This is a genomic window from Pseudoalteromonas sp. MBR-15 (assembly GCF_053628915.1).
Genome location: NZ_JBRJHH010000018.1, coordinates 1 through 57,671, shown reverse-complemented (window position 1 = coordinate 57,671; position 57,671 = coordinate 1). Strand labels below are relative to the sequence as shown.

The window sequence follows — 57,671 nt, the reverse complement described above, 5'->3', positions numbered from 1 at the left end:
AAATACTTATTCACATTTAATACACCACATTGTAACGGGCTTTGATGAAGGATATAAGTACTAAACGAAGAATAGGGCGCTTTAAACGAGTTTACTTATACCATTGTGCTTAATTAAGAGGTCTAAAATAATACTTAATCACTCAAAATGATTAATAAGTATTGCGGATTGGTAATACATAAATATTGAGTAAATTACAGGCACAAAAAAGCCCACATTAAGTGGGCTTTTACAAAACCGAGTAGGCTTACTTTTTGCGTAATTGTTGAATTACGCGAAGTTGAGCGATTGCTTCAGCAAGTTGCACTGCAGCTTGTTGATAATCTAACTCAGCAGTTGACGTATTCGCCATTTGCTCTTCAGCATCACGTTTCGCTTTTTCAGCCGCTTGCTCGTCCAGATCTTCACCACGTACTGCTGTATCAGCAAGAATCGTAATACGATCAGGTTGAACTTCTAGCGTACCGCCAGCAACATACATCACGTCTTCGTGACCAAATTGCTTAACTAAACGTACCATACCAGGTTTTAGGGCAGTTAATAATGGAGCGTGGCCATAGTTAACACCAAGGTCACCTTCACTACCACTTACTTGAATCGATTCAACCAGACCAGAGAACAAGCTCTCTTCTGCGCTTACTACGTCAAGATGTACAGTCATAGCCGCCATACTACCCTCCTAATTACATGCTTTTGGCTTTTTCTTGAGCTTCTTCAATAGAGCCAACCATGTAGAACGCTTGCTCTGGCATATCATCAAACTCACCGTTTAAGATACCTTTGAAGCCAGCAATTGTGTCTTTAAGTGACACGTATTTACCAGGCGCGCCTGTAAATACCTCAGCAACGAAGAACGGCTGAGATAAGAAACGCTGGATTTTACGTGCACGAGATACAACTTGCTTATCTTCGTCAGAAAGCTCGTCCATACCTAGGATTGCGATGATGTCTTTCAGTTCTTTATAACGTTGAAGAACTGTTTGAACGCCACGCGCTGTATCGTAGTGCTCTTGACCAATTACTAATGGGTCAAGTTGACGTGAAGATGAATCAAGTGGGTCTACCGCTGGGTAGATACCAAGTGACGCGATATCACGAGAAAGTACTACTGTTGCATCTAAGTGAGCAAACGTTGTTGCTGGAGATGGGTCAGTTAAGTCATCCGCAGGTACGTATACCGCTTGGATTGATGTGATTGAACCCGTCTTAGTTGATGCGATACGCTCTTGAAGTACACCCATTTCTTCAGCAAGTGTAGGCTGGTAACCTACCGCTGATGGCATACGACCTAGAAGTGCTGATACCTCTGTACCCGCTAGTGTATAACGGTAGATGTTATCAACGAAGAAAAGTACGTCACGACCTTCGTCACGGAACTTCTCTGCCATCGTAAGACCTGTTAACGCTACGCGTAAACGGTTACCCGGTGGCTCATTCATTTGACCGTATACTAGTGATACTTTATCTAGTACGTTTGAGTCGTTCATCTCATGGTAGAAGTCATTACCCTCACGTGTACGCTCACCAACACCTGCGAATACTGAGTAGCCGCTGTGCTCGATTGCGATGTTACGGATAAGTTCCATCATGTTTACGGTTTTACCTACACCGGCACCACCGAATAAACCAACTTTACCACCTTTAGCGAATGGACATACAAGGTCGATTACCTTGATACCCGTCTCTAAAAGTTCAACTGAACTTGATTGTTCTTCATAAGAAGGCGCTGCACGGTGAATAGACATACGCTCTTCTTCACCAATTGGACCAGCTTCATCAATAGGGTTACCAAGTACGTCCATGATACGACCTAGTGTCTTCGTACCTACTGGAACGTGGATTGGCTGACCTGTACCTTCTACTGATGTACCACGACGTAAACCGTCAGTAGTACCAAGTGCGATACCACGTACCACACCGCCACCTAGCTGTTGTTGAACTTCTAAAGTTAAACCCGCTAAGTCGCCATCTGTTACTTTTAGTGCGTCATATACGGCTGGCACGTTGTCTTGTGGAAATTCGATATCCACAACGGCGCCGATAATTTGGACGACCTTACCTAAACTCATGTCTATTCCTCTCATTAAACTTTGCCGAAGCGTTAAACTGCTGCCGAGCCGCCAACAATCTCACTGATTTCTTGTGTGATTGCAGCTTGACGAGCCTTGTTATAAACAAGCTGTAACTCATCCATAAGGTCGCCAGCATTATCAGTTGCAGCTTTCATTGCAACCATACGGGCAGCCTGTTCAGAGGCAGCGTTCTCAACTACACCTTGGTATACTTGAGACTCAATAAAGCGTACTAACAGAGCTTCTAAGATAGCTTCTGGGTTTGGCTCATATAAGTAATCCCAAGAATGTTGAGATACTTCTTCTTCAGCTTTTGGCAAAGGGAGTAACTGATCGATTGTTGGCTCTTGCTTCATCGTATTAACGAACTTGTTAAATACGACGTATAAGCGGTCAATTTTGCCTTCAGAGTATGCATCTAGCATCGTTTTTACAGGACCAATAACGTCTTGTAATGAAGGTGTATCTCCTAAGTTCGCCTTTTTAGCGACTAACTTACCGCCGAAACGTTGGAAAAAGCCTGCTGCTTTGCTACCTAAAGTAGTAAATTCAGCATCAACGCCTTTTTCTTTCCACGCTTTCACGTCTAGGGCAACTTTTTTGAACTCGTTAGAGTTCAAGCCACCACATAGACCACGGTCAGTAGAGATAACAATATAACCAACTCGTTTTACTTCACGCTCTTCTAAAAAAGGGTGAGTAAAATCAAGATTTGCTTGAGCAACACGACCAATCACTTTGCGTAAGTTTTCAGCGTATGGACGGCTTGATGCCACACGTTCTTGCGCCTTTTTCATTTTAGACGCAGCAACCATTTCCATTGCGCTGGTGATCTTTTGAGTATTCTTGATACTCCCGATCTTGCTTTTAATCTCTTTTCCGCTGGCCATGACTCTCTCTCCGAATCAGGTGGGCTTTAGTTGCCTAAAGCTCACCATTCATAACTAAATTACCAAGTTTGCGTCGACTTGAACTTCTCTAGAAGTTCTTTAAGTTGCGCTTCAATCTCAGCGTTGTAGTTACCAGTTTCATTGATTTGAGCCATTAGCTCTGCGTATGTGCTGTTTGCATAAGAAATTAAGCCCGCTTCAAAGTCACCGATTTTCGCGATTTCGATGTCTTTTAGGTAGCCTTTTTCAGCTGCGAATAGCGACAGAGACATTTCAGCAACAGACATTGGTGCGTACTGTTTCTGCTTCATTAGCTCTGTTACGCGCTCACCATGCTCTAATTGAGAACGTGTTGCATCGTCAAGGTCAGACGCGAACTGCGAGAACGCAGCTAATTCACGGTACTGAGCTAACGCTAGACGGATACCACCACCTAGTTTCTTAACGATTTTAGTTTGCGCTGCACCACCAACACGCGATACCGAGATACCAGCGTTAACAGCTGGACGGATACCTGAGTTGAATAAGTCAGTTTCTAAGAAAATCTGACCATCGGTGATAGAGATAACGTTTGTCGGTACGAACGCAGAAACGTCGCCGCCTTGAGTTTCAATGATTGGCAATGCCGTCAGTGAACCTGTTTTACCTTTCACTTCACCATTAGTGAACTTCTCAACGTAATCAGCGTTTACACGTGATGCACGCTCTAGAAGACGAGAGTGAAGGTAGAATACGTCACCTGGGTATGCTTCACGGCCTGGTGGACGCTTAAGTAGTAATGAGATTTGACGGTAAGCAACAGCTTGCTTAGATAAATCATCATATACGATTAATGCGTCTTCACCACGGTCACGGAAGTATTCACCCATAGTACAACCAGCAAATGGTGCTAGGTACTGAAGTGCCGCAGATTCAGAAGCCGATGCAACCACAATAATTGTGTTTTCAAGTGCACCGTGCTCTTCTAATTTACGTACTACGTTAGCAATTGTAGATGCTTTTTGACCAACCGCTACGTACACACACTTAACGCCTGTGTTCTTTTGGTTGATGATTGCATCGATAGCTAAAGCAGTTTTACCTGTTTGGCGGTCACCGATTACAAGCTCACGCTGACCACGACCAACTGGGATCATCGCATCGATAGATTTATAACCAGTTTGAACTGGCTCATCTACTGATTGGCGCTCGATTACGCCTGGTGCGATTTTCTCAACAGGTTCAAAACCGTCGTTATCTAAAGCGCCTTTACCATCGATAGGGGCACCTAGAGTGTTAACAACACGACCAAGTAGACCACGACCAACAGGAACTTCTAAAATACGACCAGTTGATTTAACTTTTACGCCTTCTTTAAGGTCTGCGTATGGACCCATAACTACTGCACCTACTGAGTCACGCTCAAGGTTTAGTGCGATAGCATAACGGTTGCCAGGAAGCTCAACCATCTCACCTTGCATACAGTCAGCTAGACCGTGGATGCGGATGATACCGTCAGTAACAGATACGATAGTACCTTCGTTACGAGCTTCACTTACAACTTCGAACTGCTCAATACGTTGTTTGATCAGATCTGAAATTTCAGTGGAATTAAGTTGCATGCTCTTTTTCCCAATTACGATTGTAGTGATGTAGCTAAGCGGGCTAACTTGCCGCGTACTGAGCCGTCAATTACAGTGTCACCCGCCTTAATAATAAGGCCGCCAACAACTGTAGCGTCTTCACTACAATTCAGCTTAACTTTGCGTGCGAAACGTTTTTCAAGTGCCGCTACCAATGTTGCTTGCTGCTCGGCAGAAAGCGGTGTTGCAGAAACCACGTCTACGTCGGTTTCTTTATCGTAATCCGCTTTTAATTCAGCGAATAACTCTGCAACAGCAGGCAGTGCAACTAAACGACCATTTTCAGCCATTACCTTAACTAGGTTTTGGCCTTGTTCGTTGAGCTGCTCTGCACAGATCTTAATAAAAAGACCTGCTTTTTCAGTAGCAGTAGGCAATCCAGCTAGCGCAGCAGCGGCTTGCTCATTGCTGGCAACTTGGCCAGCAAAGAACAGCATGTCGTTCCAACTTTCAACAGTGCCTTTTTCAACAGCAAGTTCAAAAGCCGCTTTAGCGTATGGGCGAGCGATAGTAGCCAATTCAGACATGCTCATACCCTCCTAATTACAGCTCAGCGACAAGTTTTTCAACGATGTCACTGTGTGCGGCTTGATTGATTTCGCGCTCTAGAATCTTCTCAGCACCAACCACGGCCAGAGTTGCTACTTTCTTACGTAGCTCTTCTGTTACACGGTTACGCTCTGCTTCGATTTCAGAGTGCCCTTGAGCAATAATTTTTTCACGCTCTTGTTGACCACGAACAGTTTCTTCGTCAACGATAAGCGTGGCACGCTTTTTAGCTTGTTCAATGATATCAGCCGCTTGAGCTTTTGCCTCTTTAAGCTGCTCAGCAGCTTTCTTTTGCGCAAGTTCTAAGTCTTTTTCGGCTCTATCAGAGGCAGCTAAACCATCTTCGATTTTCTTCTGGCGAGCTTCAATTGCACCATTTAGTGGTGGCCATACGTATTTCATACAGAAAAGTACGAATACCGTAAATGCAATTAATTCACCGATAAGAGTGGCTGTTAAGTTCACGACCGCTCCTCCTTAAAATAGTAAGCTGTTCAAAAAATAATATTAAAGTACGAACAACAATACCATTGCGATACCAACACCGATCATAGCTACGGCATCGATTAGACCAGCAAGGATGAACATCTTAACTTGTAGTGAAGGTGCAAGCTCTGGTTGACGCGCACATGCTTCTAGGAATTTACCACCCATGTTACCGAAGCCGATAGCAGTACCGATTGCACCGAAGCCGATAAGTAGAGCAACAGCGATATACTTAAGACCAATCATTAGTTCCATTTTTTTCTCCAAAGTTTCAATTGTAAATTAAAATTAAATTTTAAAAGTGTAAAAATTAGTGATTATCTGAGCTTGCCATGCTTAGGTAAACGATTGTAAGCATCATAAATACGAATGCTTGCAGCACGATTACTAAGATGTGGAATACAGCCCAAATAAAGTGCAACGGTAGTTGCATTAAACCAACAGCGCCGATCAAGATGAAAATCAACTCACCAGCATATAAGTTACCGAATAAACGCAGTGCTAACGAGAACGGCTTAGCAACTAAAGCGATTGTTTCTAGTAATAAGTTACATGGGATTAAGAACACCATTGCTAGCTTGTTTTTAGAGCTAAATGGGTGCAGTGTTAGTTCCGCTAAGAAACCGCCAATCCCTTTGATTTTAATTGCGTAACCGATCATCAGAATAAATACACCGATTGCTAACGCAGCAGTCATATTGATGTCTGTTGTCGGTACAATTTTCATGTATACGTCGTGAGAGTCCATACCAAATGCTTGCTCACCAACGAAGCCAGCGAATGCAGGTAGGAAATCAACCGGGATCAAGTCCATTAAGTTCATTAAGAACACCCAAACGAAAATCGTTAGAGCTAATGGAGCAATTAAACTACTTTTGCCGTGGTAAGTATCGCGTACGTTGTCGCCAACGAATTCAACGATCATTTCAATGAAGCATTGAAATTTACCAGGTACACCGGTATTTGCTTTTTTAGCGGCACTACGGAAGATCCATAAAAATACAAGACCTAAACCGATTGACCATGCGAGGGTATCTATGTTCCATGTCCAGAAGCCACTGTCCGCACAAGCTTTATTGAAGGCTAGACCAGCGTCGGTCGAGCACATCTTAGCATTGGTTAAGTGGTGCTGAATATGGCTTGATAGAGTTACTTCTTCTGCAGCCATGTTATATCCCAAAAGTTAATGATTAAAAAAAACGGGTGCGAACAATCCGCTAAATAACACCAATACATACACACAAAAAAACGGTAATAAAACGACCGTGTAAGACTTCAGTATCAGTGCAAACAACACAATTGTTAGCATAAATTTTAATCCGTTGCCGCGCTTTAGCGAGGCATACACTTGATTTGTCCGACTTGCACCCATATATCTGAATGCATAAACGACAAATACAAAATTAGGGAGTAGTGCAACAGCTCCGCCAGCAAGCGCTGACTGGCCGGCATTGACTCCCCAACCTACAAAAACAATTACTGCAGCGATTATCGCTACGATACCCTGAAGACAAATTAATTTAAATGCGGCAAGCCTATATGGCTTTGCTAACCTATTAGTCACGTTTTATTAACCTTAAGAACGTTCATATTGTCAGGGTATGAAAACTGGCGAAATTATACTGATTCCTACCAGTTTTGCAACTTGAGTCGACCCTTTGTAGCGCAAAAACACCACAAATGTCTCTTTTTGGACATGTTATTAATTAATGACGGGAATAGTCTTAATTTATACGGCTTAAAATGCCATCTAACTCATCAAAGCTTGTGTACGAAATAACCAGCTTGCCTTTGCCTTTTTTGTTGTAGTTAATTTCTACTTTAGCCCCTAAGTTCTCGGCAAGTTTTTGCTCTAACTGTTTGACATCTGGATCTTTTTCGAGCACTTCTTTTTGAGGTGCTGGTTCTAAAATTGAACGAACAAGCTTTTCAGTTTCACGCACAGTTAACGCTTTTGCGACAGCTAATCGCGCCGCATCTGACTGCGCTTCACCTTCAAGTGCTAATAAACAACGTGCATGACCCATTTCAATGTCGCCATGCTCTAACAGTATTTTAACATCTTCGTTAAGATTATTTAGGCGTAGTAAATTAGTCACTGTGGTACGAGATTTACCAACAGCTTCGGCCACTTGCTGATGAGTAAGCTCAAACTCATTCAATAAACGATTAAGTGCAATGGCTTCTTCCATTGCATTTAAATCTTCGCGTTGAATATTTTCAATAAGTGCAATAGCAACAGCCGCTTCATCAGGTACGTCTTTGATAATACAGGGTACGCTATCTAATTTAGCTAATTGAGCAGCACGCCAACGACGTTCACCAGCAATAATTTCGTATTTATTTGCACCAATAGGGCGCACAACAATAGGTTGAATTATGCCTTGCGCACGAATCGAGCTTGCAAGCTCTTCCAATGCTTCTTCAGACATGTCTTTACGTGGTTGATATTTACCTGACTGTAAAAACTCAATCGCTAATTTTTGCAGTTCACCTTTATTTTGCTCTGCCACGGCATCTGATACAGGCTCTGTTGTTACTGCATTTTGTTGCTGATTATCTGCACTTGGGGCAGGTTTTGATGAACTTAATAAAGCGTCGAGTCCTCGGCCTAAACCGCGTTTTTTAGCAGACATGTTATTTTTTTACCTCAAAGTTAGGCTACTGCTGAAGATGTTTTCTCTTTTCTACGTAACATTTCACCGGCAAGGGCTAAGTATGCTTTTGCACCACTTGATGCGCGGTCATAATACATGGCAGGGGCACCAAAGCTCGGCGCTTCTGCTAAACGGACATTACGTGGGATAACGGTACGATAAACTTTATCGCCAAAATGTTGTTTTAATTGTTCAGATACGTCATTTGCAAGGCGATTACGCGGATCATACATGGTGCGTAAAATACCTTCAATTGTTAACGCCGGATTGACCAACTTCGACAGCTGAGTAATGGTGTCCATTAATGCAGTTAAACCTTCAAGGGCATAATACTCACATTGCATAGGCACTAAAATAGAATCAGCTGCTGCCATCGCATTAACCGTTAGCATATTCAGTGAAGGTGGGCAGTCAATAAAAATGAAATCGTATTGGTCTTGCACTTTTTCAAGGGCATTACGTAAACGCACTTCACGGGCAAATAATTCCATCAATTTAACTTCAGCTGCTGTGACATCGCCATTAGCTGCAATTAAATGATATTCACCTGACGTTTCTTTATTGATTACTTCTTCGATTGGGGTTTCTTCTATCAATAAGTCATAAATAGTTGCAACGTCACCGTATTTATCGACACCGCTGCCCATGGTCGCGTTCCCTTGTGGGTCAAGATCGATTAATAACACTTTACGCTTTGTCGCGGCCATAGAAGCCGCAAGATTTACAGCGGTGGTTGTTTTACCAACCCCCCCTTTTTGGTTTGCTAATGCGATGACTTTTGCCACAGTGCTCTGATCCCTAGTCTTTAGATAGAATAATTAAATGCCTTTGCGCATCTAACTCAGGTACTTCCAAGCTAATTTTTTCGTCAAACTTTATACCCGCTGGTAATGAGTCAAGTTCGTCGCTCGGAAATACACCTTTTAAGGCGATAAATTTACCCGAATGATCAATCAAGTGCGAACACCAGTCAACCATATCTTGCAAAGAGGCGAATGCACGACTTAATACACCATCTAATTTAACACTTGGTTGATATTCTTCAACTCTAGACTGTACTGGGGTTACATTTTCAAGACCCAGTGCGTGTTTTACCTGCATCAAAAAGCGTACTCGCTTACCTAAACTATCTAACAAAATAAATTGTGTGTCAGGTAAAGCAATGGCTAATACGATACCCGGTAAACCCGGACCGGTGCCAACATCAATGTAATGTTTGCCTTTTAGGTGTGGCGCAACAACTAAGCTATCCATAATATGCTTAATCATCATCTCTTCAGGTAAGCGCACCGATGTTAAATTGTACGCTTTATTCCACTTGTCTAATAATTCAACATACTGAACGAGTTGCTGCTGTTGTTTTTCTGTTAGCGCAATATCAGTTTGCGCTAACAGTGACGTTAATTGTTGTTGTAACACTGTATTCCTTACCAACTACGCAGTCTTACGTAGTAAGCCTTGCTTTTTCAGATACACTAATAATAGCGAAATAGCAGCAGGGGTGATACCTGAAATACGTGACGCTTGACCAATTGTGTCTGGACGACTATCTGTTAATTTAGCAACAACTTCATTTGATAAACCAGAAACCGTTGAGTAATCAAAGTCTTTTGGTAATACAGTTTGCTCATGACGCAATTGTTTATTGATCTCATCTTGCTGACGAGCAATGTAGCCTGCGTATTTTGTATGGATCTCAACTTGCTCAAGCGCAGCTTGGTTATTAAATTCAGATCCTAATCCTTCAATGGCCATTAAATCGTTATAACGAATTTCAGGGCGACGGATCAGATCCTCTAAACTCGCTTCACGCGTCAGTGGCGTTTTTAATAATGCGTTTACTTGATCAACCGCAACATGATCCTTATGGATCCACGTTTCTTTTAGGCGTTGCGATTCTTTCTCGATAATCTCCATTTTTTCATTAAATGCAGCCCAACGAGCATCATCAACCAAGCCTAATTCACGGCCTTTTGCAGTTAAACGAATATCAGCATTATCTTCGCGAAGTAATAATCGGTATTCAGCACGGCTGGTAAACATACGGTAGGGTTCTTTTGTACCTAGCGTCGCTAAATCGTCAATTAATACCCCTGTGTATGCTTCATCACGACGCGGAGTCCAAGGCTCTTTGCCTTGTACTTGCAATGCGGCGTTCATACCAGCAATCAACCCTTGAGCACCCGCTTCTTCATAGCCCGTGGTGCCATTAATTTGGCCAGCAAAGAATAATCCGTTAATAAATTTAGTTTCTAATGATTGTTTCAAATCACGAGGGTCAAAGAAGTCATATTCAATTGCGTAACCAGGACGACAAATATGTGCGTTCTCAAAGCCAGTAATTGATTGCACAATTTCAAGCTGAACATCAAACGGTAAACTGGTAGAAATGCCATTTGGGTATAATTCGTATGATGTTAAACCTTCAGGTTCAACAAAAATTTGGTGTTTGTCTTTATCAGCAAAACGAACAATCTTATCTTCAATAGAAGGGCAGTAACGTGGGCCAATACCTTCAATAACACCTGAATACATAGGTGAACGATGTAAGTTATTACGGATCACGTCATGCGTTTTTTCATTCGTATAAGTGATATAACACGGGATCTGCTGTGGATGATCCGATTGCTTACCCATAAATGAAAACACGGGTGTTGGTGTATCACCTGGCTGTTCTTGCATTTTACTGAAATCAACAGTACGCGCATCAATACGTGGAGGTGTCCCCGTTTTTAAACGATCGACTCTAAAAGGTAATTCACGTAAACGTTGTGCCAGTGCAATTGATGGTGGATCACCTGCGCGACCCCCTTTAAAGTTTTCTAAACCGATGTGGATCTGGCCACCTAAGAAAGTGCCCACTGTAAGCACAACAGAAGGGGCGCTGAAGCGAAGTCCCATTTGGGTAACAACACCGAGTACACGTTCACCTTCAACAATAAGATCATCACATGATTGCTGGAAGATCTTTAAATTTTCTTGGTGTTGTAAAGTATGTTGAATAGCCGCTTTATACAAAGCACGATCAGCTTGTGCACGAGTTGCTCTAACCGCAGGGCCTTTTGATGAATTTAAAGTACGGAATTGAATACCGCCTTTGTCAATGGCTTGTGCCATTGCACCACCGAGTGCATCAATTTCTTTAACCAAATGACCTTTGCCAATGCCCCCAATAGCTGGATTGCATGACATTTGACCAAGGGTATCCATATTATGTGTTAGCAATAGGGTATTCATACCCATGCGAGCAGAGGCTAATGCAGCTTCAGTACCTGCATGTCCACCACCGACAACAATAACATCAAAACTTTCGTGAAAAATCATTTATGGATCCTACTTAATCGACCAGCAAAACTTTGTAAAGGGAGCGTATTCTACCTAGAAATTTAGAGAAGATAAATGATTAAACAGTGCTCAAGATCTAAGTGGGTGATCTCTAATAATATAAAGGATCTTTTAAAGAGATCTTTTATTACTCTTACTACTACTGAAGCGGTTTTCTGTTGATAATGTTTAGTTCTATATTTAAAACATGATCTTAAGTCAGATCCAAAGGTGTTAATATGATCGGATCTAACCGCTAACAAGCTCTGATCAAAAGACCTATTTATACACAGGGCAATATCGAATGGATCTTATCCAATGGATAAACTAGGTTAAAAACGCAGGTAAATCAGTGTTTATCCACAATCCGATCTAAATTATCAGTAAATTGTGGGTAACTTTTTTAATAGATCTTGCCACTCTATACTTTAAAGACCCACAGACTTGATCCAGCTGGGTAGCCAGGCTAAGGCCGTATCTTCTGGCAGTTGTTCATCTAATATATTTAGCTCTAAACGTTCTGCTACGCGGCTTGCGCCTTTACTTATAAATAAATCATCAATATGACGGCCTGCATAGTTATATGTGTCGTAACTGGTGTCACCTAAACCTATAACACTGTACTTTAATCCTTTTAAATCAATTTGTTGGTTAACTGATTCAATAAAAGGAAGTAAGTTTTCAGGGTAATCACCGGCACCATAAGTCGACGTACATAATAGCCAGATAGTGTCTTGTTGATCGATATCATTGAAAACGGGTTGTTCATGAAGCTTTACTTGAATCCCTTGTTGTTCAAGGGCTTCAGCGAGCTGCTCTGCAACATATTCGGCTGATCCCATTTGACTACCCACAATGATATTTACTGATTGCATGTCGTTGATCGTGTAATGAGTTAAGTGGGCACATAATAACGAACTTGTAGTGTGAGTAAAGTGTTGAATTACGATCTGAATAAGTTTTTATGTTCAAAAATCACTCTTTAATTTTTATTTTGTTTTAAGTTTATGATTTATAATGTTTTTAATTTGTTTCGCGAATTTAAAGTCGTTGATCAAGCTGTTAGTAAATTTGGGGAAAGTTCTGATCAAGGCTATTTTCTAGACGTGCATAACTTTGCTAAGTGATTGATCTTTAAATATCTGAATTGAAAGAATTGCTCAGATCGGGGGGAGGTATTTGGTGAGATCGTTTTGTGGATAGATCGCTTGTTGATAACGATCGAATTGTATTTTTCGATCGGTAAATTCGATCGAAAAAAACGAAAAATAAACGAAAAAATTAGTTTTTAAAGGTAAAAACCTCTAAAAAACTGCCATATTTACTCTGAATAACAAAAATGACAGTGATAAATAGTGATCGTTTAGCTGTTTAGATCTAAAAACAGGCCAAATGTGGATAACATTTTTACCAATCGCCGATCTAAATTGTATTTTAGATCAGCTTTATGGCTGGTGGCTCGTTATTTCCAAGCTGTGTTAAGTGTTTTTTTAGCGTTTCACCAACAAGATCATAAAGAGAATTCCCCAAAGAAAATCGTTTAACCCCACCAGCAAATGCTATTTTTGGGCAGTTAAAATCTGCCATTGCCATCACATTTATTGGAATATTAAGTGCGTTAACCAGCATTTTTATCTGTTCAATTTTGCAAAGTCCAGGTACAAACACACCATCTGCTCCTGCATTTTCATAGGCTTTTGCTCGTGCTAATGTCAGCTCATAGGGATCTTTTTCTATTAAATATGTGTCGGTTCTGGCATTAATAAAGAGCTTTTCGAAGCCATTTTCATCCAGAGTTTGCTTTATTTTCTCTATAATAGTGCACTGTTGATCAAGCGATCTTAATTGTGATGTTACTTTGTCAGAGTCTTCTATATTTATACCTACAACCCCTAACTTGGCTAAGCTAAGTACATGCTGGCTAATTACCTGTGCGTCGTTACTATAGCCTGACTCAATGTCTACAGATAAAGGGATAGTGAGGTGATTGATGAGTGTTTTGACCAGCGATAGTAGGTAACTAAATGGGATCTTCTCACCATCTTGTAAGCCATAACTTGCGGCAATTCCCCAACTTGTTGTTGCAAGGGCTTTTGCTCCTGAAGCTTGAATAAATTGCGCTGAGCTTAGATCCCATGCATTAGGTAATACAAAGCCTGTTTGTTGCTGATGTAATTGATGAAAAATGTGATATTTATCCATGATGTCCTCCTATAAATGACATCAATAGATTAATGAGTATAAGATTTATTGCTGGCTGTATTCGGTACTGAACCTGTTAATGAAAGTGCAGTTTATGAACAAAAAAAGAGTCTTGCGACTCTTTTCTAATAATGATGACCGGCGTTTATTTACCGATACAGAACGAGCTAAATATTTTGCCGAGCAAATCATCAGACGTGAATTCACCCGTAATTTCATTTAGGAACTGCTGAGTTAAGCGTAACTCTTCAGCTAATATTTCACCGGCAATATGCTGTTCAAGTTGCTCTTTACCTGTATGCAGATGATGCGCTGCATGGTGTAGTGCATCGAGATGACGACGACGGGCCATAAAGCCACCTTCGGTTGCGCCTTGGAAACCGATACATGCTTTTAAGTGAGTACGAACTAACTCTATACCTTCAGCATTTTTGGCGCTTAATCGAATGACAGGGTATTGATCATGTTCATCCATACCGACATTTTCACCCGAAATATCGGCTTTATTTCGGATCACCGTGACGCCCATGCCTTGTGGTAACTTAGACATAAACTCTGGCCAGATAGCATGTGGATCTGTAGCGTCGGTGTCGGTGCCGTCTAACATAAATAACACGCGATCGGCTTGATTAATTTCTTCCCAGGCGCGTTCAATACCAATTTGCTCTACCTTGTCTGGACTTTCTCGAAGGCCGGCTGTGTCGATAATGTGAAGCGGCATACCATCTATATGAATATGTTCTCGCAGTACGTCTCGTGTGGTGCCGGCTATGTCGGTAACAATGGCTGCATCACGACCCGCTAACGCATTTAATAAACTAGATTTACCCGCATTCGGTCGACCTGCAATGACTACACGCATACCTTCGCGCATTATCGTCCCTTGCTTTGCTTGTTGCGTGACATTATCAAGTTGTTGAATGATGGCATCGAGATCATTTGCTACTTTTCCATCTGTCAGAAAATCGATTTCTTCATCTGGAAAATCTATGGCTGCTTCAACATACATACGTAAATGAATGACTTTTTCCACCAGCATCTCTATGTGTTTTGAGAACTCACCTTGAAGAGATTGCAGAGCGCTTTTTGCAGCTTGCTCACTGGTTGCGTTAATGAGGTCGGCAATTGCTTCGGCTTGTGTTAAATCAAGCTTGTCATTCATGAATGCACGTTCTGAGAATTCCCCTGGTTTTGCTAACCGTACACCTTCAATATGGCTAATTTCTTTTAATAGCATATCGAGTACAACAGGACCGCCATGTCCTTGTAGTTCAAGTACATCTTCACCGGTAAAAGAATTTGGTCCTTGGAAGAAAAGGGCAATACCTTGATCTAGCTGTGCGCCGTCTAAGCTCTTAAAAGGCACATAGTCTGCGTAACGTGTTTTAGGACAGCGACCAATAATATGCTCTGCTACCGTTTTGGCTAAGCTGCCAGAAACGCGAATAATACCAACGCCACCTCGTCCGGGTGCGGTCGCTTGCGCTGCAATTGTATCTTGATTAATCATGCTTTTAGTATTGCCAATATTGAAAATGATGCTGGTTTGTATTGTAACCTATGGCTTAATTTCATGCGAATAGCGGTGTATAAAAATACCAACTTAGTCGTTGCTATTAGTTTTACTTTATTCAACATTAATAAATAATAAACACTAATTGCAAATGATAATTATATTCATTAAGATATTTACATCTTACTTTATAATTTAAAAATATATGCGCTATTCTCCTTTATTATTAGCTGTTCTCGCGAGTTTTTCTGGTTTTTCAGTTGCTGAGAATCAACAAACGTCAGATCAAAATGAAATCGAAAAAATCGATGTAATAGGGCGTGCTTTTTCTTTATACCGACCAACCGAGTCAAGCTTCGGGACCCGCACTAATACGCCGATTGAAAAGATCCCACAGTCTATTCAAATTTTGCCACAGGAGCTGATTAACGATCAGGCTGCCCGACAGATTACCGATTTATACAGTAATATTGCCGGTGTAAATGGTTTTAGTTATTCAGGTGTAACATTTCGTGGTTTTCGCCAAGATGAAATTTTATATGATGGTGTCAAAGGCGATCCATTCAACGGCTTTGCCGTTCCACAATTATTTAATATTGAACAAGTTGCGGTGTTAAAAGGGCCTGCGGGTGCTATATACGGTAGCGGTAATCCAGGTGGCATTATTAATTATGTAACCAAGAAGCCAACTTTTACTGAAAAGCACAGTATTGAAGTCGAGCTTGGTAATGATGACTTTATTAGTGGCGCATTAGAAAGTACAGGGCCCTTGAGTGACTCATTAGATAATCATGCTTATCGTGTTGGTTTGTATCGTGATTCAGAAAAACCATTTCGTGCTAATACCAGCAGTGATAATACGATTGTTGATCTTGGTTATACTTGGCTGATAAGCAGCGCAACAGAGCTTACAACGCAATATACGTATATAGAGCAAGAATTAGGGGGAGCACGCCTTCGTGGGGTGCCTGCTGATGATAATGGGCATTTTATTACGGATATTAGCTGGAATCATAATGAAGCGACAGATTTCCAAAATGTTGAGGCGCATGTTTATCAAGCTATTTTAAAACACGACATTAATGATGTATGGCGTACGGATATTACAGCACGTTATTTTGATAATAAAGAAGTGCAAAATTACCATGAGCCAAGAGGGCTTGTGGATACCAATGGCGATGGCATTGTTGATTGGAGTCACCGCGAATTTCGTGATCAACTTCGTGAAAATACAGGGTTTAGCTTAACCGCTAATGCGGTAGCTGAGTTTATATTTGCTAATATGCAACACCAGGTCTTATTTGGTAGTGATTGGTATGAGCATGATTTCGAAAGTGTTTACCGCACAGCTACGCAACAAAGTAAAGGAGGGCCTGTCCCTGGGCTTGACCTTCAAGATCCCGAGTATGGTTTAACGTCTCGCGATGATTATGATCTCAATGCTATTACACCCAGACTTGGCAGTACTCATAGCACACGCTTTGGTGCTTATGTGCAAGACCAACTTGATGTCACTGCCAACTGGAGCATAACCGCGGGGTTAAGATACGATCGCTTTGAAGACAAAGATGAGTTAAATCAGACCGAGTTTTCTGATAGCGATGTCACTTATCGTGTCGGCACCAGTTACAATATTAATGATACTTTCTTTCCTTACGCCTTATATGGTACTGGTTTTGTACCACAAAGTGCCAGCGATCAAGAAACAGCCAAGGGCGGACCTTTTGCTCCTGAAACAAGTCGTATAAATGAGGTGGGCTTAAGAACGAAGCTTGTTGATGATAGCTTAGCTGTGAATATGGCCGCTTATGACATTGTGCGCAAAAATATTCTGCAACCCAGTTTGTTGGGTGATGTTGCAGGCGATGGGGTTGATGATTTAGTGGCCGTCGGCGAAGTGCAAAGTAAAGGGTTTGAACTCGAAGTGGTTGGTGATATTACCGAGCGTTGGGTTGTGACAGCAAGTTATGCCTATAATGATACCCGTATCACTAAAGCCAATGACAGCATACGTAATCAAATTCCTAATAGTGATAAGTTTGCCAATGCGCCGCAAAATACCCTGGGTATTTGGACACGCTATGAACTACCTCGCGTATCGTCATCTATTTCTGCAGGTTTAGACTATGTTGATGAGCAGCTTAGCTTGGGCGGACAACGTGTTCAACCTTACACTATCTACAATATGGCATGGCAAACGACCTTAAATAACTGGCAATGGCAGCTATCAGTTAAAAATGTGTTTGATAAAGAATATGCAAGCAGTGGCTTTATTGAACGTACGGGGCATTTTCCCGGTGAGCCACGCCGTGTTTATTTAAGTGCTAAATACAGCTTTTAATGGTGGCGTGTGAGCGCTAAGCAGTGGTTTAACTTACATTCGTGGGCAGGACTCGTTGTTGGGGTCCTGCTTTTTGTTATTTGTGTGTCCGGTACGTTAGCAACCCTTAGTCACGAGATAGAGTACCTGACTGACAGTAAATATCGTGCTTTAAGCTCTTCACCCATGACTAACTATCCCGCGATAGAATCCAGTCTTAATAAGCATTATCCCAATGCACAAGTACTGTATATCCATCGTCATAAGCAAGATTATTTAGCCACAGAAGTTGCGCTAAAAATTAATGATACATTTCGGTTTGTTTATCTTGATGCTGCCTCAGGAGAAGTATTAGGAGAAGGAGAGTGGGCACGAATATCGCGGTTTTTACGTAACTGGCATATGAATTTATCCATGGGCTGGACTGGTAAGTTGATTGTGACAAGCTTAAGTATCTTAGTACTTATATTACTGGTCTCGAGCTTTTTTGTTTACCGACGCTGGTGGCAAGGCTTTCTTAAAAAGCCAGCCCCACTTTTATTGCATAAACGCAATGGTTGGGCAGATTGGCATAAGCTTGTAGGACTTTGGAGTACGTGGTTTATTGCTGTTATGGCGGTAACGGGTCTTTGGTATCTGATAGAGCATGGATTGCAAACAGCCAAAGTAGATCATTATGTTGCAGAACCTACAAAGGTTATTGCGCTAAAACAAAGCGCGTCGACAAGTAATATGATGCCAATATCTTTAACGGCCGCATACGAAGCTGCACAACAGGCTTTTCCTAGTTTAGATATTCGTTATATTGGTTACGGACAAAAAGCAGCACAGCCTATCGAAGTTCGTGGCTATAATAACGATATTTTACTACGCCTACGCGCTAATCGCGTCTATATAAATGCAAGCACAGGGGCCGTGTTAGGCATTCAAAAAGGGCAAGACTTGCCGTTTGTTCCACGTATAAAAGACACCGCTGATCCACTGCATTTTGGAAACTTTGCAGGTCTAGGCACAAAGTTTATTTGGGCTATTTTTGGTAGCTTGATGAGCGGTGTTAGTGGTGTTGGAATTTACATGAGCTGGCTGAGAGTTAAACGCAAAGCAACCGTTTCTAGCTGGTTAGGTGTATCAGGTTATATAGCCATAGGCTTGGTTATAGGCTCTGTGGTAATAACAAGCGTTAGCGTTAGTGAACGTAGCGTGCCAAAGCAGCTTTATGCACCTGTACTCGGTTAAAAATAACTGGGCATTAAAAAAGGCGACCTAAGTCGCCTTTTTTGTGAGTAAGGGTTTTAGCCTCTTACTTTAATGCCTTTTTTCTCCATTCCACGGTAGATGATAAGCATCTGCGCGATAGAGATAAGGTTCGATACTAACCAGTAAAGTACAAGGCCAGATGGGAACCATAAGAAGAATACAGAGAAGATTACCGGCATAAACGTCATCATTTTTTGCTGCATTGGATCTTGAACCGTCATCGGTTGCAGCTTTTGTGTGATGAACATACTTGCACCAAATAAAATTGGTAATACGTAGTATGGGTCTTTCGCTGATAAGTCAGTTAACCATAATACAAACTCAGCATGGCGTAATTCTGTTGATTCTAAGAATACGTAGAATAGTGCTAAGAAGATTGGCATTTGTAGTAAAAGCGGTAAGCAGCCACCCATCGGGTTTACTTTCTCTTTGCGGTACATTTCCATCATAGCTTGACCGAACTTTTGGCGATCATCGCCAAATTTCTCTTTTAGTGCGGCCATTTTAGGTTGTAATGCGCGCATTTTCGCCATTGACGTGTATTGTGCTTTTGTCAGTGGGTACATTGCAGATTTAACAATGACAGTAATAGCGATGATAGCTAGACCCCAGTTACCTAGGATACTGTGCAACCATTTAAGTAGCACGAATAATGGTTGCGAGATGAACCATAACCAGCCGTAATCAACCGTAAGGTCTAAGTCTGGGTGAATTGCTTCAAGTACATCAGACTCTTTCGGGCCCATATAGTAAGTCGAAGCCAGGGTTGTTTGTGTGCCAGCTTGTACGTTAACAGCTTCACCTTTAGTACCAATGATGGCAGCATTACCAGCCACTAATTTGCTGTATAGCGTATTTTGTTGGTCTTGCTGTGGAACCCATGCACTTACAAAGTAGTGTTGAATAAACGCAATATAACCACCAGCCGTCGTAACATTTAGGTTTTTGTCGGCCATATCAGAGAAGCTGTATTTTTCGTAAGGCTCTTCTTCAGTACCGTATGCAGCCCCTAAGTAGTTTTGATCAACTAAGCTACCTTTATCTTGTACTGTACGCTTCACTTGCGTGTAAAGCTGCACTTGAACCGGATCCGCTGTTACGTTATTTACCGTGTACTCTAAATCTACAGCGTAGTCGCCTTTCTTGAAGATATAAGTTTTGGTAAATGTCACACCTTTGCTGTCGGTAAACTCGAGTGGTACACGAAGCTCATCGCCATTTAAGGTGAACGATTTTTGTGTGGTTTTATAAACAGGGCGACCAGCAACAGTTGCATCTGGGCCGTTTAAACCAATTAAGCCACTTTGTGAGAAGTATTGATTACCGTCAAACTCACCAAGTAGCATAAAAGGTGTATCACTGCCTTTTGTCTCTTCGTATTGAAGTAAGTCTGCTTCAATAATGTCACCACCGCGGGTGTCAATTTTTACAGTGAAGACATCAGTTGTTACATCAATAACTGAGCGCTTTGCTGTTGTAGCAACAGGAACTTCACCGTCAGATGATGCTGGAATAAAGTCATCTGACTCTGATGTTGTTGCGCCTAGTGTTTGTGTTGTGGCACTTGGATCAGCTTTTGGTGCATTGTAGTCGTTATTCCACTCTTGGAATAATAAAAACGACACAAGCATCAAGCCGATTAATAAAAACGTGCGTTGCGATTCCATAACAGCTCTTATTTCTCGTGTTGGTGGTTAATATGATTTTTTGCAGGAACGGGATCATCCCCACCTGCATGTAAAGGGTGACATTTTAATATGCGTTTAACTGCTAACCAACTGCCTTTTACACTTCCATGCAAATTAATTGCTTGAATAGCATAATGAGAACAGCTTGGATTAAAGCGGCAATGTGGACCTAATAGCGGGCTTATCCAATTTTGATAGCCACGAATTAGCATGACTAAACAGCGCTTTGGAATAGCAACAAGTGGTTTAAGTAACCTCATGGTGTGTCTGCCCCTGCGTTAATTTAGTCAATGGAATACCATGAATTTAAATTCCCAAGATAGAATTTTAAATGCATGATTAAAAGGTGAGCTAAAGATACCTTAATTATGCCCGTAATTCTATTGATATCAGGCTTGTTTATTAGATTTTGCTGATTTATTAGGGCGTTTTTTGAAAGGGGGTGGTTTTGGTGCACCCGGCTTGCAGCGTTCGTTAATTTTTCGCCACAATTTATTTAATTGTTTTGTTAACTCTTCGTTTGACTGCTCATCAATGCCACTTTTAACCATAAGCACAATATCAATGTTATCGATTTTGTGTTGATTTAAACGAAAACTTTCGCGAGCAAGTCGTTTAATACGATTACGTTGGCAGGCTTTTTTAACACGTTTTTTAGCGACAGTAAGACCTAGTCGAGGACTTGTTTGGTCATTGGGTTTTGCTAATAAGGTAAAGAAAGGAGTCGCAGCGCGAGCTGGTTCATTAAATATGCGAGAGTAATGCGAGGGAGTTAACAAACGTAACTCCCTGCTGAAGCTAAAGTCTTCCACTTATATTAAGCAGAAAGAACTTTACGGCCTTTAGCACGACGACGAGCTAATACTTTACGGCCATTTGCTGTTGCCATACGAGCACGGAAACCGTGTGTACGTTTGCGTTTTAAAACGCTAGGTTGAAAAGTTCTTTTCATAACAATTCCATCCGATCGGTTAAGGTTAAAACATCCTATGCAGGTCGCGATCCTGGCACAGGTGCCATTGCGAGCGCGAGATATTATAGATGAAGACAACAAAAGTCAATCATAATTACACGGCTAACACAGTAATTATAAAGGATCCTGTCGCTCGATCATATAGGATCATCATAAATAAGAAGTTTTCCACAGCCTCTGTATAAAAAGTGAATAAAAGCTTGGGAAAAGCAAATTAGATCGTAGAATTTAATCGCGATCTAGCTGCGAATTTGCTATGATCACTATTCGGATGTAAAAAATAAACCCTATAAAAATCATGTGGTTGTCTTTTTATGAAGACGAGATCATATTTTTCAGAAAAATCAATCTTGTACTTGTGGATAAAGTGCCTTCATAATACTCGGTCTAGGCCAAGAAAATTGGTCAAAGATTAGTAATAAATGTATGATTTTCCATCATTAAAGATGAACGGGAATAATAATTAAATCTCTGGGAGTTTAATAGTGTATCTGTCGGTTTGGCAAAGTTGTTTATATGTATTGCAAGATGAACTGCCGTCACAGCAGTTCAGTATGTGGGTAAGACCACTACAAGCAGAAAGTACCGAAGATACGTTAACTATATATGCGCCGAATCGTTTTGTTCTTGATTGGGTGAGAGAAAAGTATTTAAACCGTATAAATGAACTGCTCGTTGAAATTTGTGGTGATGAAGCGCCCGAGTTACGTTTTGACGTAGGCAGTAAACCTATTTTAAATGCGCAAGCCGCCGTGCCAGCTGCGAGTGCTCCTGTTAGTGCTCAACACACATCTGAGAAACAACAGCCCAAACCTGAAAAAGCGAATGTAGAACCTGCACCAAAATCGGGTTATAAATCAAACATTAAAGAAAATTATACGTTTGATAGTTTTGTTGAAGGTAAATCAAACCAGCTAGCAAAAGCAGCCGCAACTCAAGTTGCAGACAACCCAGGGTCTGCCTTTAATCCCGTGTTTATTTATGGCGGTACAGGTTTAGGTAAAACGCATTTATTGCATGCTGTAGGTAATGGCATCATGGCGAATAAACCGGATGCAAAAATTGTTTATATGCATTCCGAGCGTTTTGTCCAAGACATGGTTAAAGCACTTCAAAATAACGCAATAGAAGAGTTTAAACGTTATTACCGAAGTGTTGATGCATTGATGATTGATGACATCCAATTTTTCGCTAATAAAGAACGTTCTCAAGAAGAATTTTTCCATACCTTCAATGCATTACTTGAAGGAAATCAACAGATTATATTAACTTCAGACCGCTATCCAAAAGAGATAGAAGGGGTTGAAGATCGCCTTAAGTCTCGCTTTGGATGGGGGTTAACGATTGCCATTGAGCCTCCTGAGCTTGAGACGCGCGTTGCTATTTTGATGAAAAAAGCGCAGCAGAGTAAAATTAATTTACCGCATGAAGTGGCCTTTTTTATTGCCAAGAAACTACGTTCAAATGTGCGTGAGTTAGAAGGGGCATTAAACCGTGTGATTGCAAATGCGAATTTTACCGGTCGTCCAATATCAATCGATTTTGTAAAAGAAGCGTTGCGCGACTTACTCGCATTGCAAGATAAGCTAGTAACCATCGATAACATTCAGCGCACAGTCGCAGAGTATTACCGTATTCGTGTTTCAGACCTATTATCTAAGCGCCGCAGTCGTTCTGTAGCACGACCGCGTCAGGTTGCTATGGCTTTATCTAAAGAGCTCACTAATCACAGTTTACCTGAGATTGGTGATGCGTTTGGCGGGCGTGACCATACAACGGTACTGCATGCCTGTCGTAAAGTTAAATCACTGCGTGATGAAAGTCACGAGGTGAAAGAAGATTATCAAAACTTAATAAGAACCTTGTCATCTTAAGGCTGACTTTATTATGCAAATAACAATATCAAGAGAGCAATTTTTAAAACCTTTAGTTCAAGTGTCGGGTGCGATTGAACGCAAGCACACCTTACCGATTTTATCGAACGTACTGTTAGTTGTAGAAAATGGACAACTATCAATGACGGGTACCGATCTTGAAATTGAGTTAGTAGCAAGTGTATTTGTAGGTGAAGACACCGCAGATACAAAATTAACCTTGCCAGCTAAAAAGTTACTCGATATTTGTAAAAGTTTACCCGATGGCTCTGAACTTACTTTAAGTAGCCAAGATCATCAGTTATTACTAACCAGTGGTAAAAGTCGCTTTTCATTGACCACATTAGCTGCAGAAGATTTTCCGAATCTTGAACAATGGGATGGCGAAGTTGAGTTTCAGTTAACCCGTGTAGAGTTACGTAAACTACTTGAAAGTACTCATTTTTCAATGGCGAACCAAGACGTACGCTATTATTTAAATGGTATGTCGTTTGAAGTCGACAATGCCGACATTAAAACAGTGGCAACAGACGGTCACCGTTTAGCGATTGCACAAAAGCAGTTAGCTCAGTCGCTTAATACACAGCGTCAGCTTATTATTCCGCGCAAGGGTGTGCAAGAAATAATGCGCTTAATGGTGGCTGATGATGAGTTAGTAACAATTCAATTTGGCGCTAATCATATTCGTATTATTGATACCGAGTTTACGTTTACAAGTAAATTGGTAGATGGTCGTTTTCCTGATTACCGCCGAGTATTACCACGTGGTGGTGATAAAGTTATTACTGCCAATAGAGAATGGTTACGCAGCGCATTTCAACGTGTGTCTATTTTATCGAATGAGAAATTTCGTGGTGTGCGTTTAAATCTTTCTGAAGGCTTGTTGAAAATAACTGCCAATAACCCTGAGCAAGAGCAAGCAGAAGAAGTGGTTGAGGTTATGTATCAAGGTGGTGAGCTGGAAATTGGTTTTAATGTTTCGTATGTACTCGATGTTTTGAATACATTAAAAACAGAAGATGTCACTTTTACCCTTGCAGATTCAAACAGTAGCGCGCTAATAGAAGGTGCTGGTGACGAAGAAGCGATGTATGTTGTTATGCCGATGCGCTTATAACCTTTTATGAGTTTAAGTCATTTAAGCCTCAATAATTTTCGTAATATTGAGGCGCTGACACTTGAGCCGATAAATGGAATTAATATTATTTATGGCGAAAATGGCAGCGGAAAAACCAGCCTTTTAGAGGCTATTTATTTCCTTTCACATGGTAAATCATTTCGAACCGCCAAGCATAAAAGTATCATTCAACATCAGCAAGACAAGTTTGTTATTCATGGTCGTAAGGCATTACATGACTTGTCGATTCCGGTTGGTATAAGTAAAAACCAAGCGGGTGAAACATCATTGAAGATTCAGGGTAAAACGAGTCGAAAGATCTCAGAGTTGGCGCAGCTAATTCCTGTGCAAGTGATTACACCTGAAAGCTATTCTTTATTTTTCGGTGGACCAAAAGAGCGTAGAAAATTTTTAGATTTAGGATTGTTCCACGTGGAACATGACTTTTTTTATTTATGGCAATCATTCAATAAAGTATTAAAACAACGTAATGCATTGCTGAAGAGTAAACCTAGGAATTATTTCGAGCAGATCAAGTTTTGGGACAAAGAATTTGTTAGACTAGCAGAACAAATAAATAATTTAAGAATCGCGTATATAAGTAGGTTTAAGCAGCAATTTTTTGATAAAATGTGTGCAGAATTAACGCTTATACGCGATTTAGAAATTAGCTTTAACGCGGGTTGGAAAGAGAGCGAATCGCTCTCAGAGGCTCTTGAACAGAGCTTTGAACGTGATGCCAAACAGGGTTTCACAAGCAAAGGCCCGCATAAAGCTGATTTTAGTTTTAGCGTTTCTGGTAATAGTGTGGAAAATACATTTTCACGCGGTCAATTGAAGCTCTTGCTTTATGCGTTGAAAGTAACGCAAAATAGCTTAATTGAATCAGAAACTGATAAGCAATCTATATTGCTAATAGATGACTTACCTTCGGAGTTAGGTGAAGATACAAAGGAAAAAGTGGGTCAGCTTTTATCGCATTGCGATTCACAACTTTTTATCTCATCTATTTTATCTGAAAGTATTTCTGCTGTGGTGGAACCCATGCAACGAGAACTAAAAATGTTCCACGTGAAACATGGCAACCTAATAACAAGATAAGTGGGATTAACCATGTCTGAGAATTACGATTCGTCGAGTATTAAAGTACTTAAAGGATTAGACGCAGTAAGAAAGCGTCCTGGAATGTATATAGGGGACACCGATGACGGTACAGGCTTACACCATATGGTGTTTGAGGTTGTTGATAACTCTATCGATGAAGCCTTAGCTGGTCATTGTGATGATATTTATGTAACGATTCACTTAGACGGTTCAGTCTCTGTAAGAGATAACGGTCGTGGTATTCCTACTTCAATCCATGAAGAAGAAGGTGTATCAGCTGCTGAAGTTATCATGACGGTACTTCATGCTGGTGGTAAATTTGATGATAACTCTTATAAAGTATCGGGCGGTTTACACGGTGTAGGTGTTTCTGTTGTAAATGCTTTATCGGAAAAGCTAAAGTTAACTATCCGTCGCGAAGGTAAACTTCATCAACAAACGTATACAATGGGTGTGCCAGATGCACCATTAGCTGTTATTGGTGACGCGACTGATACAGGCACTGAATTACGTTTCTGGCCAAGCGGTGAAACATTCACTGACCTAAACTTCCACTACGATATTTTAGCGAAGCGTTTACGTGAGCTGTCTTTCCTGAATTCGGGCGTAAGTATTATTCTTACCGATGAGCGTGAAGAAGCGAAAAAAGACCATTTTAAATACGAAGGGGGTATTCAAGCCTTTGTTGAGTATTTAAATCGCAACAAAACACCTGTTCATAAAAGTGTTTTCCACTTTACGCATGAGCGTGAAGAAGACGGCATTAATGTTGAAGTGTCTATGCAATGGAACGATGGTTTCCAAGAGAGCATCTACTGTTTCACAAATAACATTCCACAACGTGATGGTGGTACGCACTTAGCTGGCTTTAGAGCTGCACTTACGCGTACACTAAACAATTACATGGAAAAAGAAGGCTTTAATAAAAAAGCTAAAACAACAAGCAACGCCACGGGTGATGATGCTCGTGAAGGTTTAACAGCCGTTGTGAGTGTTAAAGTTCCTGATCCTAAGTTCTCATCACAAACGAAAGATAAATTAGTATCAAGCGAAGTTAAATCTGCTGTAGAACAAGCCATGGCAGAAAAACTAACAGAGTTTTTATTAGAAAACCCTGTTGATGCTAAAACTGTTGTTGGCAAAATTATTGATGCAGCACGAGCGCGTGAAGCCGCGCGTAAAGCACGTGAAATGACTCGTCGTAAAGGCGCTATGGATTTAGCTGGTTTACCGGGTAAGTTAGCAGACTGCCAAGAAAAAGATCCTGCACTTTCTGAATTATACATAGTGGAGGGTGACTCTGCGGGTGGTTCAGCTAAGCAGGGTCGTAATCGTAAAAACCAAGCAATCTTGCCATTGAAAGGTAAAATATTAAACGTTGAAAAAGCACGTTTTGATAAAATGCTATCTTCGCAAGAAGTTGCGACTCTTATTACCGCATTAGGATGTGGTATTGGCCGTGACGAATACAATCCAGAAAAACTGCGCTACCACAGTATCATTATCATGACCGATGCGGACGTGGATGGTTCTCACATTCGTACACTATTACTTACTTTCTTCTACCGTCAAATGCCAGAGATTGTAGAACGTGGTTATATTTATATTGCACAACCACCACTTTATAAAGTGAAAAAAGGTAAGCAAGAGCGTTATATAAAAGACGATCCAGCACTTGTTGATTACTTAACATCATTGGCGTTAAATAACGCTGCGCTATACACAAGTGAGGGTGCAACCGCACTCGAAGGTGAAGCATTAGAGTCTATTGTTCACGATTATCAAAACACGGTAAAAGTGATTGAGCGCTTAAAACGTAAATACCCGAACACGGTTATGGAACGTTTAATCTATCAAAGTGAGTTAAAAGAAGCTGACCTTGCAGATGAAGCGAAAGTAAAAGAGTGGACTAACATATTAGTTGACGACTTAATTGCTCGCGATGAAGATGCGACTATTTTCCATGCTGGAACAGAACATGATGCTGAGCGTAATTTATATTACCCTGTAGTGAATATTCGTCAGCACGGCGTAGATAAAGCACACGTATTAAACTACGACTTCATTACTTCACGTGATTATAAGCGTATCGCTGTAACAGGTGTAAACATTGCTAATATCCTTGAAGAAGGCGCCTATATTCAACGTGGAGAAAAAACAATTCCAGTTGATAACTTTGTCGATGCATTAGAGTGGTTAATCAGTGAGTCTAAACGTGGCTTGTATATCCAGCGCTATAAAGGACTGGGCGAGATGAACCCAGATCAGTTATGGGAAACAACCATGGATCCTAGTGCTCGTCGTATGTTGAAAGTAACAATTGAAGATGCCGTTGCTGCTGACCAATTATTCGCAACATTAATGGGCGACCAAGTTGAGCCGCGTCGTGAGTTTATTGAAACGAACGCGCTACGTGTAGTAAACCTAGACGTATAAGCTAAAACACATGATGAAGAAAGGAGCCTATTGGCTCCTTTTTTTATTGCTGAAAAAGCACAAACTGCTTAAAACCTTACTGCACACAAGGTATACTGAGAGCAATTTTCAGACTAAACGCACCAGATACTATAAGCCAAATATGCAAAAATATGACGTTAAAACCTTTCAAGGTTTGATCCTGGCTTTACAGGACTATTGGGCACAGCAAGGCTGTGTGATTGCTCAACCACTCGATATGGAAGTGGGAGCAGGGACATTTCATCCGTTAACTTTCTTAAAGTCTATTGGCCCAGAGCCAATGTCGAGCGCGTATGTTCAACCATGCCGTCGCCCAACTGATGGTCGTTATGGTGAGAACCCAAACCGCTTACAACATTACTACCAATTCCAAGTGGTATTAAAGCCATCACCAGAAAACATTCAAGAGCTCTACTTAGGCTCGTTAGCTGCTGTGGGAATTGATACGCTAACTGATGAAGTGCGCTTCGTAGAAGACAACTGGGAATCACCTACACTGGGTGCATGGGGTCTTGGTTGGGAAATCTGGTTAAACGGCATGGAAGTGACTCAGTTCACTTATTTCCAACAAGTAGGTGGCCTAGAGTGTTCTCCAGTAACAGGTGAAATTACTTATGGTCTTGAGCGTTTAGCGATGTATATTCAGGGCGTAGATAGTATCTATGACCTAGTATGGGCAGATGGTCCAATGGGCCGTGTTACATACGGTGATGTATTTCATCAAAATGAAGTTGAGCAATCAGCGTATAACTTCGAACAAGCTGACGTTGCATTCTTATTCTCTCAATTTGATCACTGCGAAAAAGAAAGTCAAAAGCTAATTGAAGCTGGCTTACCGCTACCTGCTTACGAGCAAGTAATGAAAGCGTCACACGCGTTTAACTTATTAGATGCGCGCCACGCTATCTCAGTAACCGAACGTCAACGTTATATCTTACGTGTACGTGCTTTATCTAAAGCGTGCGCACAGAGTTACTATGATGCACGTGAAGCACTTGGTTTCCCGCTTTGTAAGGATTAAGAATTAGCATGTCAGCAGAAAATTTATTAGTAGAAATTGGCACTGAAGAATTGCCACCAAAAGCACTTCGTAAACTTGCTGAGTCGTTTGCTGAAAACTTAACAGCAGAGCTTGCAAGTTTAGAGCTAGCCCATCAAGGCGTAAATTGGTATGCCTCACCGCGCCGTTTAGGTTTACGCGTTACAGCACTTGAAGCAAAACAAAGTGACAAGGTTGTAGAAAAACGTGGTCCTGCTGTTGCGGCAGCATTTGATGCCGATGGCAACCCAACCAAAGCAGCAATGGGTTGGGCACGTGGTTGTGGTATTGATGTAAGCGACGCCGAAACCATTGAAACAGACAAAGGGGCATGGCTACTTCATAAAGCACACGTTGAAGGCCAAGCAACCACCGCGTTAATGAGTGATGCGGTAAACAAAGCGCTTGCTAAATTACCGATCCCGAAACCAATGCGTTGGGGCGCGAATAAAACGCAATTTATTCGCCCTGTACATACGGCAACGATTTTATTTGGTAATACACTAATCGAAGGTGAAATCCTTGGTAAGCAAGTAGGTAACCAACTACAAGGTCACCGATTCCACCACCCAGAAAAGGTCACTATCAATCACGCTGACGAAGTATTTGATGTACTAAAATCTGCGTATGTCGTGGCTGACTTCGAAGCGCGTAAAGCACAAATTCGTGAACAAATTGAAGCTGCAGCGGCTGCTGTCAACGCAAAAGTTGCGATGGATGAAGACTTGCTTGAAGAAGTAACGTCACTTGTTGAATGGCCAGTAACGCTAACAGCAACCTTCGAAGAAGCCTTTTTAGATGTACCCGCTGAAGCGCTTATCTACACCATGAAGGATGATCAAAAATACTTCCCACTGCTAGATCAAGAAGGCAACTTACTTAACAAGTTCCTGTTTGTTTCTAATATTGAAAGTAAAGATCCAAGTGTGGTTATTGCCGGTAACGAAAAGGTGGTTCGTCCACGTTTAGCCGATGCACAGTTCTTTTTTGAAACCGATAAAAAGAAAACACTTGAGAGCCGTTTAGAATCATTAGACACGGTATTATTCCAAAAGCAACTTGGTACACTTAAAGACAAGTCAGAGCGTATTAGTGAACTTGCTGGTTACATTGCTGAGCAGTTAGGTGCTGATGCAGAACTTGCAAAACGTGCTGGTCTTTTAAGTAAAACAGATTTAATGACTGAAATGGTCATGGAGTTTACTGACGTACAAGGTGTAATGGGTATGCATTACGCACGTCACGATGGTGAGGCCGAAGAAGTTGCACTGGCGCAAAATGAGCAATATATGCCACGTTTTGCAGGCGACAACCTACCAACGAATGTGATTAGTTGTGCTGTTGCTATTGCTGATAAATTCGACACGCTAGTGGGTATTTTTGGCATTGGCCAAGCACCGAAAGGTGACAAAGACCCATTTGCACTTCGCCGTGCAGCCATTGGTGCGTTGCGTATCATGGTTGAAAAGTCACTACCACTGGACATTCTAGACCTTGTTGCTAAATCACAAAGCTTGTTTGGTGAAAAGCTAACAAACCTAAATGTTTCAACGGATGTGTTTGAGTTTATGCTAGGTCGCTTCCGTGCATGGTATCAAGATGAAGGGATTGAGGTTGATGTTATTCAAGCTGTACTCGCGCGTCGTCCAACTAAACCGGTTGACTTCGATCGCCGTGTTAAAGCCGTGAGTCACTTCCGTACATTAGACGCAGCAGAAGCGCTTGCAGCCGCAAATAAACGTGTTAGTAATATCTTGGCTAAAAACGATATTACAACGCAAGGTGATGTAAATGAGAGCCTATTAAGTGATGACGCAGAAAAAGTACTCGCGTCTCATGTTGCTAAGTTCTCTGTAGAGCTTGCACCACTTTATGCTAACGGCGATTATCAAGAAGCGTTATCACAACTAGCGGGTATCCGTGAGAGTGTCGACAACTTCTTTGATAACGTCATGGTAATGGCCGATGACGACGCGGTTAAGCAAAACCGTTTAGCATTATTAAGCCAGTTAAGCCGCCTGTTTTTAGATATTGCTGATATTTCTGTGTTGCAGAAGTAAGTAATACACACGTTAATAAAAGCCAGCTCAGTGCTGGCTTTTTTGTAAAAGAGGAACAGTTATGAAACGTATACTAACTTTAGCTTTGGCTGGTTTATTAACGGCATGTTCTAGCCAAATTCAAATGCCGAATATCGATGATATTCTGCCCAGTAAAGACTTAGACCGTACCATGTATTTACGGGGTGACTTTACCTTGTGGGATGCAGAACCTCAGTACCAATTTTACCAAGTTGCTCCGGGGATTTTTCAAACGGATGTGAAGTTTTCTACACCTGGCAAAGTGTATGAGTTTAAAGTCGCCGATGCTGATTTCAGTCAAGGCTATAACTGTGGTTTCAGTGATACCGACCCAGCAGGTCAAGCACTCATTTTAGGTGAGGCTGCAAGCGCCGATTGCAACACAATCTATAACTACTTCAGCTTTAAACCTGCGGCAAAAGGGGTTTATGTAGTGAGTTTTGATTACCGAAATAGCAATCAACCAAAAGTAACAGTCACGAAAAAATAACGCTAAGAGTTGAGTGACGCTAAGTGTTGAGTGGGCGATTTATTATTTACTTCAAAGTTGACAAAGCCCACTCTGATTTTATTTTTTAGCTCGTAGCTCGTAGCTCGTAGCTCGTAGCTCGTAGCTCGTAGCTCGTAGCTCGTAGCTCGTAGCCTACAATCCTTTCTTCACCAAGTATCGATACGGTGCTTGCTCTACCTCTTTCGCCACGAGAGTGTGATCCATAAAGGTACAAAAGCTGGGGATGTCGCGGGTGGTTGATGGGTCATCAGCGATGATAAGTAAAGTCTCGCCATCTTTCATTTTGCGCACAGCACCACGCACCATCATCACCGGTTCTGGACAACGAAGGCCAAGTGCATCTAATTGGTGATCGGGATTATCAAAGCTCATGGCAGACCTATAAAATGAAAGTAACGAATAGTAAGGGGCTATTTTAGCTTTCAATCACTACTGGTTTCAATAACCGAATTCAAAGCAAATAAAAAAGGTGTACTGTGCGTGACAGTACACCTTTTTATCACCAAGATGTTCGGCTAATGAGCGTGTTATTCAACGCGCTCAAATACAGTTGCAATACCTTGGCCTAGACCAATACACATGGTTGCTAAACCGTATTTTGCATTCTTGTCTTCCATTAGGTGAACAAGCGTTGTGCTGATACGAGAGCCTGAACAACCAAGTGGGTGACCAAGCGCGATTGCACCACCATTAAGGTTCACTTTTTCATCTACTACATCCATCAGACCGAGGTCTTTTAATACCGGTAGTGATTGTGCTGCAAACGCTTCGTTAAGCTCAGCAACATCGATATCATCAATTGTGATACCCGCTTGTTTAAGCGCTTTTTGTGATGCTGGAACTGGGCCGTAACCCATAATAGAAGGATCGCAACCTGCAACCGCCATTGATTTAATGCGCGCACGAATAGGTAAACCAAGTTCTTTGGCTTTTTCTTCGCTCATTACCAGCATGGCTGATGCACCGTCAGACAGTGCAGATGAAGTACCTGCTGTTACGCTACCTGATGCAGGGTTGAACACAGGACGAAGCTGAGATAAACCTTCAACTGTTGTCTCTGGGCGAATTACTTCATCGTCTTCAACAAGAATTAATGAACCGTCTGCGTCGTGACCTTCCATCGGTAGGATCTCGCGACGGAAACGACCTTCAACAGTCGCAGCGTGTGCGCGTTGGTGTGAGCGGTAAGCAAACTCATCTTGCTGCTGACGGCTAATGCCGTGAAGCGTTGCAAGGTACTCAGCTGTTAAGCCCATAACACCTGCAGCTTGTGCAACAGACGTTGATAAACCAGGGTGGAAATCATTACCGTGAGTCATCGGCACATGACCCATATGCTCAACACCCCCGATGATATAAGTATCACCCGCACCCGTCATAATAGCGCGAGCCGCATCGTGCAATGCTTGCATTGATGAGCCACATAAACGGTTAACCGTTACTGCAGGTACTGAGTGTGGGATACCGGCTAATAATGCTGCGTTACGGGCAATGTTAAAACCTTGCTCGAGAGTTTGCTGCACACAACCCCAGTAAATATCATCAATCGATGCTGGGTCTACGGCTGGGTTACGCTCTAACAAACCTTTCATTAAGTGAGCACTTAAATCTTCCGCACGTTTATGTTTGAATACGCCGTTTTTTGAACGGCCCATTGGTGTGCGGATACAATCTACGATTACTGGATTATTCATGTTCTTATCCTTCCACCTTATAGAATACACGGCCTTCTTCGGCCCATTTGCGAGTTTCATCTGATACTTGGTAAATCGCACCTAGGTGAGCATATTTGTCTGCTGTTGCAACAAAGTTTGCTAAACCAGTTTGATCTAAGTAACGGAATGCACCGCCTCTAAATGGAGGGAAACCAATACCGTAAATGAGCGCCATATCTGCTTCTTGCGGCGACGCTACAATACCTTCTTGAAGACAAAGTAGTACTTCGTTGATCATCGGTACCATACAACGGTCAATGATTTCTTGCTTGTCGAAGTCTTTAGGTGCATCGGTAATAGCACTTAAAAGTTCAACCGCTTTTGCATCGTGTGCCTTTTTCAAGCGACCACGGCGGTCTGGTGCATATTGGTAAAAACCAGCCCCATTTTTCTGACCAAAACGTTTTTCATTAGCAAATACAGAAACGGGATCTTTCTCTTGGCGAGCCATTCGCTCAGGGAAACCATCAGCCATAACGCCTGTACAGTGGTAAGCCGTATCAATACCCACAACATCAAGCAGATATGCAGGACCCATTGGCCAGCCAAACACGTTTTCCATTACTTTATCGACTTTGGCGAAATCAGCACCTTCAACAACAAGTTTGCTGAAGCCTGCAAAGTAAGGGAACAATACGCGGTTAACAAAGAAACCTGGGCAGTCGTTTACAACAATAGGTGATTTACCTAGTTTTAAGGCGTAATCAACCACTGCATTGATTGTTGCTTCTGATGTCTTTTCACCACGGATGATTTCGACAAGTGGCATTTTTGGCACTGGGTTAAAGAAGTGCATGCCACAGAAGTTTTCTGGTTTTTCAAGCGCTGAGGCTAACTCATCTATACGAATAGTTGATGTGTTTGACGTTAAAATAGTGCCCTCTGGTAGGTCTTTTTCAAGGCCCGATAAAACAGCTTGTTTTACCTTAGGGTTTTCAACAACGGCTTCAACTACAATATCAACACCTTGAAGGTCAGCATCGTTTAGCGTCGGTTTGATTTTACCTAACGTGGCAACCATCTTGTCCATTGCCATGTGGCCACGTTGTACTTTTTTGCCAAGTAATTTAGAGGCTTCGCCCATACCTAAATCAAGCGCATCTTGATTAATGTCTTTCATGACAATCGGCGTGCCTTTATAAGCAGACTGGTATGCAATACCGCCACCCATAATACCTGCGCCTAATACAGCCGCCTGTTTAATTTTAAGCTCGCTGTTTTTGGCTTGTTTCTTCGCTTTACCTTTGATGTATTGGTCGGCTAAGAAAATACCTGTTTGTGCAGCAGCTTCGCTCGTTGCGGCAAGTTTGGCAAAGTTCGTGTTCTCAATTGCCATCGCTTCGGCACGTTCACAGTTTGCCGCTGCTTTAATGGTTTTTACAGCCATAACAGGTGCTGGGTAGTGACCTTTAGTCTGACCCATTACCATGCCTTCGGCCATTGCAAAGCTCATACCTTGCTCAACACGGTTCATTTTCAGTGGTTGTAATTTTACTTGTCGTTTTGCTTGCCAATCTAGCTTGCCAGAAATAGCTTGCTCAAGTGTTGCAATACTTGACTCTAAAAGTTTGTCAGCACTAACTACCGCATCAAAGGCACCTACTTTGAGTGCATCATTCGCGCGGTTTTCTTTGCCTGTCGTGATCCATGTCATCGCATTATCAGCGCCAATCAGGCGTGGAAGACGAACAGTGCCACCAAAACCAGGCATAATGCCTAATTTTACTTCAGGAAGGCCAATTTTAGCCTCAGTACTAGCAACGCGGTAATCGGTAGCAAGTGCCCACTCACACCCGCCGCCAAGCGCCATGCCGTTTACAGCACTTAACGTTGGGAAAGGTAAATCTTCAATTGCGTCAAAAACGTCTGTTGCATTTTTGATCCATGCAACCAATTCTTCTTGAGGTTTAGTGAAAGTCGGTAAAAATTCGAAGATGTCGGCGCCGATAATAAAGTGATCTTTATCGCTGGTGAACACCATGCCTTTGATATCTGAGTTTGCTGCTAATTCTTTTAATGCCGAAGCGCAATCTTGCAAGGTTTGCTGAGAAAGTTTGTTTACTGAGCCATCAGCACAGAACTTAAACTCGGCGATGTTGTCCTTGATGAAAGCAACTTCAAATGAATCGCTTTTATATAACATTATTATTCTCCCTAGTTTATTAACTAAGACTGGTACGATGAGTTTGCATTTCAATCAGTGTGCTTGCTTTAAAATAAAAATGCAACGAAAAATTTACTGCGCTTTATCGCGATTGGTTAAAATATAGCTGGTTTGCTGCTAAGGTGTAGGGGAAGTTTTTATTATTAATTCTTTAATTTTTGTTAAAGGCCATCATGAAAAAACAATTTCTTGGTTGGACGGCTGCCGCATTACTTTTTCCTTTTTTTGCAGCTGGTGCCAACGATAAACATGACGCTTTTTTAAAAGCTGAAAAAAAGGCGCGGTACGGTGACTATGAAGACATGAAAAAGGTGACAGGGGAGCTTGATCATCCCTTAAAACCTTATGTCGAAAAAGCCTATTGGCAGCGTAACCCAAGTCTGCAACACCAAACGGAAATCGAAAACTATTTAAACGTCTATCAAAATACGCCACTTGAATGGCCTGTTCGAAAAGCGTGGCTTGAATACCTAAAGAAGCAGAATAAAAAAGCGGCGTATATTCGTAATTATCGTGAAACCAGCAATAATGAGCTGACGTGTCCCTATTTAAGCTTTCAATTAGATTTAGGGGCACCTGAAAATGCCATCATGAATCAAGTAAGCGACTTATGGGTGGTCGGTAAATCGCAGCCTAAAGAGTGCGATAGCTTATTTTCGCTGTGGAAGAAAAAGGGGTACCAAACTCCTGATCGCGTATGGCAACGAGTCACACTGGCCGCAGAAGGCGGTACGTCGAGTTTATTGCCTTATTTAAAAACCTTATTACCCGAACATGAGCAATATTTAGCTGACTTATATTTAAAAGTTCGCAAAGACCCGAGCGCGTCTGCTGGACTTTACCGCTATAAGAAAAAATCAGCCAAAGAAGGGCAAATTGCGTTGTATGGCGTAAGACGTTTGGTGTGGCGCGACAAAGAACTCGCGCTTAGAGCGTGGGAAAAGATTGAAAAAATGTTCTCCTACACTGACGAGCAAAAGGCTGATGTGTATTACAATTTTGCACTATCTTTAGCATCTAGTGGTCACAAAGAAGCTCGCTTTTGGCTAAATAAGGTGCCGAAAGACCGCCAAACTAGCAAGCTTATGCAGTGGCAATTAGCAAACATGCTTGAGCTACAAGACTGGTCTGGCATTGTGGCTTTTTTTACCGGCAAAGATAATTTAACGCTAGGGCAGCAATACTGGTTAGCTTATAGCTTGAATCAGCGTGGTGAAGTAGAGCGCGCGCGACAAATTTGGCAAACGGTGGCCAAAGAGCGTGATTACTATGGTTTTCTTGCGTCTGCGCGATTAGGTATACCTGTTAGTTTAAATAATAAAGAGCTGAATATTAGCGATAAACTCAAGCTTGAGGTTGCGAATGCGCCAGGCTTTAAGCGTGCCCGTGCTTTGTACGAATTAGATCGTTTTACTGCAGCTCGTCGCGAATGGAATTATTTAACCGATACCTCAACCAAAGAAGAAAAACTGGCAGCATCAATGCTTGCAGCAGATCTTGATTGGTACGACAGCACTATTTATACCTTGGCACAAATTAAAGAATGGGATTACGTTGATTTACGTTTTCCGTTCGCGTTTCGAAACTTGTTCGAAAACTACAGTAACCGCAGTCATATCGATGTTGCATGGAGTATTGCCATTTCTCGACGTGAAAGCTCGTTTGCGCCAGATGCTCGTTCACATGCGAATGCTCATGGCTTAATGCAGTTATTACCTAGCACAGCCAAATATATGAATAAAAGCACGGTGTCACGTAGTGTACTTTATCAGCCTCGTACTAATATTCGTCTTGGTAGTGAATACCTGAAGTATTTGAAGAAAAAAAATCATGGTAATGAAATTTTAGCGACGGCCTCTTACAATGCTGGCTATCATCGCATTAAGCGCTGGCTACCAGAGCAAGCAATGCCTGCTGAGTTGTGGATTGAACTGATCCCCTTCACTGAAACACGTAACTACGTTAAAAATGTGTTCGCTTACAGGCAGGTATATCACACCCGCCTTGGTCGAGATGGTAATGTACTTGCGCCCATTCTCGATATGAAAATGGGTGGCTAAATTAAAATACAAACGAGGCTCATCCCCCCTCAGTTGGGGGTTATGGCCGACTATGATAGACTGCAAGTAAGTTAAATTTACTAGAGATGGGTTTACTATGGATAAATTAGCGGTGTTATATGCCGAACATATTGCAACCTTGCAACAGCGTACTCGTACTATTACTGAACGTGAGGGTTTAGAAGGGCTCGTAATTCACTCAGGCCAAGCTAAGCGTCAGTTCTTAGATGACATGTATTATCCGTTTAAAGTGAATCCGCAATTTAAAGCTTGGTTACCTGTTATTGATAATCCGCATTGTTGGATTGTCGTCGACGGTGCATCTAAGCCGAAGCTAATTTTTTATCGTCCAGTGGATTTTTGGCATAAAGTGCCTGATGAGCCGCGTGATTTTTGGGCTGAGTATTTTGATATTGAGCTTTTAGTACAACCTGATCAGGTTGAAAAACTACTCCCTTATGATAAAGCAAATTATGCATATATCGGTGAGTACTTAGAGGTCGCACAAGCGCTGGGTTTCAGCATTATGAATCCTGAGCCAGTGATGAACTACTTACATTTCCATCGAGCTTATAAAACGCAGTACGAACTTGAGTGTCTTCGCCAAGCGAACCGTATCGCTGTAGAGGGTCATAAAGCGGCGCGTGATACGTTCTTTAATGGTGGTTCTGAGTTTGATATTCAGCACGCTTATCTAATGGCTACACGCCAAAGTGAAAACGAGATGCCTTACGGAAATATCGTTGCACTGAATGAAAATTGCGCCATTTTACATTACACGCATTTCGAGCCAACTGCGCCTCATACACATCACTCATTTTTAATTGATGCAGGTGCAAACTTTAACGGCTATGCTGCGGATATTACTCGTACCTATGATTTTAAAAAGTCAGGTGAGTTTAGCGATCTCATTCAGGTTATGACTGAGCATCAAATTGCCTTAGGTAAGGCATTGAAACCCGGTCTCTTATACGGCGAGTTACATTTAGAGTGTCACCAACGTGTCGCACAAGTACTGAGTGATTTTAATATTGTAAAATTACCAGCTGCTGACATTGTTGAACGCGGTATTACTTCAACGTTTTTCCCTCATGGATTGGGTCATCACCTTGGCTTACAAGTTCATGATATGGGTGGTTTTATGGCTGACGAATCAGGGACGCACCAAGCTCCACCTGAAGGTCATCCATTCCTTCGCTGCACACGTTTAATTGAGAAGAACCAAGTATTTACGATTGAGCCTGGTTTATACTTCATCGATTCATTATTGGGCGACCTTGCTCAAACCGATAATAAACAGTTTATTAACTGGGAAAAAGTTGAAGAATTTAAGCCATTTGGCGGTATCCGAATTGAAGATAATATTATCGTTCATGAAGACAGTCTCGAAAATATGACCCGTGATCTACACTTAGATTAACGGCGAGCAAAATAGAGTATAGGGGCCACATGGCCCCATTTTTTTAGATAAAACAATATGCCTGAATATCAATACCCGGCCGAACCGGTTTTTTATCAAGAAGAAATAAAGAAAAGTACATTTATAGTGCACATTGCGCACACTCCTGATCTCGCGTGTGCAAAAGCGTTTATTAAAGAAATACAAGATAAATACAGTGACGCGCGTCATAACTGCTGGGCACATGTTGCAGGAAACCCTGGCGGGAGTCATGTTTATGGCTTTTCGGATGATGGTGAGCCCAATGGTACGGCGGGTAAACCCATGCTTAATGTGCTGACAGGTTCAGGTATCGGTGAAATTACTGCGGTAGTAACACGCTACTTTGGAGGAATTAAGCTTGGTACGGGGGGGCTTGTGCGTGCATACGGTGGCAGTTTAAATAACGCTATGCGCGAGCTAAAAACTGTGACTAAAGTACCGAGTGTTGAACTTATAGGGCAAAGTGACTATAGCGCACAAGGTGCAATTGAGCAGTTATTAAAAAGCCACTATCAGGTGTTAAAAATAGACAAGCAATTTGCCGAGAACATTACTTGGCACATTACCATTGATAGCCGCCAAGCAGAGCAGGCAATCACCGATGTACACGAACTTACTCATGGCGCCGTTGAGCTAAAAATGGGAAAAGGATGAGTAAGGAAAATAAATACATAGCGTTTACTTACAATTAAGCCTGTAAGACAATAAACTGTATTAGCTAAATCATTTAATAAGAAAGCGATACGCCTAGATGCAATTTCGTACCATAATAAAAATTCTCGGCCAGCTGGTGGCGTTATTTAGTATCACGATGGTCCCACCGGCACTGGTGTCTTTAATTTATAAAGACGGTGGGGGTGTGCCGTTCGTTCTTGCGTTTATTTTTAGCGTTGTTATTGGTTTAGCTGCATATTACCCAAACCGACATGAGCATGGTGATTTAAAAGCCCGCGAAGGCTTTTTAATTGTGGTGTTGTTCTGGCTGGTACTTGGCAGCTTTGCTGCTGTGCCTTTAGTGTTCTTACAGGAACCAAACCTATCTCTCGCTGACTCGGTATTTGAGGCCTTCTCGGGGCTGACTACCACAGGAGCAACCGTTTTAACGGGGATTGAATACTTACCCAAATCAGTGCTTTTTTATCGTCAGCAACTACAGTGGCTAGGTGGTATGGGGATCATTGTATTGGCCGTCGCTGTATTACCGATGCTAGGTGTTGGTGGTATGCAGTTATACCGTGCTGAAACTCCAGGGCCTGTTAAAGACTCGAAAATGACCCCGCGGATTGCCGATACCGCCAAACACCTTTGGTACATTTATGTGTCGCTGACCATCGCATGTACGCTTGCCTATTGGGGAGCGGGTATGGATTGGTTTGATGCGATTTGTCATGCTTTCTCAACCATCGCCATTGGGGGATTCTCTACATACGATGCGTCTATGGGGCAATTTGACAGCCCATTAATAAACTTTATTTGTGTGGTGTTTTTGCTGATTGCGGCGATTAACTTTTCGTTGCACTACGCTGCGGTCTCCTCGCGCAGTATTCGTGTTTACTTGCGCGACCCTGAATTTAAAGTGTTTTTACTTATTCAGTTAGCGCTAGTGATTATTTGTTTTACGGTACTCTCTTCTAATAATATTTATGCAGATGGTGATGAAACGCTCGATCAAGCAATGTTTCAAGCTGTCTCTATGAGTACTACCGCGGGCTTTGCGACAGATAATTTTTCTGCTTGGCCATTGTTCTTACCTATCTTACTTATTTTTTCGAGCTTTATCGGCGGCTGTGCGGGCTCGACGGGCGGCGGTATGAAAGTTGTAAGGGTTTTCCTTCTGTACTTGCAAGGGATACGTGAATTAAACCGCTTAGTTCACCCGCGGGCTATATACTCTATAAAGCTCGGTCGTAAAGCGCTCCCCGATAAAGTGGTCGAAGCCGTTTGGGGGTTCTTTTCTGCTTATGCACTGGTTTTTGTTATTATCATGCTGGCCTTAATGGGCACAGGCATGGACAATATAAGTGCTTTTTCAGCGACGGCGGCGTGTTTAAACAACTTAGGCCCAGGTTTGGGTGAAGTCGCGGCGCATTATGGCGCGATATCTGATACGGCAAAGTGGTTGTTAACAATCGCGATGGTGTTTGGTCGTCTTGAAATATTCACTTTATTAGTTTTATTCACCCCAACATTCTGGCGCGGTTAAGGTTTTATTTGGTTATTTTTCAAGGAGTAGAGAAACAATGCCAAAAACGCAGCAGCAACTTAATTTAGAAAAACTAACCTATATACCCGCAGGGAGTGTGGTCGATGTTGAAATAATAACTGCGACAGAAAGTAAGCGTGTCAAAATTGAATTTATTGGCTTACTTAACGAGCAGTACATCATACTTAACTATCCCCCTGCAAAACGTTTGCCGAATGCGGGTGACTTTATCAAAGAGGGGGTTATGGTGATTGTTCGGGCTGTTTTAGAAAGCGGTGGTGGGCAGGTTATTGCATTTCGTCAGCAGATAAAAGCCGTTGCTTCACACCCTTGTCGATTGATATTTTTACATTTTCCCCAACAAGTACAACTTTTTAGCTTGCGCAGCGAAGCGCGGATCCCCACTTTGTTTCCCGCCAAGCTTGTTATAGATGAACAGGTATATGAAGGCGTAATTAAAGACATTTCACTTGCCGGTGTGCAATTTGAGATTAACAGCGAGGCCGACCTTAGTCATTTGAAAGCACAAGCGTGTCAGGTGGTGCTCAGTAAACGTGAATTTACAGGCAAGGTATGCAGAGTCCGCAAACGAGAGTCGGGCTATCAGTTTGGTGTGCAGCTCAATACCAGTGAAAATGAAATGAACGTCTTTATGAAAGAGCACCTCATAGACCTTTCGGTATTAGAGATAACGAATTAACGAGCATTGATTCGCCATTTTGCAACAAAATGACTGTTTTTCACTTTTTCTCTAAAAATTAATCAAAAATAATCGATATAAATATATAAAACCCATTTAAATCAGATGATTAAGCGTTAAAAATATTTTTATTTTTTTTGAGGCGTGTTGCCATTCATCTACGGTTTAGCCCCCACACACAATATTTTCTCTGTTTTAGTGACAAAAAACGGCAGATGTCTCTGTTTTTGCTTTTTTAACTTATTGATTAATAGATAAAAAATTTTCTCACCTCATTGCTTGTTGCTAAAAAGCAACAAAATAACAGCCAGTTTTCCCCTAATTTACCACAATATAAATTTAACCTCATGATTTATAGCGTTTTTTAAACTTTGGCATTGAAGTTGAAATAGTTAAAGCGAACACAGAGAAAGTTGATTTAGGAATTAGTCCTCTATCGCAGTTTAGAAAACATTGAAGGAATAGTGATTATGAAAACGTTACACAAAACATGTGCACTTATCGCCCTTGTCGCTTCATCAACTGCATTTGCAGCGGTGGATTTTGAAACGCTAGATGTCGATGGCGATGGAGCAATCAGTAAAAGCGAAGCATCTGTAAGCTCACCGTTAATGAGCCAGTTTAAAGAGCTTGATACCGACGGTAATGGCGAACTATCAAAAGAAGAGTTCGCGAAAGCATAATTTCAGTGTAAGGACACATTGAAAAGGACTTCTTACTTAAAGCTACTATTTGAAGGATTACATTATGAACACAGTAAATAAAACATTAGCCCTTGTGGCACTTATCTCTTCATCAGCCGCATTTGCGATGAGCGATTTCGAAACGCTAGACGTTGATGGCAATGGCGTTATTAGCCAAAGCGAAGCATCCGTCGATGCAGAGTTAATGAGTAAGTTTAGCGAATTAGACACTGACGGTAACGGTGAGTTATCAAAACAAGAATTTTCAAAAGCTTAATGAAATTAAGCAAGCCAAGTTATCTAGCTGATTAGTTCTGAGCTGCCAAAGACAGCCTAAATGGATAAGGGAATCCATGACAAAGAACAACCAGGAGCGTGTGATCAGCTAACACTTTTTTAGTTAAATATTGAAGGAATATGATTATGAAGACAGTAAATAAAACACTAGCCCTAATTGCACTTGCATCTTCTTCAGCTGTTTTTGCTGCCACTGACTTTGATACATTGGATGTAGATGGCGATGGTGTGATAAGCAAAAGTGAAGCATCAGTCGACGCAAAAATCATGTCACAATTTAAAACACTGGATGTCGATGGTGATGGCGTACTGACTGAAACAGAATTTTCAGCGGCCGAGTAACAAAGCCAATTTCCACTAAACAGGGATCTCAGAAACGGACTTCACTCTTTTCAAATTTTGAGGCAGTTATTATGAAACATATCAACACAACATTGGCTATTTTAGCATTAGCAACGTCATCAGCAGCGTTTGCTCAAGGCGTCAGTTTTTCTACATTTGATACCAACGGCGATGGCGTGATCAGCAAAGAAGAAGCATCTGTAAATATGCAGCTTGAAAAACTATTTCCTGAGCTTGATAGCGATGGTAACGGAGAGCTTTCAAAAGAAGAGTTCGCACAGATTCAATAGGTTCGTAACCAGAGACTCTGGTTAACTACTTTCACTTCAAGAGTCGTAAAGCAGCCGTCATGGCTGCTTTTTTATTTTCATGTTTTTGGTCTATAAGAAAATAGCGCTAACTTGGAACAGCTTTTCAACAACCGTGATGTGTTTCTTGTCGATTAGGAACATGATCACATGGTCACCCGACTGAATCACCGTATCATCATGAGCAATGAGTACATCGTCATTACGCACAATTGCACCAATAGTGGTGCCTGCGGGTAGCTTGATATCGGCAATCGCGCGGCCAACAACTTTCGATGTATGTTCATCGCCATGGGCTACGGCTTCAATTGCTTCAGCCGCGCCTTTACGTAATGAATAAACGTTAACGATATCACCGCGGCGAACATGCGTTAACAGAGCTGAGATAGTCGCTTGTTGTGGTGAAATGGCAATATCTATTTCACCGCCTTGAACGAGGTCAACATAGGCGCCGCGTTGGATCAGCACCATGGTTTTTTGTGCGCCCATGCGTTTAGCAAGCATGGCCGACATAATGTTTGCTTCGTCGTCGTTTGTAACAGCAATGAACACATCAACTTGTTCAATGTGCTCTTCTGAGAGCAGTTCTTGATCAGAGGCGTCACCACAGAATACAACGGTATTGTCGAGTAACTCAGAGAGCTGTGCCGCACGTTCTTTATTACGCTCAAGAAGTTTAACACTGTGATTTTTTTCTAGTGAGCGCGCCAAACCTGCACCAATATTACCCCCACCTGCAATCATGATTTTCTTGTATGAGCGTTCAAGTTTTTGCAGCTCGTTCATGACAGCACGAATATGTTTTGTTGCGGCGATAAAGAACACTTCATCGTCAGCCTCAATCACGGTTGTGCCGAGTGGTTTAATTGCTTTACCTTGTCGGTAAATTGCTGCTACACGGGTTTCTACATTGGGAATATGTTCTTTCAATGCCGACAGTGCATACCCAACTAATAAGCCACCATAGTAAGCTTTTACTGCAACCAGTGATAACATACCATCAGCGAACTGCAGCACTTGTAAAGCACCCGGATAGTCTATTAATCGACGAATATACTTAGTCACTAAGGCTTCTGGAGCAATGTAGTGATCAACTGGTAAGTCGTCATTATGGAACAGCTTTTCGCGGTACTTTAAGTATTGCTCTGAGCGAATACGCGCAATTTTTGTGGGCGTATTAAAAATACTGTAGGCGACTTGGCAGGCAACCATGTTCACTTCATCTGAACTGGTTACCGCAATAATCATATCGGCGTCTTCTGCGCCTGCGCGACGCAGCACATCTGGGTGAGCACTGTGACCAGTAACCCCCTGTAGATCGTACTTATCTTGCAACTCGCGTAAGCGGTTACCGTCGATATCAACCACTGTGATCTCGTTTTGCTCACCAACGAGGTTTTCTGCTAATGTGCCGCCGACTTGTCCGGCACCGAGTATGATTATTTTCATGGTGTATTCTTATGAATGTTTTTTAACTAGCTTTGCATAGTAGAAACCATCGCTCTCACCCGGTAGCAATTGCAAGCCAGGTAACGTTGGAGTATCGTTTTCATGCAGTGGTATATGCTCTGCATTGCTGTTGTTAGCAAGAAACGTGGCAACTTGTTGCTGATTTTCTTGTGGTAACACTGAGCAGGTTGCATACACTAACGTACCACCCGGTTTAAGCAGAGGCCAGATACTGTTGAGAATATCACCTTGTAAGTGTGCAAGGTCTTCAATATCTGATGCTCTACGCAACCATTTAATATCAGGGTGGCGACGAATAACACCGGTGGCAGAACAAGGCACATCAAGTAAAATTCGATCGAACTGCTTTTCGTCCCACCAAATATGCGGCTGTGATGCATCGGCACACTGCAAATCAGCGGCAAGGCCAATACGTACTAAATTTTGTTTTACACGCTCTAAGCGTTCACTGTCGCTATCTAGTGCTAATACATCGGCATCAGCAAGCTCCAAAATATGGCAGGTTTTACCGCCTGGCGCTGCACAGGCATCAAGAATCAGCTCATCATCTTGTGGATCTAAAAAACGTGCTGCTAACTGCGCCGCCGCATCTTGAACAGAGCATGCACCTGTTTCAAACTCAGGTAAAGAAAATACATCGCATGGCTTGGCAAGTTTAATACCATCTGGAAAATCAGCATTGAGGCTGTGTTCAATGTCATTTGCTTTGAGCATGTCGCTGTATTCTTGCGTGCTATATTGTGCTTGATTTACACGTAACCACATTGGAGCTTGTTGTTGGTTTGCTTCAAGAATATCTTGCCAGTTATCAGGGTAGGCTGCCGTAACGTGCTTAATAAACCACCCTGGGTGGTTGTATTGGCAAACAGGGATTTGCTTGGCTTTTTCTTCAAGCTCGGCTTGTTCACGTTGGAAACTTCGTAAAATAGCGTTAATTAAGCCTTTTAAACCTAGCGCACGCATTTGTTGTAATGCATTAACGGTTTCACTAATAGCTGCATGCGGTGGAACACGCATATGCTGAAGTTGGTAAATGCCCACATACAGCAAGAACTGGAAAATACGGCGCTTGCCTTTTAGCGGTTGATCTAAAAGTTGCTGACAGTAATTTTCGAGGCTAGGTAAATAACGCAGTACACCGTAGCAAATTTGTTGTAGTAAGGCTTTATCTTTTGGCGATAAACCTTGGCTTGCAAAGGGCAATTCTTGGTTTAACGATGCACCTTTATCAACCACGTTATACAGAGTTTCAGCAGCAAGTGCTCTAACATTACTCATTGTTTTGCCCTAATACTGAGCCAGGTTCAACCCAGTCGCTGCGGCCATTTAAAAAGTCGCTCACTGCCATTGGTTTTTTGCCTTGAGGTTGAAGTAGGGTGATCTTAAGAGCATCTTGACCGCAGGCAACGGTAATACCTTGCTTATCAGCGGCGATAATTTTACCTGCTTCAGCGGTGTGAGAGACGATTTCAGCCTGCCAAATCTTTACCGTTTGACCTGCCATTTGGGTAAAGCAAACAGGCCATGGATTAAAGGCGCGAATATTACGCTCAATTTGTGCTGCGTCCTGGGTCCAATCAATGTTTGCTTCGTCTTTAGAGAGCTTTTTCGCATAATTGGCAAGATTGTCATCTTGTTTTTCAGGCACTATCTCACCGGCAGCAAGGCGGTTTATCGTACTAATGAGCGCATCAGGTCCAAGTGCCGCAAGCTTGTCGTAAAGTGAACTGCTGGTTTCTGCGCTATCGATTGGACAGCGACTAATATGGAGCATATCGCCGGTATCTAAGCCTTCATCCATCTGCATTATGGTTACGCCAGTTTCACTGTCGCCAGCCCAAATTGCACGTTGAATCGGTGCTGCACCGCGCCAACGCGGTAAAATCGAACCATGAACATTTAAGCAACCTAGGCGAGGTGTCTCTAAAACTGCTTTAGGTAGCAATAAGCCATACGCGACCACAATCATGATGTCGGCGTTAAGGGTTTGTAGCTCAGCGAGCGCCTCATCTGACTTAAGAGACTCAGGTTGAAAAACGGGTAAATTATGAGCAACAGCCAGCTCTTTTACTTCGCTTGCTTTTAGTTTTTTACCGCGACCCGCAGGGCGGTCTGGTTGGCTGTACACGCCAACAATGTCATGCTCTGAATCAATCAGTGCTTGTAAATGGCGCGCAGCAAAGTCTGGCGTACCAGCAAAAATAATGCGTAATGGTTGTGTCACAGAAATTCCTATCGATAAACTTATTATTTAGCAGCGAGCTTTGCTTCTTTTTCAAGCTTTTTACGGATACGTTGGCGCTTTAATGGCGATAAATAATCAATAAACAGGGTGCCTTTAAGATGATCAAGCTCATGCTGAATACAAATAGCCAGTAATTCATCAGCATCTAAACTGAATGCTTCGCCATGTTCGTTAAGCGCTTTAACAGTGACTGTTTCTGCACGGTCAACTTTCGCATATGAATAAGGAACAGATAAACAACCTTCTTCGCTCACTGTTGAGCCATCTTTTTGAGTTATTTCTGGATTAATTAATACCAGTGGTTGGTCACGTTCTTCAGAGACATCGATGACCACGATTCGCTGGTGGATATCTACTTGCGTAGCTGCTAAGCCGATACCGTTTTCGTCATACATCGTTTCAAGCATATCTTTGACGATTTGACGAACTTCGTCGTTTACTTCTGGTACTTCTTTCGCGATTGTACGTAAACGCTCATCCGGAAATCTTAAAACTTCTAACCTAGCCATAGTTACCTTTTACACTTGTGATTCATTTAGGGTATTGTATGCTCTTATTTTAGCCATTCGTGTTCACCTTTAACAGGTTTTGGTTGATAATAATCTAAAAACAACACAAGGAAGCCAAATGAGACATCCATTAGTTGCGGCTATGTTAGCCATTAGCTGCGCTTTTACAGCATCTGCTGATGTGTTAACAATAAAAAAAGATGCTCCAAAACAATATGTTGTGAAAAAGGGTGATACGCTTTGGGACATTTCTGGCGTGTATCTCAATGAACCATGGCAATGGCCTGATTTATGGCAAATGAATCCGCAAATTGCTAATCCACATTTAATCTACCCCGGTGATGCGCTCACTTTAATCTACGATAAAGATGGAAATCCGCGTCTCGTGAAGAATGCGCGCTATAAAAAGCTGTCTCCTGAAGGGCGAATAACTCCGAAAGGTAAGCAAGCCGTACCGACTTTACCCCTGGAATTATTGCGTCCTTACTTAAGTTATGAGCAGGCTATTAGCGCGGATGTGATTGCTGAAAAACCGTATATCTTAGGTGCCAGCGTTAATACTAAAATGAACACGATGGATCATATTCTGTACGTAAAAGGGGACTTAAACCTAAATGAAGCGTATGCAGTATATCGTAAAGGCTCTGAGTTAATTGACCCGACTTCACAAGAAGTGTTGGCTAATAAAGCAGAGTTGGTCGCCATTGTGCGTGCATTTAGAAGTGGTGATGTTGCTAACGGGATCCCGGCTTCAGTGAAAATTGAGTTGATTAAACAAGAAATTAGACCAAATGATTTTTTGATGCCAGCAATGGATGGTCAATTGCTGCCGGCATACTTCACAATGAAACGCCCTGATACCACAATGAATGGCACAATTATTTCGTCTGCCACTGAACTTCGTGAATTTAGTACAATGGATATTGTTGTGCTAAATTTAGGGTCAGACCAAGTTAAACCTGGTTTTGTACTTGATATTCAACGTCAGTCTCCAGAAGTGTTTGATGGCGCAAATGGTCCGCGCTATCGCGAAGATTCAACCAGCCTTGAAAAGTTAATCACTGATACGAATGACTTTTTAGGTGTAGAGGCGGACGAAGACAGTAAAGTATGGCATATGCCAAAGGAGAAAGTCGGTGAGCTAATGGTATTTAAGGTTTACGATACCGTCAGTTATGCACTGATTGTAAAAAATCAGCATCCTATTAGAGTTGGAGATTATGCCGTCATAAACTAACTCCTCTGAGGACGCTCTAAGGAGGGAGCATGGAACAGTATTCAGGCAAGCTAGCTCACTGGCTTGCCTTTTATTTATGTAAAGGGATAGGGGTTAAAACCCTTATAGCGCTAAGCCAAAAACACGAACTGAGTGAACTCTTCGCTCTGACTAACGCACAATTGCAGAGTTTAGGCTTAACACAAAGCCAAGCTAGTAACCTCACCAATACCGATTGGCATCAGGTTGAACATTACCAAACCCTTATTAAGCAACAGCAATTAACTGTAATTTGTTACTTTGATGATTGCTATCCGCCTTTATTGAAACACATTGCCAGTGCGCCTTTACTGTTATTTTGTTTGGGTAACGTTGCATTATTAACGTCGCCACAAATAGCAATAGTGGGCAGTCGCAATGCAACGCCTACGGGGTCAGAGATTGCTGCTGAGTTTGCGCATCAGTTGTCATTACTCGGTATGACGATAACGTCGGGTATGGCGCTGGGGATTGATGGAGCAGCGCATAAAGGGGCTTTAGCGGGAAGTGGTAATACAATTGCAGTGCTTGGGACGGGGCTTGATATTACCTACCCTAAACGTCATAAATTATTAACTAAGCACGTGGCAGAACGCGGCTTGTTGGTGTCGGAGTTTTTGCCAGGAACCGCTGCCAATGCGACAAATTTTCCGCGTCGTAATCGCATTATCTCTGGTTTGTCATTAGGGGTATTAATTGTAGAAGCGCAAATAAAAAGCGGCTCTTTAGTCACTGTGCGTTATGCCTTAGAGCAAAATAAAGAAGTGTTTGCAGTACCGGGTTCAATTAAGAACCCTCTCTCAGAGGCGAGTCACTTTTTAATTAAGCAAGGTGCTAAATTAGTTGAAAATGTGAGTGACATTCTTGATGAAGTGAGCTTTTTTTGTGAAAACAGTCTATATAATATAGAACAGCCTATTGCAGATGAACTCGACTGCCCAGTGTTCAAAAGTATAGGGTTTGAGGTAACCAGCGTGGATGTAATAACTCAACGCAGCCAACTACCAATCGATGAAGTACAAGCTCGGTTACTTGACCTAGAGCTCGCCGATAAAGTCGAACGAGTGCTAGATGGTTATATAAGACTTGGAGGACATAAATATGTTTGACATCCTCATGTATCTTTTTGAAAACTATATCCATAGCGAAGCTGAAATCTTCACGGAAGAAAACGAGCTCACCGATGAGTTGGTGCGTGCTGGTTTTAACAAACCTGAAATCTACAAAGCACTTGATTGGCTTGAGCAGCTCGCAGATCTGCAACAAAGTGATGTGTGCCCTTATTTAAATGCGCAGCCACAACATGCTACGCGCATCTACACAGATAGCGAATGCCAAATGTTGAGCACAGAATGCCGAGGCTTCTTAATGTTTATTGAGCAAATCGGTGTCATCAATACAATAACCCGTGAAATGGTTATTGATAGATTGTGCGCCCTTGATAAACCATTTATCCATTTAGAAGATTTAAAATGGGTGGTGTTAATGGTGCTATTTAATGTGCCCGGCTCAGAGCAAGCATATGCGCAAATGGAAGACCTGATCTTTGACGAACCAGCCGACGTGCTTCATTAATGCATTGCCGCTGGCAGAGCATGGTGGCTCGTCGCTTTCGACTTTGCTTGTATCTTTGCTGAGTTTGGGTATATTAAGCGAAAATTAGCCAGCCTCACAGGAATCTTATGAGTAAAATCGACCATTCTCTTTTTTCTGCAGATAAACATGCGTTAGAAAAAGAGTATGAGGTTTGCCCTAAATGTGGTTCTGAATTGGTTATGCGACACTCTAAATCAGGCCCATTTTTAGGGTGCGCCAGTTACCCTAAATGCGACTATATTCGCCCACTTGCTCATCATGACAGCCAGCAAATTAAAGTACTCGAAGACAGTGCATGTCCCGAGTGTACTAGACCGCTTGTGATCAAGAATGGTCGTTATGGTATGTTTATAGGGTGTACAGGTTACCCTGACTGTCACTACATAGCGCATGATGAAGATGCTGACGATGCACCCACTTTGCCCGCGTGCCCTAAGTGTAAAAAAGGGCAGTTGGTTGCGCGTAGCAATAAATTTGGCAAGACCTTTTATTCCTGTGACTGCTACCCTCGATGTAAATACACACTGAACCATAAACCCGTTGCTCAGGTATGCCCAGCGTGCCAGTGGCCTGTTATGACTGAAAAGAAGATGGCCTCGGGTGTTGTGCTACAATGCCCTCAGAAGTCGTGTATGCACAAGCTTATAGAATCTTAATACACTCGTTATTTGCTTAAATTAGGAGAGTTTCTTTGTCTGATCCTGTTGCTCAACCTGCCAATGCCATTGATGCATTACAACAAGGCGGTGTGATTGTTTACCCAACCGAAGCAGTATTCGGTCTTGGCTGTGACCCTGATAATCAAGCTGCTGTAGAAAAGCTACTAGCAATCAAACAACGCCCCGTTGAAAAAGGCTTAATTTTAATTGCTGATAATTATGGTCAGTTATTAAAGTATGTTGATGATGCTAAGATCCCGATGGATAAACGTGCTGATATTTTTTCGCAGTGGCCGGGTGCAATTACATGGGTCATGCCAGCGGCAAAAGAGACACCTAAGTGGTTAACAGGCCAGTTTGATAGTATTGCTGTACGTGTCACTAATCATCCAACTGTTAAAGCCCTTTGCCAGCAGTTTGGTAAACCAATGGTTTCAACCAGCGCAAACTTAACCGGCCAGCCTACAGTGATGAGTATTACGCACGCTAAAAGTGAGTTCGCTGATCGTGTTGATTTTTATGTCGATGAGCCACTCGGTGGCAATAGTCAACCTAGTGTGATTAAAGATGCAATGACCGGCAAAGTATTCAGAGGATAAACATGCAAAGCGAGCTACTCCAACACGTAAAAACATACCTAATGGCCCTACAAGATAGCATTTGTAAGGGCCTTGAAAACGCCGATGGCAAAGCAACATTTGTTGAAGATAATTGGCAGCGCGAAGAAGGCGGCGGTGGTCGTACGCGGGTGATTCAAGGGGGAGATGTTATTGAGCAAGGAGGAGTCAACTACTCGCATGTATTTGGTGCTTCAATGCCAGCATCAGCGACGGCTCATCGTCCAGAACTTGCTGGTCGTAGTTTCCATGCGTGTGGTGTATCGCTGGTGATCCACCCAAAAAACCCACACATTCCAACTAGTCACGCTAATGTACGCTTTTTTATTGCTGAAAAAGACGGGGAAGCGCCTATCTGGTGGTTTGGTGGTGGTTTTGATTTAACACCTTATTACCCTGTTTTTGAAGATGTACAGCATTGGCATCAAGTTGCGCATGATTTATGTCAGCCGTTCGGTGACGGTGTTTACGATAAATATAAAACCTGGTGTGATGATTATTTCTACTTAAAGCACCGCAGTGAAACTCGCGGAGTAGGTGGTTTATTTTTTGATGACCTAAATGAGCTTGGCTTTGAGCAAAGCTTTGCTTTCATGCAAGCAGTTGGTAATGGGTTCTTAGACGCTTATTTACCTATTATTGAGCGTCGAAAAGAGACACCAACAACAGAGCAACAGCGGGATTTTCAACTTTATCGCCGCGGCCGTTATGTCGAATTTAATTTAGTGTGGGACCGAGGCACCTTATTTGGTTTACAAACCGGCGGGCGTACAGAGTCTATTTTGATGTCGATGCCACCATTAGCACGCTGGGAATATAACTATGCACCTGCGGTGGATAGCCCTGAAGCGAAGCTATATCAATATTATTTACGCCCACAAGCATGGCTTAACACAACAGAAGAAGCGCTTATTGCTCGTCAGTGGCAGCTTTAATCGAGTGCTGAAATAACTCTAAACAACTTTGCGTTGTCATTATCTACGGTGGTGACAACGTTTTTTCTGCTTGGCAGCTCTGCCAAAATGCTAAATAAAATTTCGCTTTTCAAAATAGCCAGCTCATGCTCAGAAGTCTTAATGGGAGCACTGATTTGCGTTAGACACTGTGTGTTATCACACGCATAAAAGTCGAGCTTCACTTCATAAAATTCAGGGTGCTGAATCAATGTGTCAAAGCCTTTTATAATGAGCTGTTCATAATCATCACTTTTAGTTGTTTTATCTGAAGTAAGCAGTGAGTTGGCAATAAACTGAATATCATCGTGGTAAAGCAGGTCATTTGAGTAGGCCGTTTCAGTGAAGGGATGTGAATCTCGAGAGAATGAAGCATACAAAACGGCAATAAGCCCAGCACACACTAAACCTGCACACACTAAAAGAGTAGGGGTATATTTCATTTAAACGTCCATATCTGTCGCGAAATAGTGTTCTCTACTCTATCAGTTGTGCATAAAGTGCGCAATTTAGCTTAATTTAAAACGCCTTACTTGCTCATCTAAAGAGCGTGCTAACGACACTAACTCTTCACTGACTTTTTGATTTTCATGGGCATCAACCAAGGAATGTTCGGCATTATCACTAATCGCGACAACACTTTGGTTTATTTCTTCTGCGGCTAAATTTTGCTGCTCTGTGGCATCGGCAATTTGCACGTTGAGTTGGTTTATTTCACTCATCTGTGCTGAGATATCACGCAGTGCTTTTGCCACTTGTTTTACTTGCACAGCCCGTTCATCGGCTTCTGCACTCGAATTATTCATGGTATTGACCGTTTGGGCCGCCTCGTGTTGTAACTTATCAATAGTGCGGCGAATTTCGTCTGTTGAGTCGTGTGTTCTATTCGCCAACGTTCTTACCTCATCAGCAACAACCGCAAAGCCTCGTCCAGCTTCACCTGCACGTGCCGCTTCAATGGCTGCATTCAAGGCCAGTAAATTGGTTTGCTCGGCAATGCTGCTGATCACTTCAAGAACTTTACCAACATCGAGGGTTTGCGCTTGCAATTGTGATACTTGATCTGCGGCTGCTCTTACATCTGCTGCAAGCTGATTAATACTCAGCTCGGTGTGTTCCGCTACTTCTAAGCTTTGCTGTGCAAGTTGGTTACTGTGTTCTGATTTTTCAGACGCAAAGTGAGTGGTATTTTTCACTTCACTTGATGAGCTTTCAAGTTCATTTATCGCAGCAGCCACTGAGTCTGTGCCTTGTTTTTGCTGCAAGATGGCTTGCTCTGTGGCGTCGGCCGAAGCATAGATGCTCTCGGCAGAGTGGATCAGCACTTTAGATGAATGCGACACTTGCGCAATGTTGTCTTTAAAGGCGCTAATCATGTGGTTAAAGCTGGTGGCCAATGAACTTAACTCGTCATTGTGGTCATCATTAATATTGAGGCTCAAATCTTTATTGGTGGTTGCTAAATGCATGGTATGACTGATGATTTTTAATCGTTTTATAAAAATCTTTCTGAATAACATGGCCAGTAGCATAAAAGCAGCAATAAAAATGGTTGATAACAATAAAGTATTCATCAAGGTGTTTTGTGACACTTCATGCTCAATATCAGCCAGTGAATAACTGATTTTTACCACCCCAAGAACATCACCTTCCTGTGCTTGATGGCACCCTAGACAGTTCGTGCCTTTATAATCACGTGTTGCAAACATGGGTTTTAAGTAGGTCATGGTGCTGTTGTTTTTATCGATATACAGCGCTTCGGTGCCTTTTAATGCATCGCGCTCAGCGTCAGTATTCGCTGCTTGGTTCGCATTTCCGGGGCCGTAGAGCTTATTAACAATAGCGCTGCGGATAATGTGCGCGTCTTCAATGTTTTCATGGCTTCTTAATTTATTACTCAGAATTTCTCTGTTTGCCATTGTGCCTGTTAACATCATGGTATTGATAGAGTCAAAGTAGTTATCGGCTAGTAACTTAATATTACTTTCAACGGTATCTTGCGCGAGGGCTTGTTGCTGCTGAGCACTGCTAAATATGCTGGCAAATAAGACCAGCACACCAGTAATTGCAAGCAATGTATAAATTTTAAATTGGATAGACTTCACTTGACGACGCTTCCACTAAACTAAGGAAAGAGTATTATCTTTATTTAGAAAAAGCGTATATTGATATAGCTCAAGCTTAGCTAATTAATGTTGATTGATCATGTGGCTGGCAAGTTGTGAAAGAGACTGTCTTAACCCTTCACGCAATAAAGGATTATCGATTTCGATATCCAGCGTTTTATTCATACAATACATCCATTGATCACGTAGGTCTTGATCAATTGGGAATGGCATGTGACGCTTTCTGAGCATCGGATGGCCGTATTTCTCTACGAAGAGATCGGGGCCGCCTAACCAACCGGAAAGAAATTCAAAAAACACTTGGCGAATTCTATCAAGTGGTTGTGGATGCATATCATATAATGGTTTGGCGTATTCATCACAGGCCATTATGTCGTAGAATCGGTTTGCAATGGCACGAGCACCGGCTTCACCACCAATAATTTCGTAAGGTGTTTTTTCTGGCGTGGGTGTTTCAGGCTCTGCTTTCGATTTAGAAAAAAGTCGTTTAATCATAATATTAATAAAGCTCTACAAGGCAAAGAGGTTGCTTCACTATGGATAAATACGCGGTTTTTGGAAATCCAATAAAACACTCGAAATCACCCGCAATACATAAACAGTTTGCGACCTCATTAGGTGAGCAAATTGATTACAGCGCCATTTTAGCACCAACCGATGCATTTGAAAAAACCGTATCACGCTTTTTCGCTGCGGGTGGCAAAGGTGCTAATGTTACTTTGCCTTTTAAAGAGCAAGCGTATGCAATGGTTGATGAGCTAAGTGAACAAGCGAAAGTCGCCGGTGCGGTAAATACGATTAAACGCCTTGACGATGGTCGTTTATTTGGCGACAACACTGACGGTATAGGTTTAGTGAAAGACTTACTGGCCAATAATGTCACGTTAAAAGCAAAACGGATTTTGTTGATTGGTGCCGGCGGTGCAGCACGTGGCGTAATTCAACCTCTTTTAAATGAGCGTATCGCGACGTTGATCATCGCGAATCGCACTGCCGAAAAAGCACATATGTTAGCTTCTATTTTTGCAGAGCAAGGAGATGTTAAAGGGTGTGCTTTAGATGAAATACCGAATGAACACTATGATATCGTGATTAATTCTACTTCGAGCAGTGTTACAGGTGACTTACCCGGTATTGCTCAAGAGCATGTCGCTCACTGCTCATGTGCCTACGATATGTTTTACGCCAATCACGCCACCGCATTTATAAGCTGGGTTAAAGCCGTTAATCCTAGCTGTATTACACTGGATGGCAGTGGCATGTTGGTTGGACAAGCCGCACAAGCTTATTATATATGGCGTAATAAAATGCCAGAAATACTGCCCGTGGTTGCTGCATTAAAAAGTGGAGAACTCGCATGAACCAAGCGATTCAATTTATAGATAGAGTTGAATACAAGGCACAAGACAAACTGCTTGTGTTTTATGCGCAAGTTAGTGGAATGATGGTCGAGTGTGTTATCGACACGGATAAATATGATTTTGCTGATCAAAGCGGCGCGATCAATTACTTTGAAACACACCGCTTTGACTATGAAGAACTGGCCGAGCAATTAATAGAAGACGAGCAGTACAACTCGGCAGGACAAATAGTATTAACAGAGGTCTTTTAACTCTCTGCTATATATTCATCTTTAAGTTGCACATAATTGTCAGCAGATAATGTTAAAAAGGCACGCTCTTGCTCAGTGAGAGGGCGAGCCTGTTTGACAGGGCTTCCGACATATAAGTAACCAGACTCTAACCGCTTATTCGGGGGGACTAATGAGCCTCCACCAATAATTACATCGTCTTCAACGATAGCGTTATCCATAACAATGGCACCCATGCCAACAAGAATACGGTTGCCTAGTTGGCAGCCATGTAACATCACTTTATGTCCAACAGTGACATCATCACCAATAATAAGTGGATAACCGTCAGGGTTTGACTTACTTGCTCGGGTAAGATGAAGAACACTGCCATCTTGAATATTAGTACGCTCACCGATGCGTATATAGTTAACATCACCACGTGCTGCAACTAAAGGCCACACACTGCTGTCTTTGCCAAGCGTGATATCACCGACTAAAACGGATGATTCATCAATATAAACACTGTTATCAAATGTAGGAGTGATCCCTTTATAAGAACGGATAGTCATAAATTCACCTTAAATCGTCAAAATGCGCAAGCTCTAGTGTAACAGTGAAGTAAGAAAATTCACTAAAAGGCGCTAAAGTTGATTGTTAAACACTCAGTTTTAGGGCGTTTAGCTCAAAAGCTGAGCGAACAGTGCGTTTTTTTAAATTTTATTGAAAAAAGTGCTTGCGTAAAAAATCCATCTCCCTATAATGCGACCCCACTGAGACGGGAGACAGCAACGAAAGACGCTGAGCAACGTAGCAGAGAGTTAAGTAAAACTTCGGTTTTAAATCTTCAAAAGAAAGTTTAAAATTAAGTGTTGACTCTAAAAAATAAGGATGTATTATACGCATCCCTAGCGACGAAGTCGCACTGTTCTTTAACAATATAAAGCAATCATCTGTGTGGGCACTCGTACAGATTGAGTTCTAACAGCGAAGCTACTTAGGTAGTAACGCAAACAAATTTA

58 protein-coding genes are annotated in these 57,671 nt (G+C 42.0%); 27 read left to right on the top strand and 31 right to left on the bottom strand.

All coding sequences use genetic code 11. The annotated features are described in order from the left end of the window. Positions 1–247: 247 nt before the first annotated feature. From ACSSVW_RS18930 to mnmE, 16 genes are all read right to left on the bottom strand, one after another. Entirely contained in the window at positions 248–670 is a 423-nt protein-coding gene (locus ACSSVW_RS18930) for a F0F1 ATP synthase subunit epsilon (RefSeq protein WP_036973718.1), read from the bottom strand. A gap of 13 nt (positions 671–683) precedes the next feature. Next, on the bottom strand, positions 684–2,069 hold the full coding sequence (gene atpD, locus ACSSVW_RS18925) for a F0F1 ATP synthase subunit beta (protein ID WP_036973717.1): 1,386 nt from the start codon (positions 2,067–2,069) through the stop codon (positions 684–686). A 32-nt stretch (positions 2,070–2,101) separates the two neighbouring features. Further along, positions 2,102–2,962 (bottom strand): F0F1 ATP synthase subunit gamma, encoded by an 861-nt coding sequence (gene atpG, locus ACSSVW_RS18920; RefSeq protein ID WP_036973716.1) that lies wholly within the window; start codon positions 2,960–2,962, stop codon positions 2,102–2,104. A 59-nt stretch (positions 2,963–3,021) separates the two neighbouring features. Further along, positions 3,022–4,563 carry a F0F1 ATP synthase subunit alpha gene (gene atpA, locus ACSSVW_RS18915; RefSeq protein ID WP_036973715.1) on the bottom strand — a complete coding sequence of 514 codons (1,542 nt, stop codon included), beginning with the start codon at positions 4,561–4,563 and terminating at the stop codon, positions 3,022–3,024. A 14-nt stretch (positions 4,564–4,577) separates the two neighbouring features. After that, entirely contained in the window at positions 4,578–5,111 is a 534-nt protein-coding gene (atpH, locus tag ACSSVW_RS18910; protein WP_036973714.1) for a F0F1 ATP synthase subunit delta, read from the bottom strand. Positions 5,112–5,127: 16 nt separating this feature from the next. Beyond that, on the bottom strand, positions 5,128–5,598 hold the full coding sequence (gene atpF, locus ACSSVW_RS18905; protein WP_036973713.1) for a F0F1 ATP synthase subunit B: 471 nt from the start codon (positions 5,596–5,598) through the stop codon (positions 5,128–5,130). A gap of 42 nt (positions 5,599–5,640) precedes the next feature. Further along, positions 5,641–5,874 (bottom strand): F0F1 ATP synthase subunit C, encoded by a 234-nt coding sequence (gene atpE, locus ACSSVW_RS18900; protein ID WP_010561330.1) that lies wholly within the window; start codon positions 5,872–5,874, stop codon positions 5,641–5,643. Between the two features lie 55 nt (positions 5,875–5,929). Further along, the gene (atpB, locus tag ACSSVW_RS18895; RefSeq protein WP_118843862.1) at positions 5,930–6,787 is read right to left on the bottom strand and encodes a F0F1 ATP synthase subunit A; all 858 of its coding nucleotides are present in this window, start codon (positions 6,785–6,787) and stop codon (positions 5,930–5,932) included. Positions 6,788–6,802: 15 nt separating this feature from the next. Continuing rightward, positions 6,803–7,183, bottom strand: a complete 381-nt coding sequence (locus ACSSVW_RS18890; protein WP_036973711.1) for an ATP synthase subunit I — start codon at positions 7,181–7,183, stop codon at positions 6,803–6,805. A 160-nt stretch (positions 7,184–7,343) separates the two neighbouring features. After that, entirely contained in the window at positions 7,344–8,255 is a 912-nt protein-coding gene (locus tag ACSSVW_RS18885; RefSeq protein ID WP_036973710.1) for a ParB/RepB/Spo0J family partition protein, read from the bottom strand. A 20-nt stretch (positions 8,256–8,275) separates the two neighbouring features. Then, positions 8,276–9,061, bottom strand: coding sequence for a ParA family protein (locus tag ACSSVW_RS18880; protein ID WP_036973709.1), 786 nt, complete (start codon positions 9,059–9,061; stop codon positions 8,276–8,278). 13 nt (positions 9,062–9,074) lie between these two features. After that, a complete protein-coding gene (rsmG, locus tag ACSSVW_RS18875; protein ID WP_036973708.1) occupies positions 9,075–9,695 on the bottom strand; it encodes a 16S rRNA (guanine(527)-N(7))-methyltransferase RsmG in 621 nt (206 codons plus the stop codon). A 15-nt stretch (positions 9,696–9,710) separates the two neighbouring features. Next, complete coding sequence (mnmG, locus tag ACSSVW_RS18870) at positions 9,711–11,600, bottom strand: tRNA uridine-5-carboxymethylaminomethyl(34) synthesis enzyme MnmG (RefSeq protein WP_421419120.1); 1,890 nt, start codon at positions 11,598–11,600, stop codon at positions 9,711–9,713. 428 nt (positions 11,601–12,028) lie between these two features. Continuing rightward, entirely contained in the window at positions 12,029–12,475 is a 447-nt protein-coding gene (mioC, locus tag ACSSVW_RS18865; RefSeq protein WP_118843864.1) for an FMN-binding protein MioC, read from the bottom strand. Positions 12,476–13,034: 559 nt separating this feature from the next. Further along, positions 13,035–13,802 carry an isocitrate lyase/PEP mutase family protein gene (locus ACSSVW_RS18860; RefSeq protein ID WP_036973703.1) on the bottom strand — a complete coding sequence of 256 codons (768 nt, stop codon included), beginning with the start codon at positions 13,800–13,802 and terminating at the stop codon, positions 13,035–13,037. 145 nt (positions 13,803–13,947) lie between these two features. After that, a complete protein-coding gene (gene mnmE, locus ACSSVW_RS18855; protein ID WP_065978282.1) occupies positions 13,948–15,312 on the bottom strand; it encodes a tRNA uridine-5-carboxymethylaminomethyl(34) synthesis GTPase MnmE in 1,365 nt (454 codons plus the stop codon). A 208-nt stretch (positions 15,313–15,520) separates the two neighbouring features. Here mnmE and ACSSVW_RS18850 point away from each other — a divergent pair, with 208 nt between their 5' ends. After that, on the top strand, positions 15,521–17,656 hold the full coding sequence (locus ACSSVW_RS18850) for a TonB-dependent siderophore receptor (RefSeq protein ID WP_065978281.1): 2,136 nt from the start codon (positions 15,521–15,523) through the stop codon (positions 17,654–17,656). A 9-nt stretch (positions 17,657–17,665) separates the two neighbouring features. Further along, positions 17,666–18,871, top strand: a complete 1,206-nt coding sequence (locus ACSSVW_RS18845; RefSeq protein ID WP_454179911.1) for a PepSY-associated TM helix domain-containing protein — start codon at positions 17,666–17,668, stop codon at positions 18,869–18,871. 56 nt (positions 18,872–18,927) lie between these two features. On the opposite strand, the gene yidC is transcribed toward ACSSVW_RS18845, so the two are convergent. The 4 genes from yidC to rpmH form a co-directional block, all read right to left on the bottom strand. Then, entirely contained in the window at positions 18,928–20,559 is a 1,632-nt protein-coding gene (gene yidC, locus ACSSVW_RS18840) for a membrane protein insertase YidC (RefSeq protein ID WP_454179909.1), read from the bottom strand. Positions 20,560–20,567: 8 nt separating this feature from the next. After that, a complete protein-coding gene (gene yidD / locus ACSSVW_RS18835; protein ID WP_036973693.1) occupies positions 20,568–20,840 on the bottom strand; it encodes a membrane protein insertion efficiency factor YidD in 273 nt (90 codons plus the stop codon). Positions 20,841–20,969: 129 nt separating this feature from the next. Further along, the gene (gene rnpA, locus ACSSVW_RS18830; protein ID WP_036973690.1) at positions 20,970–21,392 is read right to left on the bottom strand and encodes a ribonuclease P protein component; all 423 of its coding nucleotides are present in this window, start codon (positions 21,390–21,392) and stop codon (positions 20,970–20,972) included. A 5-nt stretch (positions 21,393–21,397) separates the two neighbouring features. Further along, positions 21,398–21,532: a 50S ribosomal protein L34 gene (rpmH, locus tag ACSSVW_RS18825; RefSeq protein WP_008488847.1), complete on the bottom strand. Its 135-nt coding sequence runs from the start codon at positions 21,530–21,532 to the stop codon at positions 21,398–21,400. A 506-nt stretch (positions 21,533–22,038) separates the two neighbouring features. Between rpmH and dnaA the strand changes: the two genes are divergently transcribed. The 7 genes from dnaA to ACSSVW_RS18790 all read left to right on the top strand — a co-directional run bounded on the left by dnaA (position 22,039) and on the right by ACSSVW_RS18790 (position 31,715). Then, positions 22,039–23,427: a chromosomal replication initiator protein DnaA gene (dnaA, locus tag ACSSVW_RS18820; protein WP_036973688.1), complete on the top strand. Its 1,389-nt coding sequence runs from the start codon at positions 22,039–22,041 to the stop codon at positions 23,425–23,427. Positions 23,428–23,440: 13 nt separating this feature from the next. Further along, on the top strand, positions 23,441–24,544 hold the full coding sequence (gene dnaN / locus ACSSVW_RS18815; protein ID WP_036973687.1) for a DNA polymerase III subunit beta: 1,104 nt from the start codon (positions 23,441–23,443) through the stop codon (positions 24,542–24,544). A 6-nt stretch (positions 24,545–24,550) separates the two neighbouring features. Next, positions 24,551–25,645, top strand: coding sequence for a DNA replication/repair protein RecF (recF, locus tag ACSSVW_RS18810; RefSeq protein ID WP_036973686.1), 1,095 nt, complete (start codon positions 24,551–24,553; stop codon positions 25,643–25,645). 12 nt (positions 25,646–25,657) lie between these two features. Further along, entirely contained in the window at positions 25,658–28,084 is a 2,427-nt protein-coding gene (gene gyrB, locus ACSSVW_RS18805; RefSeq protein ID WP_454179906.1) for a DNA topoisomerase (ATP-hydrolyzing) subunit B, read from the top strand. 142 nt (positions 28,085–28,226) lie between these two features. After that, positions 28,227–29,126, top strand: a complete 900-nt coding sequence (gene glyQ / locus ACSSVW_RS18800; protein WP_036973766.1) for a glycine--tRNA ligase subunit alpha — start codon at positions 28,227–28,229, stop codon at positions 29,124–29,126. An 8-nt stretch (positions 29,127–29,134) separates the two neighbouring features. After that, positions 29,135–31,204 carry a glycine--tRNA ligase subunit beta gene (gene glyS / locus ACSSVW_RS18795; RefSeq protein ID WP_036973683.1) on the top strand — a complete coding sequence of 690 codons (2,070 nt, stop codon included), beginning with the start codon at positions 29,135–29,137 and terminating at the stop codon, positions 31,202–31,204. A gap of 61 nt (positions 31,205–31,265) precedes the next feature. Next, entirely contained in the window at positions 31,266–31,715 is a 450-nt protein-coding gene (locus tag ACSSVW_RS18790) for a hypothetical protein (RefSeq protein WP_036973682.1), read from the top strand. 153 nt (positions 31,716–31,868) lie between these two features. On the opposite strand, the gene tusA is transcribed toward ACSSVW_RS18790, so the two are convergent. From tusA to fadB, 3 genes are all read right to left on the bottom strand, one after another. Continuing rightward, positions 31,869–32,108 (bottom strand): sulfurtransferase TusA, encoded by a 240-nt coding sequence (gene tusA / locus ACSSVW_RS18785; protein ID WP_036973681.1) that lies wholly within the window; start codon positions 32,106–32,108, stop codon positions 31,869–31,871. Between the two features lie 155 nt (positions 32,109–32,263). Then, complete coding sequence (fadA, locus tag ACSSVW_RS18780) at positions 32,264–33,430, bottom strand: acetyl-CoA C-acyltransferase FadA (RefSeq protein WP_036973680.1); 1,167 nt, start codon at positions 33,428–33,430, stop codon at positions 32,264–32,266. A gap of 4 nt (positions 33,431–33,434) precedes the next feature. After that, on the bottom strand, positions 33,435–35,594 hold the full coding sequence (gene fadB, locus ACSSVW_RS18775) for a fatty acid oxidation complex subunit alpha FadB (protein ID WP_421419124.1): 2,160 nt from the start codon (positions 35,592–35,594) through the stop codon (positions 33,435–33,437). 194 nt (positions 35,595–35,788) lie between these two features. On the opposite strand from fadB, the gene ACSSVW_RS18770 reads away from it, so the two are divergent. The 9 genes from ACSSVW_RS18770 (at position 35,789) to ACSSVW_RS18730 (ending at position 43,631) form a co-directional block, all read left to right on the top strand. After that, positions 35,789–37,675 (top strand): transglycosylase SLT domain-containing protein, encoded by a 1,887-nt coding sequence (locus ACSSVW_RS18770; protein ID WP_421419125.1) that lies wholly within the window; start codon positions 35,789–35,791, stop codon positions 37,673–37,675. A gap of 97 nt (positions 37,676–37,772) precedes the next feature. Beyond that, positions 37,773–39,095, top strand: coding sequence for a Xaa-Pro dipeptidase (gene pepQ / locus ACSSVW_RS18765; protein ID WP_036973676.1), 1,323 nt, complete (start codon positions 37,773–37,775; stop codon positions 39,093–39,095). A 57-nt stretch (positions 39,096–39,152) separates the two neighbouring features. After that, positions 39,153–39,770 carry a YigZ family protein gene (locus tag ACSSVW_RS18760; protein WP_421419126.1) on the top strand — a complete coding sequence of 206 codons (618 nt, stop codon included), beginning with the start codon at positions 39,153–39,155 and terminating at the stop codon, positions 39,768–39,770. A 97-nt stretch (positions 39,771–39,867) separates the two neighbouring features. Beyond that, positions 39,868–41,319 (top strand): TrkH family potassium uptake protein, encoded by a 1,452-nt coding sequence (locus ACSSVW_RS18755; RefSeq protein WP_036973674.1) that lies wholly within the window; start codon positions 39,868–39,870, stop codon positions 41,317–41,319. A gap of 37 nt (positions 41,320–41,356) precedes the next feature. Next, on the top strand, positions 41,357–42,019 hold the full coding sequence (locus ACSSVW_RS18750) for a flagellar brake domain-containing protein (protein ID WP_421419127.1): 663 nt from the start codon (positions 41,357–41,359) through the stop codon (positions 42,017–42,019). Positions 42,020–42,489: 470 nt separating this feature from the next. Next, positions 42,490–42,702 carry an EF-hand domain-containing protein gene (locus ACSSVW_RS18745; protein ID WP_036973672.1) on the top strand — a complete coding sequence of 71 codons (213 nt, stop codon included), beginning with the start codon at positions 42,490–42,492 and terminating at the stop codon, positions 42,700–42,702. Between the two features lie 64 nt (positions 42,703–42,766). Beyond that, positions 42,767–42,979, top strand: coding sequence for an EF-hand domain-containing protein (locus ACSSVW_RS18740; protein WP_036973671.1), 213 nt, complete (start codon positions 42,767–42,769; stop codon positions 42,977–42,979). A gap of 146 nt (positions 42,980–43,125) precedes the next feature. After that, positions 43,126–43,341: an EF-hand domain-containing protein gene (locus ACSSVW_RS18735; protein WP_036973670.1), complete on the top strand. Its 216-nt coding sequence runs from the start codon at positions 43,126–43,128 to the stop codon at positions 43,339–43,341. A 71-nt stretch (positions 43,342–43,412) separates the two neighbouring features. Continuing rightward, complete coding sequence (locus tag ACSSVW_RS18730) at positions 43,413–43,631, top strand: EF-hand domain-containing protein (RefSeq protein ID WP_036973668.1); 219 nt, start codon at positions 43,413–43,415, stop codon at positions 43,629–43,631. 90 nt (positions 43,632–43,721) lie between these two features. Here the strand turns inward: ACSSVW_RS18730 and trkA are convergent, their stop codons facing one another. From trkA to def, 4 genes are read right to left on the bottom strand one after another with little or no spacing between them, the layout of a single operon-like run. Continuing rightward, positions 43,722–45,098, bottom strand: coding sequence for a Trk system potassium transporter TrkA (gene trkA, locus ACSSVW_RS18725; RefSeq protein ID WP_036973666.1), 1,377 nt, complete (start codon positions 45,096–45,098; stop codon positions 43,722–43,724). 9 nt (positions 45,099–45,107) lie between these two features. Continuing rightward, positions 45,108–46,397 (bottom strand): 16S rRNA (cytosine(967)-C(5))-methyltransferase RsmB, encoded by a 1,290-nt coding sequence (gene rsmB, locus ACSSVW_RS18720; protein WP_036973662.1) that lies wholly within the window; start codon positions 46,395–46,397, stop codon positions 45,108–45,110. Beyond that, complete coding sequence (fmt, locus tag ACSSVW_RS18715; protein ID WP_180311265.1) at positions 46,390–47,343, bottom strand: methionyl-tRNA formyltransferase; 954 nt, start codon at positions 47,341–47,343, stop codon at positions 46,390–46,392. Before fmt ends, rsmB begins: the two co-directional genes overlap by 8 nt. A 23-nt stretch (positions 47,344–47,366) precedes the next feature. Then, complete coding sequence (gene def / locus ACSSVW_RS18710; protein WP_036973660.1) at positions 47,367–47,873, bottom strand: peptide deformylase; 507 nt, start codon at positions 47,871–47,873, stop codon at positions 47,367–47,369. A gap of 118 nt (positions 47,874–47,991) precedes the next feature. On the opposite strand from def, the gene ACSSVW_RS18705 reads away from it, so the two are divergent. The 6 genes from ACSSVW_RS18705 (at position 47,992) to hemF (ending at position 52,935) form a co-directional block, all read left to right on the top strand. Continuing rightward, complete coding sequence (locus ACSSVW_RS18705) at positions 47,992–49,110, top strand: LysM peptidoglycan-binding domain-containing protein (protein WP_036973657.1); 1,119 nt, start codon at positions 47,992–47,994, stop codon at positions 49,108–49,110. A 29-nt stretch (positions 49,111–49,139) separates the two neighbouring features. Continuing rightward, positions 49,140–50,237, top strand: coding sequence for a DNA-processing protein DprA (gene dprA, locus ACSSVW_RS18700; RefSeq protein WP_421419128.1), 1,098 nt, complete (start codon positions 49,140–49,142; stop codon positions 50,235–50,237). After that, positions 50,230–50,703 (top strand): DUF494 family protein, encoded by a 474-nt coding sequence (locus ACSSVW_RS18695; RefSeq protein WP_036973655.1) that lies wholly within the window; start codon positions 50,230–50,232, stop codon positions 50,701–50,703. The genes dprA and ACSSVW_RS18695 overlap by 8 nt, the downstream gene beginning before the upstream one ends. Positions 50,704–50,810: 107 nt before the next feature. Next, the gene (locus tag ACSSVW_RS18690) at positions 50,811–51,380 is read left to right on the top strand and encodes a DNA topoisomerase family protein (protein ID WP_036973654.1); all 570 of its coding nucleotides are present in this window, start codon (positions 50,811–50,813) and stop codon (positions 51,378–51,380) included. Between the two features lie 35 nt (positions 51,381–51,415). Next, positions 51,416–51,982 carry an L-threonylcarbamoyladenylate synthase gene (locus ACSSVW_RS18685; RefSeq protein WP_036973653.1) on the top strand — a complete coding sequence of 189 codons (567 nt, stop codon included), beginning with the start codon at positions 51,416–51,418 and terminating at the stop codon, positions 51,980–51,982. Positions 51,983–51,984: 2 nt separating this feature from the next. Then, the gene (gene hemF, locus ACSSVW_RS18680) at positions 51,985–52,935 is read left to right on the top strand and encodes an oxygen-dependent coproporphyrinogen oxidase (RefSeq protein ID WP_454179904.1); all 951 of its coding nucleotides are present in this window, start codon (positions 51,985–51,987) and stop codon (positions 52,933–52,935) included. Here the strand turns inward: hemF and ACSSVW_RS18675 are convergent. The 3 genes from ACSSVW_RS18675 to ACSSVW_RS18665 form a co-directional block, all read right to left on the bottom strand. Beyond that, the gene (locus ACSSVW_RS18675; protein WP_454179903.1) at positions 52,932–53,396 is read right to left on the bottom strand and encodes a hypothetical protein; all 465 of its coding nucleotides are present in this window, start codon (positions 53,394–53,396) and stop codon (positions 52,932–52,934) included. The two genes, hemF and ACSSVW_RS18675, sit on opposite strands and share 4 nt — an antisense overlap. Positions 53,397–53,462: 66 nt before the next feature. Continuing rightward, positions 53,463–55,058 (bottom strand): methyl-accepting chemotaxis protein, encoded by a 1,596-nt coding sequence (locus ACSSVW_RS18670; protein ID WP_074989752.1) that lies wholly within the window; start codon positions 55,056–55,058, stop codon positions 53,463–53,465. 84 nt (positions 55,059–55,142) lie between these two features. Next, entirely contained in the window at positions 55,143–55,574 is a 432-nt protein-coding gene (locus ACSSVW_RS18665; RefSeq protein WP_036973648.1) for a group II truncated hemoglobin, read from the bottom strand. Between the two features lie 41 nt (positions 55,575–55,615). Between ACSSVW_RS18665 and aroE the strand changes: the two genes are divergently transcribed. Together aroE and ACSSVW_RS18655 are read left to right on the top strand one after the other, a co-directional pair. Next, complete coding sequence (gene aroE / locus ACSSVW_RS18660) at positions 55,616–56,440, top strand: shikimate dehydrogenase (protein ID WP_036973647.1); 825 nt, start codon at positions 55,616–55,618, stop codon at positions 56,438–56,440. After that, entirely contained in the window at positions 56,437–56,691 is a 255-nt protein-coding gene (locus ACSSVW_RS18655) for a DUF1488 family protein (protein WP_036973646.1), read from the top strand. Before aroE ends, ACSSVW_RS18655 begins: the two co-directional genes overlap by 4 nt. Here ACSSVW_RS18655 and ACSSVW_RS18650 read toward each other — a convergent pair. Then, complete coding sequence (locus ACSSVW_RS18650; RefSeq protein WP_036973645.1) at positions 56,688–57,221, bottom strand: gamma carbonic anhydrase family protein; 534 nt, start codon at positions 57,219–57,221, stop codon at positions 56,688–56,690. The genes ACSSVW_RS18655 and ACSSVW_RS18650 overlap by 4 nt on opposite strands. A 78-nt stretch (positions 57,222–57,299) precedes the next feature. Between ACSSVW_RS18650 and ACSSVW_RS18645 the strand changes: the two genes are divergently transcribed. Then, on the top strand, positions 57,300–57,512 hold the full coding sequence (locus ACSSVW_RS18645; protein ID WP_036973644.1) for a hypothetical protein: 213 nt from the start codon (positions 57,300–57,302) through the stop codon (positions 57,510–57,512). Positions 57,513–57,671 lie beyond the last annotated feature (159 nt).

What these genes read in the sequence shown, in the direction of transcription:
- ACSSVW_RS18930 (WP_036973718.1), bottom strand. Translation starts at nt 670, where the DNA reads ATGGCGGCTATGACTGTACATCTTGACGTAGTAAGCGCAGAAGAGAGC.
- atpD (WP_036973717.1), bottom strand. Translation starts at nt 2,069, where the DNA reads ATGAGTTTAGGTAAGGTCGTCCAAATTATCGGCGCCGTTGTGGATATC.
- atpG (WP_036973716.1), bottom strand. Translation starts at nt 2,962, where the DNA reads ATGGCCAGCGGAAAAGAGATTAAAAGCAAGATCGGGAGTATCAAGAAT.
- atpA (WP_036973715.1), bottom strand. Translation starts at nt 4,563, where the DNA reads ATGCAACTTAATTCCACTGAAATTTCAGATCTGATCAAACAACGTATT.
- atpH (WP_036973714.1), bottom strand. Translation starts at nt 5,111, where the DNA reads ATGTCTGAATTGGCTACTATCGCTCGCCCATACGCTAAAGCGGCTTTT.
- atpE (WP_010561330.1), bottom strand. Translation starts at nt 5,874, where the DNA reads ATGGAACTAATGATTGGTCTTAAGTATATCGCTGTTGCTCTACTTATC.
- atpB (WP_118843862.1), bottom strand. Translation starts at nt 6,787, where the DNA reads ATGGCTGCAGAAGAAGTAACTCTATCAAGCCATATTCAGCACCACTTA.
- ACSSVW_RS18885 (WP_036973710.1), bottom strand. Translation starts at nt 8,255, where the DNA reads ATGTCTGCTAAAAAACGCGGTTTAGGCCGAGGACTCGACGCTTTATTA.
- mnmG (WP_421419120.1), bottom strand. Translation starts at nt 11,600, where the DNA reads ATGATTTTTCACGAAAGTTTTGATGTTATTGTTGTCGGTGGTGGACAT.
- mioC (WP_118843864.1), bottom strand. Translation starts at nt 12,475, where the DNA reads ATGCAATCAGTAAATATCATTGTGGGTAGTCAAATGGGATCAGCCGAA.
- ACSSVW_RS18860 (WP_036973703.1), bottom strand. Translation starts at nt 13,802, where the DNA reads ATGGATAAATATCACATTTTTCATCAATTACATCAGCAACAAACAGGC.
- mnmE (WP_065978282.1), bottom strand. Translation starts at nt 15,312, where the DNA reads ATGATTAATCAAGATACAATTGCAGCGCAAGCGACCGCACCCGGACGA.
- ACSSVW_RS18850 (WP_065978281.1), top strand. Translation starts at nt 15,521, where the DNA reads ATGCGCTATTCTCCTTTATTATTAGCTGTTCTCGCGAGTTTTTCTGGT.
- yidC (WP_454179909.1), bottom strand. Translation starts at nt 20,559, where the DNA reads ATGGAATCGCAACGCACGTTTTTATTAATCGGCTTGATGCTTGTGTCG.
- yidD (WP_036973693.1), bottom strand. Translation starts at nt 20,840, where the DNA reads ATGAGGTTACTTAAACCACTTGTTGCTATTCCAAAGCGCTGTTTAGTC.
- rpmH (WP_008488847.1), bottom strand. Translation starts at nt 21,532, where the DNA reads ATGAAAAGAACTTTTCAACCTAGCGTTTTAAAACGCAAACGTACACAC.
- dnaN (WP_036973687.1), top strand. Translation starts at nt 23,441, where the DNA reads ATGCAAATAACAATATCAAGAGAGCAATTTTTAAAACCTTTAGTTCAA.
- recF (WP_036973686.1), top strand. Translation starts at nt 24,551, where the DNA reads ATGAGTTTAAGTCATTTAAGCCTCAATAATTTTCGTAATATTGAGGCG.
- gyrB (WP_454179906.1), top strand. Translation starts at nt 25,658, where the DNA reads ATGTCTGAGAATTACGATTCGTCGAGTATTAAAGTACTTAAAGGATTA.
- glyQ (WP_036973766.1), top strand. Translation starts at nt 28,227, where the DNA reads ATGCAAAAATATGACGTTAAAACCTTTCAAGGTTTGATCCTGGCTTTA.
- glyS (WP_036973683.1), top strand. Translation starts at nt 29,135, where the DNA reads ATGTCAGCAGAAAATTTATTAGTAGAAATTGGCACTGAAGAATTGCCA.
- ACSSVW_RS18790 (WP_036973682.1), top strand. Translation starts at nt 31,266, where the DNA reads ATGAAACGTATACTAACTTTAGCTTTGGCTGGTTTATTAACGGCATGT.
- tusA (WP_036973681.1), bottom strand. Translation starts at nt 32,108, where the DNA reads ATGAGCTTTGATAATCCCGATCACCAATTAGATGCACTTGGCCTTCGT.
- fadA (WP_036973680.1), bottom strand. Translation starts at nt 33,430, where the DNA reads ATGAATAATCCAGTAATCGTAGATTGTATCCGCACACCAATGGGCCGT.
- fadB (WP_421419124.1), bottom strand. Translation starts at nt 35,594, where the DNA reads ATGTTATATAAAAGCGATTCATTTGAAGTTGCTTTCATCAAGGACAAC.
- ACSSVW_RS18770 (WP_421419125.1), top strand. Translation starts at nt 35,789, where the DNA reads ATGAAAAAACAATTTCTTGGTTGGACGGCTGCCGCATTACTTTTTCCT.
- pepQ (WP_036973676.1), top strand. Translation starts at nt 37,773, where the DNA reads ATGGATAAATTAGCGGTGTTATATGCCGAACATATTGCAACCTTGCAA.
- ACSSVW_RS18760 (WP_421419126.1), top strand. Translation starts at nt 39,153, where the DNA reads ATGCCTGAATATCAATACCCGGCCGAACCGGTTTTTTATCAAGAAGAA.
- ACSSVW_RS18755 (WP_036973674.1), top strand. Translation starts at nt 39,868, where the DNA reads ATGCAATTTCGTACCATAATAAAAATTCTCGGCCAGCTGGTGGCGTTA.
- ACSSVW_RS18750 (WP_421419127.1), top strand. Translation starts at nt 41,357, where the DNA reads ATGCCAAAAACGCAGCAGCAACTTAATTTAGAAAAACTAACCTATATA.
- ACSSVW_RS18745 (WP_036973672.1), top strand. Translation starts at nt 42,490, where the DNA reads ATGAAAACGTTACACAAAACATGTGCACTTATCGCCCTTGTCGCTTCA.
- ACSSVW_RS18740 (WP_036973671.1), top strand. Translation starts at nt 42,767, where the DNA reads ATGAACACAGTAAATAAAACATTAGCCCTTGTGGCACTTATCTCTTCA.
- ACSSVW_RS18735 (WP_036973670.1), top strand. Translation starts at nt 43,126, where the DNA reads ATGAAGACAGTAAATAAAACACTAGCCCTAATTGCACTTGCATCTTCT.
- ACSSVW_RS18730 (WP_036973668.1), top strand. Translation starts at nt 43,413, where the DNA reads ATGAAACATATCAACACAACATTGGCTATTTTAGCATTAGCAACGTCA.
- trkA (WP_036973666.1), bottom strand. Translation starts at nt 45,098, where the DNA reads ATGAAAATAATCATACTCGGTGCCGGACAAGTCGGCGGCACATTAGCA.
- rsmB (WP_036973662.1), bottom strand. Translation starts at nt 46,397, where the DNA reads ATGAGTAATGTTAGAGCACTTGCTGCTGAAACTCTGTATAACGTGGTT.
- def (WP_036973660.1), bottom strand. Translation starts at nt 47,873, where the DNA reads ATGGCTAGGTTAGAAGTTTTAAGATTTCCGGATGAGCGTTTACGTACA.
- ACSSVW_RS18705 (WP_036973657.1), top strand. Translation starts at nt 47,992, where the DNA reads ATGAGACATCCATTAGTTGCGGCTATGTTAGCCATTAGCTGCGCTTTT.
- dprA (WP_421419128.1), top strand. Translation starts at nt 49,140, where the DNA reads ATGGAACAGTATTCAGGCAAGCTAGCTCACTGGCTTGCCTTTTATTTA.
- ACSSVW_RS18695 (WP_036973655.1), top strand. Translation starts at nt 50,230, where the DNA reads ATGTTTGACATCCTCATGTATCTTTTTGAAAACTATATCCATAGCGAA.
- ACSSVW_RS18690 (WP_036973654.1), top strand. Translation starts at nt 50,811, where the DNA reads ATGAGTAAAATCGACCATTCTCTTTTTTCTGCAGATAAACATGCGTTA.
- hemF (WP_454179904.1), top strand. Translation starts at nt 51,985, where the DNA reads ATGCAAAGCGAGCTACTCCAACACGTAAAAACATACCTAATGGCCCTA.
- ACSSVW_RS18675 (WP_454179903.1), bottom strand. Translation starts at nt 53,396, where the DNA reads ATGAAATATACCCCTACTCTTTTAGTGTGTGCAGGTTTAGTGTGTGCT.
- ACSSVW_RS18665 (WP_036973648.1), bottom strand. Translation starts at nt 55,574, where the DNA reads ATGATTAAACGACTTTTTTCTAAATCGAAAGCAGAGCCTGAAACACCC.
- aroE (WP_036973647.1), top strand. Translation starts at nt 55,616, where the DNA reads ATGGATAAATACGCGGTTTTTGGAAATCCAATAAAACACTCGAAATCA.
- ACSSVW_RS18655 (WP_036973646.1), top strand. Translation starts at nt 56,437, where the DNA reads ATGAACCAAGCGATTCAATTTATAGATAGAGTTGAATACAAGGCACAA.
- ACSSVW_RS18650 (WP_036973645.1), bottom strand. Translation starts at nt 57,221, where the DNA reads ATGACTATCCGTTCTTATAAAGGGATCACTCCTACATTTGATAACAGT.